This window comes from Streptomyces sp. WAC 04229 (assembly GCF_003947455.1).
GTDB lineage: Bacteria > Actinomycetota > Actinomycetes > Streptomycetales > Streptomycetaceae > Streptomyces.
Window position 1 is genome coordinate 1 of sequence record NZ_QHJH01000042.1, and the last position, 45,981, is coordinate 45,981.

General features: G+C 71.5%; 37 protein-coding genes and 1 pseudogene. 15 read left to right on the forward strand and 23 right to left on the reverse strand.

Annotated elements, in window-relative coordinates:
• The 8 genes and pseudogenes from DMH12_RS14455 to DMH12_RS14490 form a co-directional block, all read left to right on the forward strand.
• Positions 1-1,025 (forward strand): annotated as a pseudogene (locus DMH12_RS14455) (hypothetical protein); the annotation flags it as partial.
• Positions 1,026-1,034: 9 nt separating this feature from the next.
• The gene (locus tag DMH12_RS14460; RefSeq protein ID WP_005479910.1) at positions 1,035-1,448 is read left to right on the forward strand and encodes a roadblock/LC7 domain-containing protein; all 414 of its coding nucleotides are present in this window, start codon (positions 1,035-1,037) and stop codon (positions 1,446-1,448) included.
• A gap of 111 nt (positions 1,449-1,559) precedes the next feature.
• Complete coding sequence (locus DMH12_RS14465) at positions 1,560-1,958, forward strand: DUF742 domain-containing protein (RefSeq protein ID WP_003973454.1); 399 nt, start codon at positions 1,560-1,562, stop codon at positions 1,956-1,958.
• On the forward strand, positions 1,939-2,514 hold the full coding sequence (locus DMH12_RS14470) for an ATP/GTP-binding protein (RefSeq protein WP_003973455.1): 576 nt from the start codon (positions 1,939-1,941) through the stop codon (positions 2,512-2,514). Before DMH12_RS14465 ends, DMH12_RS14470 begins: the two co-directional genes overlap by 20 nt.
• Before the next feature lie 421 nt (positions 2,515-2,935).
• Entirely contained in the window at positions 2,936-6,223 is a 3,288-nt protein-coding gene (locus tag DMH12_RS14475; protein WP_185832316.1) for a nitrate- and nitrite sensing domain-containing protein, read from the forward strand.
• A gap of 10 nt (positions 6,224-6,233) precedes the next feature.
• Positions 6,234-6,647, forward strand: a complete 414-nt coding sequence (locus DMH12_RS14480) for a roadblock/LC7 domain-containing protein (protein ID WP_004983065.1) — start codon at positions 6,234-6,236, stop codon at positions 6,645-6,647.
• Positions 6,648-6,741: 94 nt separating this feature from the next.
• Positions 6,742-7,314, forward strand: coding sequence for a DUF742 domain-containing protein (locus DMH12_RS14485; RefSeq protein ID WP_125491978.1), 573 nt, complete (start codon positions 6,742-6,744; stop codon positions 7,312-7,314).
• Positions 7,295-7,876, forward strand: a complete 582-nt coding sequence (locus DMH12_RS14490) for an ATP/GTP-binding protein (protein ID WP_009314218.1) — start codon at positions 7,295-7,297, stop codon at positions 7,874-7,876. Before DMH12_RS14485 ends, DMH12_RS14490 begins: the two co-directional genes overlap by 20 nt.
• Before the next feature lie 212 nt (positions 7,877-8,088).
• Here DMH12_RS14490 and DMH12_RS14495 read toward each other — a convergent pair whose 3' ends face one another.
• The 3 genes from DMH12_RS14495 to DMH12_RS14505 form a co-directional block, all read right to left on the reverse strand.
• Positions 8,089-8,286, reverse strand: coding sequence for an acyl-CoA carboxylase epsilon subunit (locus DMH12_RS14495; protein ID WP_064729996.1), 198 nt, complete (start codon positions 8,284-8,286; stop codon positions 8,089-8,091).
• 17 nt (positions 8,287-8,303) lie between these two features.
• Entirely contained in the window at positions 8,304-9,887 is a 1,584-nt protein-coding gene (locus DMH12_RS14500; protein ID WP_125491979.1) for an acyl-CoA carboxylase subunit beta, read from the reverse strand.
• Positions 9,888-10,041: 154 nt separating this feature from the next.
• Positions 10,042-12,450, reverse strand: coding sequence for a polysaccharide lyase 8 family protein (locus DMH12_RS14505; protein WP_185832318.1), 2,409 nt, complete (start codon positions 12,448-12,450; stop codon positions 10,042-10,044).
• A 173-nt stretch (positions 12,451-12,623) separates the two neighbouring features.
• On the opposite strand from DMH12_RS14505, the gene DMH12_RS14510 reads away from it, so the two are divergent.
• On the forward strand, positions 12,624-13,181 hold the full coding sequence (locus DMH12_RS14510) for a YceI family protein (RefSeq protein ID WP_125491980.1): 558 nt from the start codon (positions 12,624-12,626) through the stop codon (positions 13,179-13,181).
• Here DMH12_RS14510 and DMH12_RS14515 read toward each other — a convergent pair.
• Together DMH12_RS14515 and DMH12_RS14520 are read right to left on the reverse strand one after the other, a co-directional pair.
• Entirely contained in the window at positions 13,168-13,716 is a 549-nt protein-coding gene (locus DMH12_RS14515) for a cysteine hydrolase family protein (RefSeq protein WP_125491981.1), read from the reverse strand. The genes DMH12_RS14510 and DMH12_RS14515 overlap by 14 nt on opposite strands.
• Before the next feature lie 25 nt (positions 13,717-13,741).
• On the reverse strand, positions 13,742-14,341 hold the full coding sequence (locus DMH12_RS14520) for a TetR/AcrR family transcriptional regulator (protein WP_125491982.1): 600 nt from the start codon (positions 14,339-14,341) through the stop codon (positions 13,742-13,744).
• Positions 14,342-14,429: 88 nt separating this feature from the next.
• Between DMH12_RS14520 and DMH12_RS14525 the strand changes: the two genes are divergently transcribed.
• A complete protein-coding gene (locus DMH12_RS14525; RefSeq protein ID WP_125491983.1) occupies positions 14,430-15,386 on the forward strand; it encodes a DMT family transporter in 957 nt (318 codons plus the stop codon).
• Between the two features lie 14 nt (positions 15,387-15,400).
• Here DMH12_RS14525 and DMH12_RS14530 read toward each other — a convergent pair whose 3' ends face one another.
• The 6 genes from DMH12_RS14530 to ureA form a co-directional block, all read right to left on the reverse strand.
• Positions 15,401-16,732, reverse strand: coding sequence for a hypothetical protein (locus DMH12_RS14530; protein WP_125491984.1), 1,332 nt, complete (start codon positions 16,730-16,732; stop codon positions 15,401-15,403).
• Between the two features lie 73 nt (positions 16,733-16,805).
• A complete protein-coding gene (gene cimA / locus DMH12_RS14535; protein ID WP_125491985.1) occupies positions 16,806-18,410 on the reverse strand; it encodes a citramalate synthase in 1,605 nt (534 codons plus the stop codon).
• 305 nt (positions 18,411-18,715) lie between these two features.
• Positions 18,716-19,324, reverse strand: coding sequence for a TetR/AcrR family transcriptional regulator (locus tag DMH12_RS14540; RefSeq protein WP_125491986.1), 609 nt, complete (start codon positions 19,322-19,324; stop codon positions 18,716-18,718).
• A gap of 9 nt (positions 19,325-19,333) precedes the next feature.
• Complete coding sequence (locus DMH12_RS14545; RefSeq protein ID WP_122617638.1) at positions 19,334-20,377, reverse strand: agmatine/peptidylarginine deiminase; 1,044 nt, start codon at positions 20,375-20,377, stop codon at positions 19,334-19,336.
• Positions 20,378-20,388: 11 nt separating this feature from the next.
• A complete protein-coding gene (locus DMH12_RS14550; RefSeq protein ID WP_125491987.1) occupies positions 20,389-22,104 on the reverse strand; it encodes an urease subunit alpha in 1,716 nt (571 codons plus the stop codon).
• Positions 22,101-22,817 carry an urease subunit gamma gene (gene ureA / locus DMH12_RS14555; protein ID WP_125491988.1) on the reverse strand — a complete coding sequence of 239 codons (717 nt, stop codon included), beginning with the start codon at positions 22,815-22,817 and terminating at the stop codon, positions 22,101-22,103. The genes DMH12_RS14550 and ureA overlap by 4 nt, the downstream gene beginning before the upstream one ends.
• Positions 22,818-22,962: 145 nt before the next feature.
• On the opposite strand from ureA, the gene DMH12_RS14560 reads away from it, so the two are divergent.
• Positions 22,963-24,417, forward strand: coding sequence for a cytosine permease (locus tag DMH12_RS14560; RefSeq protein ID WP_125491989.1), 1,455 nt, complete (start codon positions 22,963-22,965; stop codon positions 24,415-24,417).
• A gap of 50 nt (positions 24,418-24,467) precedes the next feature.
• Here DMH12_RS14560 and DMH12_RS14565 read toward each other — a convergent pair whose 3' ends face one another.
• The 5 genes from DMH12_RS14565 to DMH12_RS14585 form a co-directional block, all read right to left on the reverse strand.
• Positions 24,468-25,556: a branched-chain amino acid aminotransferase gene (locus DMH12_RS14565; protein ID WP_125491990.1), complete on the reverse strand. Its 1,089-nt coding sequence runs from the start codon at positions 25,554-25,556 to the stop codon at positions 24,468-24,470.
• Between the two features lie 259 nt (positions 25,557-25,815).
• Entirely contained in the window at positions 25,816-26,868 is a 1,053-nt protein-coding gene (locus DMH12_RS14570; RefSeq protein ID WP_125491991.1) for a 3-isopropylmalate dehydrogenase, read from the reverse strand.
• 73 nt (positions 26,869-26,941) lie between these two features.
• A complete protein-coding gene (locus tag DMH12_RS39770; RefSeq protein WP_107420291.1) occupies positions 26,942-27,073 on the reverse strand; it encodes a hypothetical protein in 132 nt (43 codons plus the stop codon).
• A gap of 306 nt (positions 27,074-27,379) precedes the next feature.
• Positions 27,380-29,020: an L-glutamate gamma-semialdehyde dehydrogenase gene (pruA, locus tag DMH12_RS14580; RefSeq protein WP_125491992.1), complete on the reverse strand. Its 1,641-nt coding sequence runs from the start codon at positions 29,018-29,020 to the stop codon at positions 27,380-27,382.
• Between the two features lie 46 nt (positions 29,021-29,066).
• Positions 29,067-29,993, reverse strand: coding sequence for a proline dehydrogenase family protein (locus DMH12_RS14585; RefSeq protein WP_122617631.1), 927 nt, complete (start codon positions 29,991-29,993; stop codon positions 29,067-29,069).
• A 164-nt stretch (positions 29,994-30,157) separates the two neighbouring features.
• Between DMH12_RS14585 and DMH12_RS14590 the strand changes: the two genes are divergently transcribed.
• On the forward strand, positions 30,158-31,348 hold the full coding sequence (locus DMH12_RS14590; RefSeq protein WP_125491993.1) for a CdaR family transcriptional regulator: 1,191 nt from the start codon (positions 30,158-30,160) through the stop codon (positions 31,346-31,348).
• Here DMH12_RS14590 and DMH12_RS14595 read toward each other — a convergent pair.
• Entirely contained in the window at positions 31,329-31,916 is a 588-nt protein-coding gene (locus tag DMH12_RS14595) for a TetR/AcrR family transcriptional regulator (RefSeq protein ID WP_125491994.1), read from the reverse strand. The genes DMH12_RS14590 and DMH12_RS14595 overlap by 20 nt on opposite strands.
• A gap of 84 nt (positions 31,917-32,000) precedes the next feature.
• On the opposite strand from DMH12_RS14595, the gene DMH12_RS14600 reads away from it, so the two are divergent.
• Positions 32,001-33,548: an MFS transporter gene (locus DMH12_RS14600; RefSeq protein ID WP_185832317.1), complete on the forward strand. Its 1,548-nt coding sequence runs from the start codon at positions 32,001-32,003 to the stop codon at positions 33,546-33,548.
• A gap of 12 nt (positions 33,549-33,560) precedes the next feature.
• On the opposite strand, the gene serA is transcribed toward DMH12_RS14600, so the two are convergent.
• The 6 genes from serA to DMH12_RS14630 all read right to left on the reverse strand — a co-directional run bounded on the left by serA (position 33,561) and on the right by DMH12_RS14630 (position 43,516).
• A complete protein-coding gene (serA, locus tag DMH12_RS14605; protein ID WP_125491996.1) occupies positions 33,561-35,150 on the reverse strand; it encodes a phosphoglycerate dehydrogenase in 1,590 nt (529 codons plus the stop codon).
• 262 nt (positions 35,151-35,412) lie between these two features.
• The gene (ilvC, locus tag DMH12_RS14610) at positions 35,413-36,411 is read right to left on the reverse strand and encodes a ketol-acid reductoisomerase (RefSeq protein WP_125491997.1); all 999 of its coding nucleotides are present in this window, start codon (positions 36,409-36,411) and stop codon (positions 35,413-35,415) included.
• A 118-nt stretch (positions 36,412-36,529) separates the two neighbouring features.
• A complete protein-coding gene (gene ilvN / locus DMH12_RS14615) occupies positions 36,530-37,054 on the reverse strand; it encodes an acetolactate synthase small subunit (RefSeq protein WP_122617626.1) in 525 nt (174 codons plus the stop codon).
• 34 nt (positions 37,055-37,088) lie between these two features.
• Positions 37,089-38,936: an acetolactate synthase large subunit gene (locus tag DMH12_RS14620; RefSeq protein ID WP_125491998.1), complete on the reverse strand. Its 1,848-nt coding sequence runs from the start codon at positions 38,934-38,936 to the stop codon at positions 37,089-37,091.
• Between the two features lie 243 nt (positions 38,937-39,179).
• Positions 39,180-42,236 carry an EAL domain-containing protein gene (locus DMH12_RS14625; RefSeq protein WP_185832320.1) on the reverse strand — a complete coding sequence of 1,019 codons (3,057 nt, stop codon included), beginning with the start codon at positions 42,234-42,236 and terminating at the stop codon, positions 39,180-39,182.
• 338 nt (positions 42,237-42,574) lie between these two features.
• Entirely contained in the window at positions 42,575-43,516 is a 942-nt protein-coding gene (locus DMH12_RS14630; protein WP_125492000.1) for a 2-hydroxyacid dehydrogenase, read from the reverse strand.
• A 76-nt stretch (positions 43,517-43,592) separates the two neighbouring features.
• On the opposite strand from DMH12_RS14630, the gene DMH12_RS14635 reads away from it, so the two are divergent.
• Together DMH12_RS14635 and DMH12_RS14640 are read left to right on the forward strand one after the other, a co-directional pair.
• Positions 43,593-44,591, forward strand: a complete 999-nt coding sequence (locus DMH12_RS14635; protein ID WP_125492001.1) for an aldo/keto reductase — start codon at positions 43,593-43,595, stop codon at positions 44,589-44,591.
• 97 nt (positions 44,592-44,688) lie between these two features.
• Complete coding sequence (locus DMH12_RS14640; protein ID WP_125492002.1) at positions 44,689-45,858, forward strand: sorbosone dehydrogenase family protein; 1,170 nt, start codon at positions 44,689-44,691, stop codon at positions 45,856-45,858.
• Positions 45,859-45,981: the final 123 nt, after the last annotated feature.

Here is a 45,981-nt window from a genome sequence, read left to right on the forward strand (position 1 = left end):
AGTTCGCCCGCCCCGACTTCGACGCCCCGGCCCCTCGCCGGGACGCCCCGCAGAACACGGGCCAGTTCACCCGGCCGGACCAGAACCAGAACCAGAACCAGAACCAGAACCAGAACCAGTACGACCAGGGCGCGTATCCGCAGAACCAGTACGGTCAGGGCGGCTCCGCGGACACCCCGCGCAACGACCAGTTCGCACGGCCCGAGCAGACCGGCCCGCAGCAGGGCAACGGCGCCTTCGTCCGCTCGGACGTCTTCGGCGGGCAGCCCCGTCAGACCGGCCCGAACGGACCCGTCCAGGCCGACCGGTTCGCCGGCGCCCAGGGCCCCCAGGGGTACGACAACGGCTCCACCGGGCAGCACGGCCTGCCGAGCCGCGCGAACCCGGCCGCCCCCGGCCCGTTCGAGCGTCCGCAGGTCAACGGCGCGCAGGGCGGCAACGACTTCGGCGCACCGCGCCCGCCGGCCCCGGCCCCGCAGCGCCCCGTCCACCAGGAGCCCGCGGGCGGCAGCACCAACGGGACGCCCGCGCAGCAGCGGCCCCAGGACGGCTGGGCCCTGCCCCCGGCCACCGGCCCCGGTGACGGGCGCACGCCGCTGTACGACACGCTGGAGACCAACTGGTTCCACGGCGACCGCGAGGCGAGGGCGCAGCAGCAGGCCCAGCCCGCCGCGCCGGAGCCGCAGGCCGCCCAGCCCCAGACCCCGGCGGCCCCGCAGCGGCCCGCCCCCTCTGCCTGGCGCAGTTCGCCCAACGACGACCTCGTCCGGCAGGCGGAACGCGTGCGGCAGCCTGCGGCGGGCGGGGTCACCACCTCCGGCCTCCCGCGCCGGGTCCCCCGGGCCAACCTCGTCCCGGGGACGGCTCAGCAGCAGTCGCACCAGAACGGTCCGCAGATCTCGCGCGCGCCGGACGACGTGCGCGGCCGGCTGACCAATCTCCGTCGGGGAATCGCACAGGGCCGTCAGGCCGGTACCAACCAGACCGGCAGCTACCCGCGGCCCACTCACCAGCAGGAGCGTTAGTTGAGCCCGATGAGCCAGGCGGCACAGAACCTCAACTGGTTGATCACGAATTTCGTGGACAACACCCCAGGGGTGTCCCACACCGTCGTCGTGTCCGCCGACGGACTCCTTCTGGCGATGTCGGAAGGATTCCCGCGCGACCGCGCCGACCAGCTCGCGGCCGTCGCGTCGGGGCTGACCTCGCTGACGGCCGGGGCGTCCCGGATCTTCGAGGGCGGCGACGTGGCCCAGACGGTCGTGGAGATGGAACGTGGGTTCCTCTTCCTCATGTCCGTCTCCGACGGCTCGTCGCTGGCCGTCCTCGCCCACCCGGAGTGCGACATCGGCCTCGTCGGCTACGAGATGGCGCTCCTGGTCGACCGCGCGGGCGCGGTCCTCACACCCGACTTGCGCGCTGAACTACAAGGAAGTCTGCTCCACTGATCCGCCCCGGCACCACCCGTGTTACCAAATCACCGTCCGGCCGCCACAATCCCCCCACCGGCCACATCAGACGGCTTGACTGACCGACTTGCTGTCCCGCCCGGAGGATTCATGACCCCGCCCACCGCCTCTCATGATCCGTACGCGGAGCCGTACGAGGACGAGGGCGACCAGCCGCTGGTACGTCCTTACGCGATGACCGGTGGCCGGACCAGGCCGCGCTACCAGCTCGCCATCGAGGCGCTGATCAGCACGACGGCCGACCCGGCAGCGCTCATGGGGCTGCTCCCGGAGCACCAGCGGATCTGCCACCTGTGCCGCGAGGTGAAATCGGTGGCCGAGGTGTCGGCCCTGCTGGCGATGCCGCTCGGCGTGGCCAGGATCCTGGTCGCGGACCTCGCGGAGGCCGGGCTCGTCGCCATCCACCAGCCCGGCGGGGACGAGAACAACGGCGGTGCACCTGACGTGACACTGCTCGAAAGGGTGCTCAGTGGACTTCGAAAGCTCTGACGGAGGCCGGGCGACCACCTCCGCGAAGATCGTGGTCGCCGGCGGCTTCGGCGTCGGCAAGACCACGTTCGTGGGCGCCGTCTCCGAGATCAACCCGCTGCGCACCGAGGCCGTGATGACCTCTGCCAGCGCCGGGATCGACGACCTCACGCACGCCGGTGACAAGACGACCACCACGGTCGCGATGGACTTCGGCCGCATCACGCTCGACCAGGACCTGATCCTGTACCTGTTCGGCACGCCCGGCCAGGACCGGTTCTGGTTCATGTGGGACGACCTGGTGCGCGGCGCCATCGGCGCGGTCGTGCTCTGCGACACCCGGCGGCTGGCCGACTGCTTCCCGGCCGTCGACTACTTCGAGAACAGCGGTCTGCCGTTCGTCGTCGCGCTCAACGGCTTCGACGGGCAGCAGCCGTACTCCCCGGACGAGGTGCGCGAGGCGCTCCAGATCGGCCCGGACACCCCGATCATCACGACGGACGCCCGGCACCGCGCCGACGCCAAGTCGGCCCTGATCACGCTGGTGGAACACGCGCTGATGGCACGCCTGCGGTAGGGCTGCGCGGGTCTGCGGGTGATCGCAGCCAAGTCGGCAGGGTCCTACGGCACTTGTCGTAGACGGGACGGAGCCGGCTGTGTCCTTTGACACGGTCGGCTCGGCTGTTCATAACGTTTCGGCAGAGGAATCGGGTGGTACCGACACGCGACGCGGTCAACTGCTCTCGCTGCGCGCACGAACGCCCCGTCTTTTGACGGGCCTCGCTCTTTATGACCGTTTTACGCGGGGCTTACATCACGTGTAACCCCCGCGTTCCACTGTTTGGAAGAGCGCTGGTCGCCGTGCTGGAATGCCAGAACTGCCCAAGGGTCAATCACGTACGAGACGTACTCAGCAGTAGCACGTACTCGTCGAGGGACTGGGCTCTGAGACACAGCGGCACGACGTAGGTGCCGACCGCCGAGAGGTTGTTGGTCGAGTGAGGCGAAGCAAGAACAGTCCCGAGCCATCGGCCCGGGGCAACTTCACCCCGCCGCCGCGCACAGCGGCGCCCGCCCCCGCGTCTGCTGCGGAACCCCAGGACGAGCCCGCCGCCGGTGGCCGTTTCTCGCCGCGCAACTGGCGGGTGACCACCCGGCTGAACGCGATCCTGCTCATACCCGTGCTGGTCGGCCTGGTCATGGGCGGCTTCCAGGTGAAGAGCTCCATCGACACCTGGGGCGACGCCGAGGACGCGGAGAGCACCGCGCGTCTGGTGCAGGCCTCCCTCGGGTATGCCAACGCCCTCTACAACGAGCGCGACATCACGGCGGCCCCGCTGCTGCAGGGCAAAGGCGACAAGGACGCGACCGTCGCCAAGGCCCGCCAGGCGACCGACGACGCCGCCGACACCTTCGACGAGGCCGCGGCCGGCATGCCCGCCAAGCCGGGTCTGGAGCGCCGGCTGAAGGTCTTCCGCGAGCAGGAGCCCAAGCTCCAGACGCTGCGGGCGGCCGCGTACACCACCAAGCTCAAGGGCGTGGAGACCGAGGAGGGCTACACCGGTGTGGCCCACCCCCTGATGGAGTTCGCCAACGAACTCGGTCTGGGCACCGGCAACATCACCTCCTACGGCCGTACCGTCTACGCGATCTCCCTGACCAAGGCGGCGCTCTCCCTGGAGCGCTCCATCGGCATGCACATGCTGGTCAAGCCCGGTCCGGACCCCAGCCACCTCGCCAGCCAGCGCGTCGCCCTGTCCTCGTACGCCTACCTGGAGCGCATCGCGATCGAGGAGTACATCGGCGGCGGTACCGAGGCGGACGCGCAGAAGCTCGAGGACGCCGAGGCCCAGCTCAAGACGGACGGCGCGGCCATGGCCAAGGAGGCCAGGGCCAAGGATCCGGACTACGTGCCGCCGCCGTCCAACCCGACCACGATGATCTCGGAGCTGGCCCAGCTGGACTCGACCGACACCGGTGCGCGGGCGGAGCTGGCCCAGCAGGGCATCACGCCGGAAAACTGGTGGGCGGTCAACACCCTCAAGTTCGACGCGTACCAGAAGATCGAGTCCGATCTGGCGGACAAGGCGGTCTCCGAGGCGTCCACGATCGCCGACGACGCCGAGCGCGACGCCTACATCACGGGTGCCGCGGTCGTGATCGCGCTGCTCGCCGCGTTCATCCTGGCCGGCATGGTGGCGCGCCAGATGAGCCGCTCCATGCGCCAGCTGCGCAACGCCGCCTTCGGCATCGCCGAGCAGCGGCTGCCGATGCTGGTCGACCAGCTCTCCCGCACCGACCCCGGCCGGGTCGACACCCGGGTCCAGCCGATCCCGATCACCTCGACCGACGAGATCGGCGAAGTCGCCCGAGCCTTCGACCAGGTCCACCGCGAGGCGGTCCGGCTCGCCTCCGAGCAGGCCCTGCTGCGGGGCAACATCAACGCGATCTTCACCAACCTGTCGCGCCGCAACCAGTCGCTGATCGAGGGCCAGCTGAGCCTGATCACCGACCTGGAGAACAACGAGGCCGACCCCGACCAGCTGGAGAACCTCTTCCGGCTGGACCACCTCGCCACCCGTATGCGCCGCAACGGCGAGAACCTCCTGGTCCTCGCCGGCGAGGAGCCCGGCCGCCGCTGGGACCAGCCGGTCCCGCTGGTCGACGTGTTGCGCGCCGCCTCCTCCGAGGTGGAGCAGTACGAGCGCATCGAACTGTCCGGCGTGCCGGAGGCCGAGATCCACGGCCGCGCCGTGACCGACCTCGTGCACCTGCTCGCCGAGCTGCTGGAGAACGCGACCACGTTCTCCTCCCCGCAGACCAAGGTCCGCGTCACCGCGACCCGGCTGCCCGACGGCCGCGTGATGGTGGAGATCCACGACAAGGGCATCGGCCTGACCGCCGAGGACTTCGCGGACATCAACCACAAGCTGGCCAACCCGCCGACCGTGGACGCCGCCATCTCGCAGCGCATGGGCCTGTTCGTGGTCGGGCGGCTGTCCGACCGGCACGGTATCCGGGTCCAGCTGCGCCCCTCCGGCGAGCAGGCGGGCACCACCTCGCTGGTCATGCTCCCGGACGCCATCACCCACGGTGGCGGTGGCGACCAGCAGCGCACCGAGTTCACCGTCTCCCAGATCATCCCGGAGCAGAACTTCCGGGGCGAGAACTTCTCCCAGGCCGGTCAGCCCATGCGCACCGCCGCCGAACTGGGCTTCGACGACAGCCGGTACTCCGAGGTCCCCGACGACATACGGGAGCTGGACCCCGTCGGCCGCTCGCTGATGCGCGAGGAGCGCAGGGCGGCCCTGGAGGCCCAGTCGCACCCCGAGCTGCCGGGCCCGGCGGGCCCCGACGGCGCCGGAAACGGCGGGACGCCCGGATTCCAGGACCAGTTCACCGGTCAGCAGCCCCAGCAGTCCCAGCAGCCGGGCTACGACGCCGGCCGCGAGGCGTACGCGGATCAGCAGAGCGGCGCCTACGACCAGCAGCAGGCCTACACCGACCAGCAGCAGGCGTACCAGGAACCGCAGCAGGCGTCGTACGACGAGCGGTACTACGCGCCGAACGGCGGCCCGCAGCAGGACGAGGGCTACCCGCAGGGCGGCGGCTACGGCGACCCGTCGTCGTACGCCGGGCAGGGCCACGGCGGGCAGCAGCAGGCCGGCGCCACGGACGCGTACGCGCCCTTCGAGCAGCGGCGCGCCCAGGACGACTGGCCGCAGCAGGACGACTACCGGGGCGGCTATCCCGAGCAGTACTCCACGGGTGCTCCCGAGGCGCAATCCGTGCAGGCCGCTGACGTGAACCAGCCGGACCGCGTAGGCTTCGACCGTCCGGGCCCGGCCCCCTCCGCCGCGCACGAGATGACCAACGCCGGTCTCCCCCGCCGCGGATCCACCGCGAGCGGCGCGGGCGATGCGGGGCCTGTGAGTCACGAGACGCCGGCTGCCGCCGCCGAGGGGGCGAACGGCCGGGACAACTGGCGGTCGGCCAACGACGACCGCTGGCAGCAGGCTTCCTCGCTGCGCAAGCCCAAGGCGGGCGGGGTGACCTCGTCGGGCCTGCCGCGGCGGGTACCCAAGGCCAACCTGGTCGAGGGCGCCGCCGAAACCACTCCACAGGGAGGCCCCCAGGTCTCCCGCGCCCCGGAGGACGTCCGGGGCAGGCTGAGCAACCTGCGGCGCGGCGTCGAACGGGGCCGCAGCGCAGGCAGTGAAACGAACGGCCAGGACACAAGGAATGAACACCGTGGTCCTGACAGCACCTACAACCAGGAGCGTTAGTGTGAGCCCGATGAGCCAGGCGGCGCAGAACCTCAACTGGTTGATCACCAACTTCGTGGACAACACCCCGGGGGTGTCCCACACGGTGGTGGTCTCCGCCGACGGACTCCTTCTGGCGATGTCCGAGGGGTTCCCGCGCGACCGTGCCGACCAGCTCGCGGCCGTCGCCTCCGGTCTGACCTCGCTGACCGCCGGTGCCTCGCGCATCTTCGAGGGCGGCAGCGTGAACCAGACGGTTGTGGAGATGGAGCGGGGATTCCTGTTCATCATGTCCATTTCCGACGGCTCGTCCCTCGCCGTTCTTGCACACCCCGAGGCGGACATCGGCCTCATTGGGTACGAGATGGCCCTTCTGGTGGACCGTGCGGGCACGGTTCTGACGCCCGATCTGCGGGCTGAGCTCCAAGGCAGCCTTCTCAACTAAAGGACAGACGGTGCGTTTTGGCGTCCCGTGGCCGTAAAGTTTCGGGACGCGGCTCCACAGCGATGGATGCCAGGCACAGTCGGAGGAGGAAAAAGTGGCAACACCCCCAGGCGGTCCGTCTTCGGGCAACTGGTCGTACGGCCCTGGTCAGGGCCCAAGCGACGGCTCGGCGAACGGGTACGGCTACCCCTCCGTGCCGAGTCACCGGCAGCCGTACGCGCCGCAGGGCCCCGGCCCTTCGCCGTACGACCAGCCGCACGCTCCGCGCATCCAGCCCGTGCAGCCGCAGCGCCGCACCCCTGAGCCGGCGCCCGCGGGGGCGTCGAACAACCCCCTGGTGCGCCCGTACGCCATGACGGGCGGCCGCACCAGGCCGCGCTACCAGCTCGCCATCGAGGCGCTGGTGCACACGACCGCGCAGCCGCACCAGATGCAGGGCCAGCTGCCCGAGCATCAGCGGATCTGCAACCTCTGCCGGGAGATCAAGTCGGTGGCCGAGATCTCGGCCCTCCTGACGATCCCTCTCGGCGTGGCCAGGATCCTCGTCGCCGACTTGGCGGAGGCGGGACTGGTCGCCATCCATCAGCCCGGCGGCGACGAGAACGCCGGCGGCCAGCCAGACGTGACACTGCTCGAAAGGGTGCTCAGTGGACTTCGCAAGCTCTAGCGGCGGTCCTTCCCGCTCCACCACTTCCGCGAAGATCGTGGTGGCGGGCGGCTTCGGCGTGGGCAAGACCACGTTCGTCGGCGCCGTCTCGGAGATCAACCCGCTGCGCACCGAGGCCGTCATGACATCCGCTTCGGCGGGCATCGACGACCTCACCCACACGGGGGACAAGACGACCACGACGGTCGCCATGGACTTCGGCCGTATCACGCTCGACCAGGACCTGATCCTGTACCTCTTCGGTACGCCCGGCCAGGACCGGTTCTGGTTCATGTGGGACGACCTGGTGCGCGGCGCCATCGGTGCGATCGTGCTGGTCGACACGAGGCGGCTCGCCGACTGCTTCCCCGCCGTCGACTACTTCGAGAACTCGGGGCTGCCGTTCGTCATCGCGCTGAACGGATTCGACGGGCAGCAGCCGTACAACCCGGACGAGGTCCGGGAGGCGCTGCAGATCGGCCCGGACACCCCGATCATCACGACGGACGCGCGGCACCGTGCGGACGCGAAGTCCGCGCTCATCACGCTCGTGGAGCACGCGTTGATGGCGCGCCTGCGTTAGCACTCCGCTCAGCCTGCGCCCACCCGTGCCGCCTGCGCCGGGTTGCGACACGCCCCCTGCGGCCACCGTGCTGCCGGGGGCTGTTTCGTTGTCGGGTGCGGGTGCGTTGTGGCTGGTCGCGCAGTTCCCCGCGCCCCTTGGTGGGTTGCCCCTGGCCCGCGTCATGCGTAGAGGCCCCCTCCTGGGCGGAGGGGGCCTCTACGTGTGTCAGGTCAGCGCCAGCTGTGCGGGGCGCGGAAACCCGGCTCGCGCTCCAGGCGGCGCCAGCCCGCGCGGACGCGGCCGCCGCCGTGGGTCGGGGGGATCTCGGCGGGGCGGGCGGCGGCGCGGGCGAGGAGGAGGGCCGTGATGGCGGCGACCTCCTCGGGCTCGGCGTGGCCCTTCTCGACGCGGATGTCGGGAGTGGACATGGCGTTGGCTCCTCGGGTCACTGCGGCGGGTTGCCGTGCTTGCGGGAGGGCAGGTCGGCGTGCTTGGTGTGGAGCATCGCCAGGGACCGGACGAGCACCTCGCGGGTCTCGGCGGGGTCGATGACGTCGTCGACCAGACCGCGCTCGGCCGCGTAGTAAGGGTGCATCAGCTCGGCCTTGTACTCCTTGACCATGCGGGCCCGCATGGCCTCGGGGTCCTCGGCACCGGCGATCTGACGGCGGAAGATGACGCCCGCGGCACCTTCCGCGCCCATGACGGCGATCTCGTTGGTCGGCCAGGCGTAGGTGAGGTCGGCGCCGATGGACTGCGAGTCCATGACGATGTAAGCACCTCCGTACGCCTTGCGCAGGATGAGCGAGATCCGGGGCACGGTCGCGTTGCAGTACGCGTAGAGCAGCTTGGCGCCGTGGCGGATGATGCCGCCGTGCTCCTGGTCGACGCCGGGCAGGAAGCCGGGTACGTCCAGAAGGGTGACGATCGGGATGTTGAAGGCGTCGCACATCTGGACGAAGCGGGCCGCCTTCTCGGAGGCCTCGATGTCCAGGACGCCGGCCAGGGCCTGCGGCTGGTTGGCGACGATGCCGACGACCTGGCCGTCGAGGCGGGCCAGGGCGCAGATGATGTTGCGGGCCCAGCGCTCGTGGACCTCCAGGTACTCGCCGTCGTCGACGATCTCCTCGATGACCTTGGTCATGTCGTACGGACGGTTGCCGTCCGCCGGGACCAGGTCGAGCAGGACGTCCGAGCGGCGGTCCACCGGATCCGAGGAGTCGTGGCGCGGCGGGTTCTCCCGGTTGTTCTGCGGGAGGAGGGAGAGGAGGTAGCGGACCTCGCCCAGGCACGTCTCCTCGTCGTCGTAGGCGAAGTGGGCCACGCCGCTGGTCTCGGCGTGCACGTCGGCGCCGCCCAGGCCGTTCTGGGTGATCTCCTCGCCGGTGACGGCCTTGACGACGTCCGGGCCGGTGATGAACATCTGCGAGGTGTCGCGGACCATGAACACGAAGTCGGTGAGGGCGGGGCTGTAGGCCGCGCCGCCCGCGCACGGGCCGAGCATCACGCTGATCTGCGGGATGACGCCGGAGGCCCGGGTGTTGCGCTGGAAGATGCCGCCGTACCCGGCGAGCGCGGACACGCCCTCCTGGATGCGGGCGCCGGCGCCGTCGTTGAGGGAGACCAGCGGGGCACCGGCCGCGATGGCCATGTCCATGATCTTGTGGATCTTCGTGGCGTGGGCCTCGCCCAGCGCGCCGCCGAAGATGCGGAAGTCGTGGGCGTAGACGAAGACCGTACGGCCCTCCACCGTGCCCCAGCCGGTGACCACACCGTCGGTGTACGGCTTCTTGGCCTCCAGGCCGAACCCGGTCGCCCGGTGCCGCCGCAGCTGCTCGACCTCGCGGAAGGAGCCGGGGTCCAGGAGCAGCTCGATGCGCTCACGGGCCGTCAGCTTGCCCTTGGCGTGCTGCGCCGCCGTAGCCTTCTCGCTCGGTCCGGCCAGCGCCTGCGCACGGATCTCGTGCAGTTCGGCCACTCGCCCACGCGCGTCCGTCGGCTCACCCGGCGCCTCATCCAAAACGGTCATGTAGCGACTCTACGAAGCCGAGCGGCGAATGCGAGCCGTCGACTCCGTACAGTCTCCGACGTGTTTTCCTGGTAGCACCGAACAGAACCCCTGCACCATGCAGCCGTTTCGACTGCTCAGAGGGCCTCTCCCTTGTAGGGGTCACACAAAGCCGTCAGCTGAGAGCCACCTCACATTCATGGGTGGTGCATACCACCCCTGGAGTGACCCGGAGGCGCAGACGGCGGCCGGTGGCCAGGATCTCGACCGTCTCGTCGGACCGCACCGCGGCCCGCACCGGGTGATCCCAGACGATCTCCAGGGGCTCCCCGGAGCGCGGCGGTTCGCTCACGCAGAGGGTAGCGGTTCGGCCCCCGCGGCGGACCAGCACACTCGCCCCGGCCGTCGCGGTGAGCGGGCCCACCGTGCCGGCCCGCCAGAAGTTCGCCGCGGTGAGGCCGAGCGAGGGGACGGCGACCGCCTGCAGCCGGTCGTCGTTGGCGAGGACCCGCACCCGGCGGCGGTCGGCGGCGCGGCGGGCGACCGCGCCCCTGGAGGCGCCGGGCATGAGGACGTAGACGTAGTCGGCGTCAAAGGGGTCGGTGCCGTGGTCCAGCCAGAGGGTCTGCCAGCGGCGGGTGCGGCGCTCGGTGGTGCTGGTGGTGTTGATGTCGGACCACGCGCCGGTGCGGTCCTCGCGCAGGGTCCGCAGGCCGCCCCCGGGCACGATCCAGCCGCCGTGGCCCTCGAGATGAGCCCAGTCCCGGCCCCGCACGAGAGATTGGGTGCCGCCCTCGCCGAGGTTCCGGTTGTCGACGACGGTCTCGACCGGGACCCCGTCCGTACAGGTGATGCCGGCACCGAGGCAGACGACCTCGTCGTCGAGGAAGAACCAGCTCTTGCGGGCCTCCAGAGTCGAGCCGAGGCCCTTGAGGTGCTGGCCCACGGCCGCGTACTCGCCGTCGGTGGTGCCGCCGACGGCGAGTACGCCGGGCTTGGGGGCACCCCACTCGCCACCCTCCCGGTCGGCCAGGCGCTTGGTGGAGACGGTGGTGCCGGGCAGCCGGTACCAGTCGACGGTGGGCCAGAACCAGTCTGTGTATTGATCGGACCGATCGGACCGATCGGACCGATCGGACCGATCGGACCGATCGGACCGGCCGGATTCCGCCCCGTTCGCCCACCAGCTGAGCATGCCCGCGCCGGTGTGCCAGCCGCGCGGGTTCTCGCCGTTGCCGCACTCGTAGTACGAGATGCGGTCGCTCGCCATCGCGAGCCCGGCGGTGAAGGCGGGGCGGCGGTGGACGGCGCGGTCCATGGCGGCGAAGAGGCGGTGCCCGATGGGCTCGGGCGCGGCCTCGACGGGGGCGGCGGCGATCGCGTGCAGCCGGGCCAGGTCGGCGACCGGGAACTGGGGTGCCGTGAGGACGGGCGTGACGGTGTCCCGTTCGATCCAGCCCTTGATCCGCGCGTGCCAGCGGTCGCGCTCGGCCCCGCTCGCGCCGCCCGCCAGGACGGCCATGGCGGCGATGATCTGCTGGCCGTGGAAGTGGTCGCTGCGCATCACGTGGAGGTCGTCGCCGGTCAGGTACCCCCGGCTGATGGCACGGCCGTTGACGGCGTCCATCACCAGTCCGTCGTGGATGAGGGGGGCGTAGGCGTGCTCGACGCTGTCGAGGACGATCTGCTTGCCGGGGTCGGTCACCTCCCACTGCGAGCCGGCGAGCAGGGTGAACAGCCGGCCGAGGCCGTCCAGCATGACCTGGCCGTACGTACCCGAGTAGGCGACCCAGGTGTGCTGCACGAACGAGCCGTCGGCGTAGAGGCCGTCTCCCTCGGTGACGTAGGGAAAGACCGGCGAGAGGGCGTCGCGGGCCAGGGCGATCTTGTCGGGAGCACGGCCCAGGATGCCGCGCAGGGCGACGGAGCGGCAGAGGTCGACGCGGTTGGCGCCGGTGGAGGTGCCGGAGTAGTCGCGGAGCATCGCGTCGGGGATGAAGTGGTCCACGGCGGCGCAGGCGGCGGCGACCCGGTCGGCGCCCAAGTGGTCGTACAGGGCGGCCGTGATGTCCGTCAGGAGGCGCGGGCTGCCGATCTGCCACTCCCACCAGTTGCCGTAGCGGGTGGTGCCGGGGTGGTAGACGGTGGCCGACAGGTGGTCGAGGCCGCGCAGGATGTCGGCGAGGAGCGCGGGGTCGCCGGTGGAGCCGGTGCCCTGCTGCGCGTACGCCTCGGTCATCGTCCACAGGCGGCCGTAGGCGAACGTGATGCCGGCGGGCGGGTCGAAGGGGTGACCGGGCCACAGGGAGGTGGGGGTCGGCGCCATGGTGGCGCGGTGGTCGCGGGCGCGTTCGCCGGTCTCCGCGAGGCGGGACGCGTACGGCTCGGCGGCCGGGTCGTAGCCGGTGCCGAGGGCGATGTCGAGCCAGCGCCGGCGGAGGGTGTCGTAGGGGTCGGCGGCGGCCGCGGCGGGCGTTGCGCCGAGAGCGGAGGGCAGCGCGGCGGCCGCGGCGGCCGTCAGGAGGAGGGAGCGTCGGGTCGGTCCGGCGCCGGGCCGGGGGGCGTGCGGCCACATGGAGGTCATGCTCATGACCCTTCCCAGCCGCCGGCGGCGCTACGTCCCTCGCGGCAGTCCGGGTGAATCCGGCGCGCCACGCCGCGCACATCCGTTGAATGTTCAATGGAATAGGTCTACAGTCGTCACCGTTGAATTGGTTGAACATTCAACATCGAGCGTCGGACCCCCAGGAGGACATCATGACCAGCACCCCCGACCTCGCCACCCTGACCGGCGAGTACACGATCGACCCCGCCCACACCACGATCGGCTTCACCGCGCGCCACGCGATGGTCACCAACGTCAAGGGCAAGTTTCTCGACTTCAGCGGCACGCTACACCTGGACGGCGGCGACCCGAGCCGTTCCACGGCGTCCCTGGACGTCACGATGGACAGCATCGACACGGGGTCCCCGGACCGCGACGGCCACCTGAAGAGCTCGGACTTCTTCAAGACGGACGAGTTCCCGACGATGACCTTCCGCTCCACCGGCGCGGAGTCCCTCGGCGGCGACGACTACCGCATCACCGGCGACCTCACGATCCTCGGCACCACCAAGCCGCTCGCCATCGACCTGGAGTTCAACGGCGCGGCCAAGGACCCCTTCGGCAACGAGCGCGTCGGGTTCGAGGGCAAGGCCGAGATCAAGCGCTCGGAGTGGGGGCTCACCTGGAACGCGGCCCTGGAGACGGGTGGCGTCCTGGTCTCCGACAAGATCAAGCTGAACTTCGACATCTCGGCGATCAAGCAGGGCTGAGGTCCACGTCCGCGGCGGCCCGGAGGCGGACACGCCGGCCGGGCCAGCCGATCGTCCGGTAGATCGCGTTGTACTGGGCGACGGAACGGTCCGCCGGCATCAGATCACCGTCCTCGGGGCCCCGGACCGACGTGGTGTGCCCGTCGGCGACGACGACCAGGTCGTACCCCCGGCTCAGGGCCTGTCGTGCCGTGGTGTCCACGCAGACCTCGGTCGCGAACCCGGTCACGATCACCTCGGTGACGCCGAGTTCTCCCAGGAGCGCGTCGAGGCCGGTGTCCAGGAAGCTGTCCGGCGTGGTCTTGTCGACGACCGGCTCCCCCTCCCGCGGTGCCAGCTCGGGCACGACCTGCCAGCCCTCGGTGCCGAAGACCATGCCCTCGTCCCGCTGCCGGACCGTCACCACCGGCACCCCGGCGGCGCGGGCGCGTTCACTCAGCCCCGCGATCGCGGCGACGGTCTCGGCGCCCCGGTGCGCCATGGCGACCGTGGCGTTCTGCATGTCGATCACGAGGAGTGCGCTGCGGGTCGGCATCGCCCCACCGTAGCGACGCGGGGCCTCAGGCCGCCTCCGTATTTCCCAGCAGCTCCCGCACCCGGTCGAGGGCGTGGCCGAACGGGTCCGGGAAGACCCCCACGCCGTGTGCGACCAGGGCGCCCTCGTGCAGCAGCATCAGCGTGCCCGCCAGGCGGTCCGCCCCGGCCGCGTCGATCTCCCGGGCCAGGCCGGTGAAGAGGTCGAGCATCCACCGCTTCTGCCCGGTGATGACCGGATACGCCGGATGGGACGGATCGCTGATCTCGGCGTGCGCGTTGATCATGCTGCACCCCTTGGCGCCGTACTCCCCCGCCCACGCGCGCGACGCCTCGAAGACCGCCAGGACCCGAGCGTCCGGCCCCCGTCCCGCGACCGCTTCGAGGCGGCCGGCGAGGAGTGCCCGCCAGCGCTCGTCGCGACCGGCCAGGTACTCCACGACGATCTGCTCCTTCGACCCGAACCGGTCGTAGAGCGTCTTCTTGGTGACCCCCGCCTCGGCGGCGACGAGGTCCACGCCCACGGCGTGGATGCCGCGCTCGTAGAACAACCGCTCGGCCGCCTCCAGGACACGCCGCGCACCGGGTGTCATGCGGACGCGGTGCGGCTTCTGAACAGGCTCCATGACGAGAAGTATACAGATCTGTATAGTGGGCACCCAAGACGGGTAAACCGATCTGTCTACCCAACGGGATGGGAAGGTGGGGTTCCTCGTGAACGCCCTGCTCTCGGCCGCGTTCGTCCTGTGCTGGAGTTCCGGTTTCATCGGCGCCAAGCTCGGCGCCGGGACCGCGGACCCGACGACGCTCCTGATGTGGCGCTTCGTGCCGCTCGCCCTGGTCCTGATCGCCGTCGCGGCCGTCTCACGCCGGGCGTGGCGCGGGCTGACGCGCCGGGAGGCCGGCCGGCAGGTCGCGATCGGCGCCCTGTCGCAGAGCGGCTACCTGCTCAGCGTCTACTACGCCATCCAGCTCGGCGTCTCCAGCGGCACCACCGCCCTGATCGACGGCGTGCAGCCGCTGGTCGCCGGCGCGCTCGCCGGTCCCCTGCTGCGGCAGTACGTCTCACGCCGGCAGTGGCTCGGCCTCTGGCTGGGTCTGGCCGGCGTCGCCACGGTCACGACGGCCGATGCCGCCGCGGCCGGTGCGGGCGTGCCGTGGTGGGCGTACTTCGTCCCCTTCCTCGGCATGCTGTCGCTGGTGGCGGCCACCTTCCTGGAGGGCCGTTCGCGGGCCGCGGTCGCACCCCGTGCCGCGCTGACGGTCCACTGCGTGACCAGCGCCGTCCTCTTCTCGGGCCTGGCCTTCGGCGCCGGGGCCGCCGCGCCGCCCGCCGACTCGTCCTTCTGGCTGGCGACGGCCTGGCTCGTGGTGCTGCCGACGTTCGGCGGCTACGGGCTGTACTGGCTGATCATGCGCCGCTCCGGTGTCACCGAGGTGAACACCCTGATGTTCCTCATGGCACCGGTCACCGCCGTGTGGGGCGCCCTGATGTTCGGCGAGCACTTCGGGCCGCAGACGGCCGTGGGTCTCGCGATCGGCCTCGCGGCGGTGGCCGTCGTGCGTCGCGGGGCGAAGCCCTCACGGACGGCCGTGGTGGAACGGGTCGAGGAGACCGACGGGACACACCGGGACGCGGACCCCGCAACCGTGCGGGCGCCCTCCCGATGACCGCGGTCCCCCGCTCAGAAGCCGCCGCCGAAGTCCCCGCCGCCGAATCCGCCGCCTCCGCCGAAGTCGCCGAACCCGCCCCCGAAGTCACCGGAGTCGAAGTCGCCGCCGGAGACGTCGCCGCCGAAGTCGCCGTAGCCCTCGCCGTAACCGGCGCCGTAGGCGGGTCCGGCCATCATGCTGCCGAGCAGGGTGCCGACCAGCAGGCCGGGCAGGATGCCGGCGCCGAAGTAGCCGCCCGCCCAGGGGCCGTACGCCGGACCCGCGTCCCAGTAGGGGCGGCGGCCCTGGTCGGTGTCCACCTCGCGGACCATCGGGTCCCGACCGTCGGACAACCGGGCCTGGTCGGCCGCGCAGACCGGCACCTCGCGGGTGGCGCCGCCCGGCGGGGTCCAGGTGGCGTCGGCGACGGACGGGCCGTGACGCGGGTCGAAGAAGCAGGGCGGGCGGCGGTCGGGCAGCGGCCGTCCCTCACGGCGGGCGGCCAGCCGCGCGAGCGAGAAGCGGCCGTCCTCCAGCGACTGGGTGACCGCCCGCACGTCCTCCGGTCTGCGGGCGTTGCCCATGAACGTCTTGGCCTGCTCGTACGCGTCGAGGCCGTGTTCGTAGTCCGCGCGCATCGCGTCGTCGGCGCCCGGCTCCCCGGGGTGGAAGTCCAGGCGGTCCAGCTCCTCGCCGAACGCCGTGATGTCCTCGTCGACCACCACCCGCAGCCGCTCCAGCGACTGTCGCTGCTCCTCCTCGCGGCGCAGCCGGTTGCGCCGGGCGATCGCGTAGGCGCCCGCGCCGCCGGCCGCGACGACCGCGCCCGCGGTGATCAGGGCGCCGGTCGGCACGGTGGCACCGCCGGAGTCCCAGGAGGAGGGGGCCGAGCCGCGTACGCTGCGCAGCGCGTCGTCGACGAAGTCGTTGAGCTGGGCCTTGGTGTCACCCGCGCCCTGCGCCGCGGTGACCAGGTTGTTCACGCCCTGGCGGCTCAGCACGCTGCTGTCGGCGCGGGCGTCGAACTCGTCGCCGAGGCGGATGCCGTACAGGCCGGTGATGCCGGTCTCGGTGCGCAGGTTCTGGAAGAGGTTGTCCGTCGGGTAACCGGCCGGGAGGACCGCCACGAAGACCGGTTCGCCCGCGTCCTCGATCTTGTCGGCGAGCGCGTCGGCGTCCGCGTCGGAGAGCAGGTCGGAGGCGGCCGGGTCGACGTACACGGGACTCTCGCGCAGGGCCGCCCCGATGTCGGAGACGTCGGTGGCGGCCTGCGCGCCGGGCGCACTGGCCATCAGCACCGCCAGCGCGGCGATGACCGGCGCGATCAGGAGGCGTATGAGGACTTGAGCGCGGACGTCCTTCATACCTTCGAAAATACCCGAACACACCTCAATCAGACATAAGTGCGGGGTTGGAGATTCGCCGCGGGCGACCGGGTCACGCCGCGGGCGTCACTCCCGCCCGCAGCAGCCCGTACGTGTACGCGTCCTCCAGGGCCTGCCAGGAGGCGGCGATGACGTTCTCCGCGACGCCCACCGTGGCCCACTCCCCCGTGCCGTCGCTGGTGGAGATGAGGACCCTGGTCGTGGACTGGGTGCCGTGCACGCCCTCCAGGATGCGGACCTTGTAGTCGACCAGGTCCAGCTTGGCCAGCTCCGGGTAGAGCTTCTCCAGCGCCACGCGCAGGGACCGGTCCAGGGCGTTGACCGGGCCGTTGCCCTCGGCGGTGGCGACGATGCGCTCGCCCTTGGCCCAGAGCTTGACGGTGGCCTCGTTGGCGTGGCTGCCGTCGGGGCGGTCCTCGGTGATCGCCCGCCAGGACTCGACCTCGAAGTACTTGAGCGGCCTGCCCTCGGCCTCGGCGCGCAGCAGCAGCTCGAAGCTGGCGTCGGCGGCCTCGTAGGTGTAGCCGGCCAGCTCGCGCTCCTTGACCCGCTCGACGACCCGGCCGACCAGTTCGCGGTCGCCGCCGAGGTCGACGCCGAGCTCCTTGCCCTTCAGCTCGATGGAGGCGCGGCCGGCCATGTCGGAGACCAGCATCCGCATGGTGTTGCCGACCAGCTCGGGGTCGATGTGCTGGTAGAGGTCGGGATCGACCTTGATCGCGGAGGCGTGCAGGCCGGCCTTGTGCGCGAAGGCGGAGACCCCGACGTAGGGCTGATGGGTGGAGGGGGTGAGGTTCACGACCTCGGCGATGGCGTGCGAGATCCGGGTCGTCTCGCGCAGCCGGCCCTCGGGCAGCACCTGCTTGCCGTACTTCAGCTCCAGCGCGGCCACGACCGGGAACAGGTTGGCGTTGCCGACGCGCTCGCCGTAGCCGTTGGCCGTGCACTGGACGTGGGTCGCGCCCGCGTCGACGGCGGCCAGGGTGTTGGCGACGGCGCAGCCGGTGTCGTCCTGGGCGTGGATGCCGAGCCGGGCGCCGGTGTCGGCCAGCACCGTGGCGACCACGGCCTGGATCTGCGCCGGGAGCATGCCGCCGTTGGTGTCGCAGAGGACGACGACGTCGGCGCCGGCCTCGGCGGCGGTGCGGACGACCGCCTTCGCGTACTCGGGGTTGGCGCGGTAGCCGTCGAAGAAGTGCTCGCAGTCGACGAAGACCCGGCGGCCCTGGGCCTTCAGGTGGGAGACCGTGTCGGCCACCATCGCCAGGTTCTCGTCCAGCGTGGTGCGCAGGGCCAGCTCCACGTGCCGGTCGTGGGACTTGGCGACCAGGGTGATCACCTGGGCGCCGGACTCCAGCAGCGCCCTGACCTGGTGGTCCTCGGCGGCGGTCGCGCCCGGACGGCGGGTGGCACCGAAGGCGACCAACTGGGCGTGCCGGAAGTCGATCTCCTGCTGGGCACGGGCGAAGAACTCGGTGTCGCGCGGGTTGGCGCCGGGCCAGCCGCCCTCGATGAAGCCCACACCGAAGTCGTCCAGGTGCCGTGCGATGGCCAGCTTGTCCGCGACCGTGAGGTTGATGCCCTCGCGCTGCGCGCCGTCGCGCAGAGTGGTGTCGAAGACGTGGAACGAATCGTCGAGTTCGCTGGTTGCGGTCATGATCTGAAGGCTCCTGTATGGGATCTCGGTCTACCGGAATGACCGGTTCCACCGTCCGTCTATGATCCCTCGCGCTCTCTTCCCGGCTTGGGGTGGGCCAGGAAAACGAAAAACCCCTCGCGGGTGCGAGAGGTCTGCGCGCGGGTCGAGGACGACGGTGTCCGCCCGTACCTGGTCGTACGTGGCGGTCACTGCGGACCGGCGCGCCTGCTGCCAATAATCATGGCGAACGAGAGCACGGGGGCAGTCTGGCACATTCCGTCCAGCCGCTCACCGGGCGTCTCAGGATGCGAGCGGTGCCCTGGTCAGGCGTCCGTGAAGAGGCAGTCCGCCAGGAATTCCCGCGCGTGGGCGAGGACCTGCGCCCGGTCTGTCCCGCGCAGGCCGATCGCCACGTGGATGGCGAGGCCGTCGAGGAGGGCCCGCAGCCGGGACGCGAACCGGTCGGGGTCGACGCGGCGGAACTCGCCGCGCGAGACGCCCTCGGCGAGCAGGGCGACCAGGTCGCGGTGCCAGGCGCCCTCGATCGCGGCCTGCCGGTCGCGGGCGTCGGACTCGTCGGCGGCGCCCTGCGAGCGGTTCCACACCTCCAGCCACAGCGTCCAGTGCGGGTCGCGGTGGCCGTCGGGGACGTAGAGGTCGACGTACTCCTGGAGGCGTGCACGGGCGGTGCCGGGCCGGGTGAGCAGGCGGCCGCGTTCGACGCCGAGGCGGCCCTCGCTCCACTCCAGGGTGCGCAGCAGCAGTTCGTCCTTGGAGCGGAAGTAGTAGAGGAGGTGGCCGCTGCTCATGCCGACCTCGCGGCCGAGCGCCGCCATGGTCAGCTTCTCCAGGCCGCGCTCGGCGATCATCTCCATGGCGGCGGCGAGCACGTCCTCGCGCGGCGGCGCCTGTCTGCGCCCACCACCGGCCATGTCCCGCTCCTAGGTCGTCTGGATCCTCGGCTGCTGCTGCGTGATGCAGTGGATGCCCCCGCCCCCCGCGAAGATCGTACGCGCGTCCACCAGGGTCACCGTCCGCCGCGGGTGCAGGCGGCGGAAGATACCGGCCGCGATCTCGTCGCGCGGGTCGTCGAAGGCGCACAGGACGACGCCGCCGTTGCACAGGTAGTGGTTGATGTAGGAGTAGTCGGCCCAGTGGCCGTCGGCCTCCAGGACGGTCGGGGCGGGAACCTCGACGACCTCCAGGCGGCGGCCCCGGGCGTCGGTGGCGGCGCGCAGGACGCCGATGGCCTCCTTGGTCACCTCGTGGTCGGGGTGGGCCGGGTCCGGCTGGTGGTGGGCGACGACGACGCCCGGCGCGGCGAAGGCGGCGACGATGTCGACGTGGCCGAGGGTGCCGAAGCCGTTGGGCGGGTAGTCGCCGGTGAGGCCGCGGGGCAGCCAGATCGCCTTGCTGGTGCCGAGGTGGGCGTGCACCTCCGCCTCGACCCGCTCCCTGGTCCAGCCGGGGTTGCGTTCGGGCCCGAGCTGCACGGTCTCGGTGAGCAGCACGGTGCCCTCGCCGTCTACGTGGATGCCGCCGCCCTCGTTGACGAGCGGCGAGGCGTAGGTCCGGGCGCCCGCGAGGTCGGCGACGTGCGCGCCGATCTTCGCGTCGTGCTCCCAGCGGGCCCACTCCTGCGCGCCCCAGCCGTTGAAGGTCCAGTCGACCGCGGCCAGCCCGTCCGGTCCGGTGAGGAAGGTGGGGCCGATGTCCCGCATCCACGCGTCGTCCAGCTCGCGTTCGACGGTGTCGATGCCGTCGCCGAGCAGCGCCCGCGCCTCGGCGGACCGGCCCGGACCGCACACCACGGTCACCGGTTCGAAGCGGCGCACGGCGCGGGCGACACCGGCCCAGGCGATGTGCGCGGCGGCCAGGTCCCCGGGGTCCTCGAAGGTGGGGTTGGGGCCCGGCCACGCCATCCAGGTGCGTTCGTGCGGGGCCCACTCGGCGGGCATGCGGAAGCCGTCGGCGGCAGGGGTCATGGCGGGCACCTTCACAGGAAGTAGAGGCGGTTGAGGGAGACGGACTCGGCGGGTTCGGAGCGCAGCGGGTCGCCGTCCAGGGTGACCAGGCCGGTGCGCCGGTCGACGTCGACCTGTCCGGTGCGGGAGTTCAGGCGCAGGTCGGCCGGTCCGATGGAGCGGGTGCCGCGCACGGCGACCCGGCGGCGGCGGGTGGGCATCGTGTCGTGCCCCTGGTCCACGGCGGCCTGCGCGACGAAGGCGACGGAGATCTCGGCGGGGGTGGCGCCGTGCGCGCCGAACTGCGGGCCGAGGACGAGGGGTTCGCAGGTGTCGGTCGCCGCGTTCGGGTCGCCGACCACGCCGTACGCCGGGAAGCCCGCCTTGAGGACGAGCTGCGGCTTGGCGCCGAAGTACTCCGGGCGCCACAGCACGATGTCGGCGAGCTTGCCGGCCTCGATGGAGCCGACCTCGTGCGCGAGGCCGTGGGCGATGGCGGGGTTGACGGTCAGCTTCGCCATGTAGCGCAGGACGCGCTCGTTGTCGTTGTCGTCGTCGGGGGCGCCGAACTCGGCCTTCATCTTGCCCGCCATCGCGAAGGTGCGGCGGACCGTCTCGCCGGCCCGGCCCATGCCCTGGGCGTCGGAGGAGGTGATGCCGATGGCTCCCAGGTCGTGCAGCACGTCCTCGGCGCCCATGGTCCCCTCGCGGATGCGGTCGCGGGCCATGGCGGCGTCGCCCGGCAGTTCGGTCTTGAGGTCGTGGACGGAGACGATCATGCCGTAGTGCTCGGCCACCGCGTCCCGGCCGAACGGCAGGGTGGGGTTGGTGGAGGAGCCGATGACGTTGGGGACGCCGGCCATCTTCAGCACGTTGGGGACGTGTCCGCCGCCGCAGCCCTCGATGTGGAAGGCGTGGATGGTGCGGCCCTCCAGGACACGGAGGGTGTCCTCGACCGACAGGCACTCGTTGAGGCCGTCGCTGTGCAGGGCGACCTGGACGTCGTGCTCCTCGGCGACGCGCAGCGCGGTGTCGAGGGCGCGGGTGTGGGCGCCCATGTCCTCGTGCACCTTGAAGCCGGACGCGCCGCCCTCGGCCAGCGCCTCGATCAGCGGTGCCTCGTGGGACGAGGAACCCCGGCCCAGGAACCCGATGTTGACCGGCCAGGCGTCGAAGGCGCCGAACGCGTGCTTCAGCGCCCAGGGCGAGTTGACGCCGACGCCCCAGACCGGCCCGAACTCCTGGCCGATGATCGTCGTCACGCCGGAGGCGAGCGACGCCTCCATGATGCGCGGGGAGAGCAGGTGGACGTGGGTGTCGACGGCTCCGGCGGTGGCGATCAGGCCCTCGCCGGAGACGATGGACGTGCCGGTGCCGACGACCACCTCGACGCCGTCGAGGGTGTCGGGGTTGCCGGCCCGGCCGATGGCGTGGATGCGGCCCTCGCGGATGCCGATGGACACCTTGCGGATGCCCTGGACCGCGTCGATGACGACGACGTTGCTGATGACGACGTCGCAGGTCTCGCGCACCGCGGCGGCCTTGAGGTGCAGCCCGTCGCGGGCGGTCTTGCCGAACCCGGCCAGGAACTCGTCGCCCTGGAGCTGGGCGTCGGACTCGACGCGGATCACCAGCCCCGAGTCGCCGAGGCGCAGCCGGTCGCCCGCACGGGGGCCGTGGGTGGCGGCGTAGGCGTACGGGTCGATGTGGATCGACTCACTGATCTCGCGTCCCTTGGAGCGGCTCATCGCACGCCTCCTTCCGGTGATCCGTCTGCTACGGGGGGCACGCCCAGGTATCCGCAGGCCGCCGCCCGCCGCAGGGCCTCCTCCTTGGCGCCCGGCGCGTCCAGCGGCCCGTCGACCAGTCCGGCGAACCCGATCGCGATCCGCCGCCCGCCGATGGGCACCAGGCCGACCTCGGCGCTCTCGCCGGGCCCGAAGCGGACGGAGGACCCGGCGGGGACCGCGAGACGCATGCCGTAGGCCCGCTCTCGGTCGAAGTCCAGGCGCGGGTTGGCCTCGAAGAAGTGGAAGTGGGAGGTCACGGAGACCGGCACGGTCGCGGTGTTGGTGACCGGCAGCCGGAGCGCGGCCTCGGGTTCGGCGTGGTCGGGCCCCGGCAGCAGGGCCCCCGGGCCCGCCGGGCCCAGTCCCCCGCCCCCGATCGGCGCGGAGACGACCGCGAGCCGGGAGCCGTCGTCGAAGACGGCCTCCACGTGGACCTCGGTGACCACGTCCGCGACTCCGGGCAGCACGTCGTCCGGGCCGAGCACGGACCGGGCCCGCTCGACGGCCTCGGCGAGACGGGCACCGTCGCGGGCGGCCTCGCACACGGTGTCCGCGATCAGCGCGGTCGCCTCCGGCACGTTCAGCCGGAGCCCGCGGCTTTGGCGGGCCCGGGCCAGCTCGGCCGCCCCGAAGAGCAGCAGCCGGTCACGTTCCGTGGGGGTCAGTCTCACGACGCGGCACCTCCTTGCCATCCCGACTTTAGAGCACCACTCTAAACAGAGCATCCCTCGAACGGAACCATTGACGGGCAGCACAAGCAGACGTCACATTGAACGTCGCTCTAAACCATCAGGCGGCCGTCGAAGGAGACCAGCCATGCCGATCGAACAGCGCGGAGTCGACACCATCCCCGAGGAGGAACGCACCAGCGGGCCCAGGGATCTCGTCTCGATCCTGCTGGGCTCCAACCTCTGCCTCGGCGTGATCGTCTTCGGCTGGCTGCCGCCCTCCTTCGGCCTGGGCTGGTGGGCGTCGGTCGGCGCGGTGGTGGCGGGCACGGTCGCCGGCACGCTGTTCACGGCACCGCTCGCGCTGGTCTCGCTGCGCACCGGCACCAACCTGTCCACGTCGTCCGGCGCCCAGTTCGGCGTGCGCGGGCGGCTGGTGGGTTCGGTGGTCGGGCTGCTGCTGGCCCTCGGCTACACGGCGCTGACCGTGTGGATCGGCGGGGACGTGATGATGGGCGTGCTCGGCCGCCTCGTCGGACTCCCGCAGGGCGGGGCCGCGTACGCCGTCGTCTACGGCCTGCTCGCCGCGGCGACCGTCGCGGGCGCGGTCTACGGCTACCGGGTGCTGCTCGCCATGTCGAAGGTGCTGGCCTACGGCATGACGGCCCTGCTGGTCCTGGGCGTGATCGCCTACGCACCCGACTTCACCACCGCCGCGCTCCCCGAGGCCGGCGGCTACCTGCTGGGCGGCTTCTGGCCGACGTGGCTGCTCGCCGCCGTGGCCGCGGGACTGTCGGGGCCGATCGCCTTCATCACGCTGCTCGGCGACTACACCCGCTACATCTCACCGGCCCGCTTCTCCTCGCGCCGGGTGCTGCACGCGACCTGGCTGGGGCTGATGCTGGGGCTGCTCGTGCCGCAGCTCTTCGGCACCTTCACGGCGTACGCCGCCCGTGCCGCCCTCGACTACGCGGGCCCGCTGGTCGACGCCGCCCCCGCCTGGTACCTGGTACCGCTGCTGCTGGCCGCCTCGGCCGGCTCGGTGGGCAACGCCGGGCTGATGCTCTACTCGATGGGCCTCGACCTGGACGCCATCCTGCCGCGCGCCTCCCGCGCCCGCGCCACCTGTGCCGTCGCCGTCGTCGCGACGGCCTGCGTGTTCGCCGGGCACTACGCCTGGGACGCGCAGTCGGCGATGACGTCGTTCGTGCTGCTGCTCACGGCGATCGGCACGCCGTGGGCGGTCATCACGATGATCGGCTCGGTCCGCTGCGGCGGGGTCTACGACGCCGACGCGCTCCAGGTCTTCAACCGCCGCGCGCGGGGCGGGATCTACTGGTACCGCGCCGGCTGGAACGTCCCCGCGACGGCCGCCTGGGCGGTGGGCGCGACGGTGGGCGTCCTGGCCGTGTCCCTGCCGTCCTACGAGGGCCCCCTGCTGTCCCTGACCGGCGGGGTGGACTGCAGCTTCCTGCTGTCGGGCCTGGTGGGCGGGGTGGTCTACGTGATCGCGGTGCCGGGTGCCGTCGCGTCCGCGGCGAGCGCGACGGAGCTCGCGCCGGCTGCCGCTTCCCCGAGCGAGTCGGGTGGTGGGCGGGCATAGGCCGGGATCCGGGGCGGGCCCCCGGCAGGGCCCGCCCCACGCCGGGTACGTCAGGCCAGCCGGTGCATCCAGCCGTGCTTGTCCTCGGCCTTGCCCCGCTGGATGTCCAGCAGCGCCGTACGCAGCCGCTGCGTCACCTCGCCCGGCTCGCCCCCGCTCTGCTTCCACTCCGCACCGGCCCGCTTCACCGTGCCGACCGGCGTGATCACCGCGGCGGTGCCGCAGGCGAAGACCTCGGTGAGGGTGCCGTTCTCCGAGTCGCGCTGCCACTGCTCGACCGAGACGCGGCCCTCCTCCGCCTCGTAGCCGAGGTCACGGGCGACGGTGAGCAGGGAGTCCCGGGTGACGCCCTCCAGGATGGAACCGGTGAGGGAGGGCGTGATGATCTTGTCGCCGTACACGAAGTACAGGTTCATGCCGCCCAGTTCCTCGACCCACTGGTGCTCGACCGCGTCGAGGTAGCAGACCTGGTCGCAGCCCTTGGCCGCCGCCTCCGCCTGCGCGAGCAGCGACGCGGCGTAGTTGCCGCCGGTCTTGGCGTCGCCCATGCCGCCGGGGACGGCGCGGACGCGGTCCTCGGAGACCCAGATGGAGACCGGCTTGACACCGCCCGGGAAGTAGGCGCCGGCCGGGGAGGCGATGACCAGGAAGAGGTACTCGCCGGCCGGCTTGACACCCAGGCCGACCTCGGTGGCGATCATGAAGGGGCGCAGGTAGAGGGATTCCTCACCGCCGTGCGCCGGGACCCAGTCCTGGTCCTGGCGGACCAGCGCGTCGCACGCCTCGATGAACGTCTCCACCGGCAGCTCGGGCATGCCGAGGCGGCGCGAGGAGGCCTGGAAGCGGCGGCCGTTCTTCTCCGGCCGGAAGGTGGCGACGCTCCCGTCGGGCCGGCGGTAGGCCTTCAGGCCCTCGAAGATCTCCTGCGCGTAGTGCAGGACCATGGTGGCCGGGTCGAGGGAGAGCGGGGCGTACGGGACGAGCTGACCGTCGTGCCAGCCGCGGCCCTCGGTCCACTTGATCGTCACCATGTGGTCGGTGAAGTGGCGGCCGAACCCGGGGTTGGCCAGAATCGCCTGCCGCTCCGCGTCGGAGAGCGGGTTGGCGGAGGGCTTGAGCTCGATCGTGCGCGTCGTCATGGGTTGATGTCCTTCACCGGTTTGATTGTGACGGGCCGCTGTCACGCCCGTACGGCCGGTGGCCGGTGGCAGGACGTCCGAGCATTCCCTCATGTCACGGCTTCGCGTTCGATTATCGCGCGCGACCGGTGACGGATGAAACGGGGTGAATGCGGCCCAGGGTCTGATGGTCGCACCTGGCGGACGCAGGAGAAAGCCGCCGGGTGCCTTGTTTCTCGGACCCGGCGGCTACGAAAGGTTTTGTTTCGAGTGCGCCGGATCAGCCGGCTACTCGGGCGGCGAGCGCGTCGCCGATCTCGGAGGTGGTGCGCGCGGGCAGGTCGCCGCGCTCGCCGAGGTCGGCGGAGACGGCCTCCTCGATCCGGGCCGCCTCGCCCTCGTACCCGAGGTGGCGCAGGAGCAGGGCGACGGACAGGACCGTGGCGGTCGGGTCGGCCTTGCCCTGGCCGGCGATGTCGGGGGCGGAGCCGTGCACCGGCTCGAACATCGAGGGGAAGTCGCCGGACGGGTTGATGTTCCCGCTGGCGGCGACGCCGATGCCGCCGGAGACGGCCGCGGCGAGGTCGGTGATGATGTCGCCGAAGAGGTTGTCGGTGACGATCACGTCGAAGCGCGACGGGTCGGTGACCAGGTAGATGGTCGCGGCGTCGACGTGGATGTAGTCGGTGGTGACCTCGGGGTACTCCGCGGCCACCTTGTTGAAGATGTCGGTCCACAGGTGGCCCGCGAAGGTCAGCACGTTGTTCTTGTGGACCAGCGTGAGCTTCTTGCGGGGGCGGGCCTGGGCGCGGGCGAAGGCGTCGCGGACGACGCGCTCGACACCGAAGGCCGTGTTGACGGAGACCTCGGTGGCGACCTCGTGCTCGGTGCCCTTGCGGATGGTGCCGCCGTTGCCGGTGTACGGGCCCTCGGTGCCCTCGCGGACGACGACGAAGTCGATCTCCGGCTGGCCGGCGAGCGGGGTGGCGACACCCGGCAGCAGCTTGGACGGGCGCAGGTTGACGTGGTGGTCGAAGGCGAAGCGGAGCTTGAGCAGGAAGCCGCGCTCCAGGACGCCGGACGGCACCGTCGGGTCGCCGATGGCGCCGAGCAGGATGGCGTCGTGGCCCTTGAGGGCGTCGAGGTCGGCGTCGGTGAGGGTCTCACCGGTGGCGTGGTAGCGCCGGGCGCCGAAGTCGAACTCCTTGGTCTCCAGCTTCACATCCTGCGGAAGGACGGCGGAGAGCACCTTCAGGCCTTCGGCCACGACCTCCTGGCCGATGCCGTCACCGGGGATCACTGCGAGATTGAGGCTGCGAGAACTTGCCGACATGTGCGGCACCCTACTCCTCGTCCCACGGGATGACACGAGGCGTCCGGCATGCGGACGCCCCGCTGCCCGCGGCTCAGTGCCCGGTGGACCCGCCGTTGTCCCGGCGGTCGAGGGCGCGCTGGAGGGCGGCCGCGGCGTTCTTGCGGTCGGAGTCGGCGCTGCGGGAGAGGTGGCGGACTCGGCGGCGGACGGTCGTCTCGGCCATGGGAATCGACTCCTTCGGCACTAAGGGAGCGCGGAGAGCGAGCGGTACGGAGAGACGCCGGAAGGGGCGGGGAGCGCGGTGCCGCAGGGGTTGCCTGCGCGGGGCCCGGCTCACGACCGCCATCCGCTCGATCGAGCGGTACGTTCGGCTCCTACAAAGCTAAGGGAGTGCGGAGCGTCTGTCTCCACAATTACTCGGACTTCCTACTATCTGAGACGGTGCCCTCGGTCACACGCCCCCGAACTGCGAAAACGCCCGGGGGGCCAGGTCGGTCGACCTGGCCCCCCGGGCGTCGCTCACAGGGCGTCAGCCCATGTGCGGGTACGTGTAGTCGGTCGGCGCGACCAGCGTCTCCTTGATGGCGCGGGTCAGCGTCCAGCGCATCAGGTTCTGCGGGGCACCGGCCTTGTCGTTGGTGCCGGAGGCGCGGCCGCCGCCGAAGGGCTGCTGGCCGACCACGGCGCCGGTCGACTTGTCGTTGATGTAGAAGTTGCCGGCCGCGTAGCGCAGCTTCTCCATCGTGTACGCCGCCGCCGCACGGTCGTTGGAGATGACCGAGCCGGTGAGGGCGTAGTCGGAGACGGACTCCATCTGGGTGAGCATCGCGTCGTACGCGCCGTCCACGCCGTCGTCGTAGACGTGCACGGCGAGGAACGGGCCGAAGTACTCGGTGCGGAAGACCTCGTTCTCCGGGTCGGTGCACTCGACGACCGTCGGGCGCACGAAGTAGCCGACCGAGTCGTCGTAGGAGCCGCCCGCGACGATCGTGCAGGTCTCGTCCGCCTTGGCGCGGTCGATGGCCGCCTTGTTCTTGGCGAAGGACCGCGCGTCGATGACGGCGCCCACGAAGTTCGACAGGTCGGTGACGTCACCCATGGTGAGGTAGTCGACCTCGGCGGCGAACTCCTCCTTGAAGCCGTCGTTCCAGATGGACGCCGGGATGTACGCGCGGGAGGTGGCGCTGCACTTCTGGCCCTGGTACTCGAAGGCACCGCGGGTCAGCGCGGTCTTGAGCACGGCGCGGTCGGCGCTCGGGTGGGCGACGAGGAAGTCCTTGCCGCCGGTCTCGCCGACCAGGCGCGGGTAGGTGCGGTACTTCTCGATGTTGTTGCCGACCGTCTTCCACAGGTGCTGGAAGGTCTTGGTCGAGCCGGTGAAGTGGATGCCCGCGAGGTCCCGGTGCTCCAGGGCGACCTCGGAGACCGCGATGCCGTCGCCGGTGACCAGGTTGATGACGCCCTTGGGCAGCCCGGCCTCCTCGAGCAGCTGCATCAGCAGCACGGCGGCGTGGGTCTGCGTCGGGGACGGCTTCCAGACCACCACGTTGCCCATGAGGGCCGGGGCGGTGGGCAGGTTGGCCGCGATCGCGCTGAAGTTGAACGGCGTGATCGCGTAGACGAAGCCCTCCAGCGGGCGGTGGTCCATGCGGTTCCACACGCCCTGGGAGTTGGCCGGGGGCTGCTCGGCCAGGATGTTGCGGGCGTAGTGGACGTTGAAGCGCCAGAAGTCGATCAGCTCGCAGGGGCTGTCGATCTCGGCCTGCTGGGCCGTCTTGGACTGGCCGAGCATCGTGGAGGCGGCGATGGTCTCGCGCCACGGGCCGGACAGCAGCTCGGCGGCGCGCAGGATGATCGCCGCGCGGTCGTCGAAGGACATCGCGCGCCACGCGGGGGCCGCGGCCAGGGCGGCGTCGATCGCGTCCTGGGCGTCCTGCTGGGTGGCGTTGGCGTAGGTACCCAGGCGGGACTTGTGGTTGTGCGGCTGCACGACGTCGAAGCGCTCACCGCCGCCCATCCGCTTGACGCCGCCGATGGTGCAGGGCAGGTCGACCGGATTGTCGGCCAGCTCCTTGAGCTTGACCTCGAGACGGGCACGCTCGGGCGAGCCGGGGGCGTAGCCGTGCACCGGCTCGTTGACGGGGGTGGGGACCTGGGTCACAGCGTCCATGGTTTCCGTTACTCCTTACTGAGCGGTCTTGCGAGCGGGTGCGGGCTCAGCCCTTGCTGACCATCGAGCGGGCGAAGAACCGGAGGTTCGCCGGCTTCTCCGCCAGACGGCGCATGAAGTAGCCGTACCAGTCGGTGCCGTAGGCGGTGTAGACGCGCATGCGGTGGCCCTCGGCGGCCAGCCGCAGGTGCTCGTCGCCGCGGATGCCGTACAGCATCTGGAACTCGTACTCGTCGAGCTTGCGCCCGGCGGTGCGGGCCAGCTCCTGGGCGATGGAGATCAGGCGCGGGTCGTGCGACCCGATCATCGGGTAGCCCTCGCCCTCCATCAGGGTGCGCAGGATGCGGACGTACGCCTTGTCGATCTCGTGGCGCTGCTGGTACGCGACCTCTGCGGGCTCCTTGTAGGCGCCCTTCACCAACCGTACGCGAGAGCCGCTGTCGGCGAGGCGGCGCGCGTCGGCCTCGGTGCGGAAGAGGTAGGCCTGGATGACGCAGCCGGTCTGCGGGACGTCCTTCCGCAGCTCGTCGTGGATGGCGAACATCGAGTCGAGGGTGGTGTGGTCCTCGGCGTCGAGGGTGACGGTGGTGCCGATCTCGGCGGCGGCCTCGACGACCGGGCGGACGTTCTTCAGGGCCAGCTCGTGGCCGCCGTCCAGCGCCTGGCCGAACATCGACAGCTTCACCGACATCTCGGCGCGGGTGCCGAGCTCCAGCGGCTTCAGCCGGTCGATCAGCTCCAGGTAGGCGTCGCGGGCGGCCTCGGCCTGCTCGGGGGTCGTGATGTCCTCGCCGACGACGTCCATCGTCAGTTCCAGGCCCTGGTCGGTCAGGTCCCGGATGATCGGCACGATCTCGTCGACCGTCTCGCCGGGGATGAACCGGTCGACGACCGGCTTGGTCACGGGCGCGGCCGACACCAGCCGGCGCATCCGGTCGCTGCGCGACGCGGCGAGAATCACGGGACCCAGCACGGGGCACCTCCACTTACCAACCAACACGAGGCCGTAGCCCGACGGACGGGGGACGGCACGGAGAACCACCGTGAAATCTAAGGATCCCCCCGATCGTCGGCCATCGACAGGTGTCACGCATCCGTGCCACAGATCTCAGACATGTGTATGAAAGCGGCGCGCAAATGCGGCAGAATGCCCGGGTGACGACGGATTCCAAGGGTGACTACCAGGAGCTGATCGACGAGATCTCCGAGCTGCTGGGCGCCCCGGCGACCCTGGAGAACCGCGACTTCGAGCTGATCGCCTTCGGTGCCTACGACAGCGAGGGCGACCTCGACCCCTCCGCCCTGGACCCGGTGCGCACCCGCTCGATCCTGACCCGGCGCTCCACCGCCGCCGTCCGGGCCTGGTTCGAGGGCTTCGGCATCACCCGTGCCACCGGCCCGGTCCGCATCCCGCCGACGCCGGAGGCGGGGGTGTACCGGGGCCGCACCTGTCTGCCGGTCCGCCATCGGGGCGTGGTCCTCGGCTATGTGTGGCTCCTGGACACCGACCCCGGTCCGACGGAGCGGCAGCTGACCGCGGCCATGGCGGTGACCACCCGGATCGGCGCGCTGCTCGCGGACGAGGCGCAGCACGGCGCGGACCTGAGCCGGGAGCTGCGGGCGGTACTGACCGCGGAGCGGGACTGGCAGCGGGACATGGCCGTGGCGGAGCTGCGCACCGCGCTGGGCGCCCGCGCGGACGCCCTGCACGCGGTGGTCTGCGTGGCGCCCTGGCCGTCGGCCGATCCCGAGGACGCGCCCTCGGTCCGCACGGTGCCGGCGGCGACGGCGCTGTGCACGGTGCCGTGGGGCACCGCGGGCGAGTCGCTGGCCCTGCTGGTGCGGCTGCGCTCGGCGGACGTGCCGACCCCGGCGACCTCGGCGGCGGCCCGGCTCCTCGAACGGGCCCGCGGCGGCGGGATCGCGGCCGGGGTCTCCGCGCCGCGCTCGGGGCTGGCGGAGCTGGGGGCGGCCTGGTGGGAGGCATCGGCGGCGGCGCGGGCGGCACGCGCGGAGTCCCGCTTCGGTCCGGTCGCGGAGTGGACGTCCATCGGGGCGTTCCGCCTGCTGACCGCGCTGCCCCCGCGGTCCGCGGACGACCCCGCCCTGCGGGTCCTGCTCTCCCCGGCCCACCGGGAGCTGGTCCGCACCGCCGAGACCTACCTCGACCGCGCGGGGCAGGCCGGCCGCGCCGCCGCCGAGCTGGGCATCCACCGCCAGACCCTGTACTACCGCCTCTCCCGCGTCGAACAGCTCACCGGCCTGGACCTGGACGACGGGGAGGACCGGCTGCTGCTGCACATGGCCCTCAAGGCGCACCGCCTGTAGCGGCGTCCATCACCTGACGCAGGCCGGCGGCCAGCCGCGCGCCGTCGGGCGCGGACTTCGGGTCGAACGTCCACTGGGCGATGAGGCCCGTCATCAGGGTCACGTAGAACGCGCCGAGCGTGTCCGCCGTGTCGTCGGAGACGTCCTCCTCCCGGCCGCCCATGAGCAGCGGGATCAGACCGCGCCCCGCCTCGCGCTGCGCCGCCGCCAGGTGGTCGCGGACCTCCGGGAGCCGGTCGCCGAGGGCGACGATCTCCATGCTGAGCCGCCACAGCGAGCCGGGCTCTTTCATGGTGCCGACGATGTTCGACCACACCCGCTCGAACCGCTCCAGGGAGCCGGGCCGGGTCTCGTCCAGGCCCCCGTCCCCCTCGAAGGCGTCGCCCATCCCCTCCACCAGCGCCACGTACGCCTGCGCGAGCAGCGCGTCCTTCGACCCGTAGTGGTAGCCGATGGAGGCCAGGTTGGTCCCCGACTCCTTGACGATGTCGCGTGCCGTCGTGCGCATGAACCCCTTGGCGAGCAGGCAGCGCTTGGCGCCCTCCAGCAGATCCTCACGGTGTCCCATGGCCACACCCTACCCGGCCTGCTATACGTCCGTCTTAAACAATCGTTCTATACAAGCGTATAAGACGTGCGTACAGTCCTCGGCATGACACCGAACCCGCCTCTGGCCGGCCGCCGCGAGTGGACCGCCCTGACCGTGCTGATGCTTCCGCTGCTCCTGGTCTCGATGGACGTCTCGGTCCTCTACTTCGCGGTCCCGGAGATCAGCGCGGACCTGGACCCCACCGGCACCCAGCAGCTGTGGATCTTCGACATCTACGGCTTCGTGCTGGCCGGTCTGCTGATGACGATGGGAGCGGTGGGCGACCGCATCGGCCGGCGCAGGCTGCTCCTGCTGGGCGCGGCGGCCTTCGGCGGAGCCTCGCTGCTCGCCGCCTACGCGCACACCGCCGAGACGCTGATCGCGGCCCGCGCGGTCCTCGGCATCGGCGGCGCCACCCTGATGCCGTCGACGATGGCGCTGGTCCGCACGATGTTCACCGATCCCTCCCAGCGGGCGAAGGCGATCGGGCTGTGGTCCGGGGTGATGACGGCCGGGATCGCGCTCGGCTCGGTCATGAGCGGCGTCCTCGTCGAGCACTTCTGGTGGGGCTCGGTCTTCCTGGTCAACCTGCCGGCGATGGCCCTGCTGCTGATCCTCGGACCGCTGCTGCTCCCGGAGTCCCGCAACCCCTCCCCCGGCCGCTTCGACCTGCTGAGCGTCCCGCTGTCGATGGCGGCCGTGCTGCCCGTCGTCTACGGCCTGAAGGAGCTTCCCTCCGAGGGCTGGAACGTCCGCTACGTCGTCTCGATCACCGTCGGTCTGCTGTTCGCGGCGCTGTTCGTGCAGCGTCAGCGCACCTCGGCCTCGCCGATGATCTCGCCGGCCCTCTTCCGCGGCCACGGCTTCACCCCGGCGCTGGTCCTCAACACCGTGTCGGCCTTCGGGATGATGGGCTCCGCGTACTTCTCCACGCAGTACCTCCAGTCGGTCCTCGGCAAGAGCGCGCTGGAGGCCGCGCTGTGGAGCCTGCTGCCGTCGGTGCTCATCGGCGTCGCCGCCCCGGTCGCCGCCCAGCTGGTCCAGCGCGGTGTCGAGCGCGCGTACGTCGTGACGGCCGGCTTCGGCACGGGGGCGGCCGGTTATGTGCTGATGGCCCTGTCCGGTACCGACTCGCTGTGGCTGGTGCTGGCCTCGTGCGGCGTCCTCGCCGCCGGCATCGTCGTCGTGATGTCCCAGCTCACCGACCTCGCGCTCGGCTCGGCGCCCGTCGAGAAGGCGGGCGCGGCCTCGTCACTGCTGGAGACCGGCACCGAGTTCGGCGGCGCGATGGGCATGGCCGCCCTCGGTTCCATCGGTACGGCCCTCTACCGCCACGGCATGCCGTCGGACGCACCCGCTCCGGCCCAGGAGACCCTCGGCGGCGCGCTGGCCGTCGCCGCCGAACTGCCCGGGCGCGCGGGAGACGCCCTGGCGACGGCGGCCCGCGAGGCGTTCACCGACGGCATGCGGGGCGCCGCGCTCGCGGGGGCGCTGGTGCTCCTGGCGGCCGCGGGGCTGGCGACGATGGGACTGCGGCACATCAGGGTGCGCCCGCAAGCGCCCACGCAAAACGCCGAACAGGCTGACCGACTCAGCCCGTCCGGCGCTTGAGAACGCGGTTGCTCAGACCAGGTTCACCGACCGGGCGGACGTCGCGCCGATCTCCGACGCGACCTCCGCCAGCACCCCGGAGGGCACCGTGTCGTCGACGGTCAGCACGGCCAGCGCCTCGCCGCCGACCGTCGCACGGGCGACCTGCATGCCGGCGATGTTGACGCCGGCCTCGCCGATGACGCGGCCGACGGTGCCGACGACGCCGGGACGGTCCTCGTAGCGCAGGACGACCATGTGGTCGGCGAGGGCGAGGTCGACGTCGTACTCACCGACGGCGACGATCTTCTGGAGGTGCTTCGGGCCGGCCAGCGTGCCGGAGACCGACACCTCCTCGCCGTCCGCGAGGGTGCCGCGCACCGTGACGACGTTGCGGTGCTCCGGGGACTCCGAGCTGGTGGTCAGCCGGACCTCGACGCCGCGCTCCTGCGCGAAGAGCGGGGCGTTGACGTACGACACCGTCTCGTCGACGACGTCCTCGAAGACACCCTTGAGGGCGGAGAGCTCCAGCACCTTCACGTCGTGCTGGGTGATCTCGCCGTAGACCTCGACGTCGAGGCGGACGGCGACCTCGCCGGCGAGCGCGGTGAAGATCCGGCCGAGGCGCTCGGCGAGCGGCAGACCCGGCTTGACGTCCTCGGCGATGACACCGCCCTGGACGTTGACCGCGTCCGGGACCAGCTCACCGGCGAGGGCGAGCCGCACCGACTTGGCGACCGCGATGCCGGCCTTCTCCTGGGCCTCGTCGGTGGAGGCGCCGAGGTGCGGGGTGGCGACCACCTGGTCGAACTCGAACAGCGGCGAGTCCGTGCACGGCTCCTTGGCGTACACGTCCAGGCCGGCGCCGGCGACGCGGCCCTCCTTGAGCGCCGAGTACAGCGCCGCCTCGTCGACGATGCCGCCACGCGCGGCGTTGACGATGCGGACGCTCGGCTTGACCCTGCGCAGCGCCTCGTCGCCGATCAGGCCGAGGGTCTCGGGGGTCTTGGGCAGGTGGACGGTGATGAAGTCGGAGACCTCGAGCAGCTCGTCCAGCGACAGCACCTTGACGCCCATCTGCGCGGCCCGCGCGGGCTGCACGTAGGGGTCGTAGGCGACGACCTTCATGCCGAAGGCCGACATGCGCTGCGCGACGAGGGCGCCGATGCGGCCGAGGCCGACGACACCGAGGGTCTTCTCGGCCAGCTCGACGCCGGTGTACTTGCTGCGCTTCCACTCGCCGTTCTTCAGCGCGGCGTTGGCCTGCGGGATGTTGCGGGCGGTGGCGACGATCAGGCCGCAGGCCAGCTCGGCGGCGGTCACGATGTTGGACGTCGGCGCGTTGACGACCATCACGCCGGCCTTGGTGGCGGCGGAGACGTCGACGTTGTCCAGGCCGACCCCGGCCCGGGCGACGACCTTCAGCTTCTTGGCGGCGGCGATGGCCTCGGCGTCGACCTTGGTGGCGGAGCGGACCAGGATCGCGTCCACGTCGGCGATGGCGGGGAGCAGTTCGGCCCGGTCCGCGCCGTTGCACTGGCGGATCTCGAAGTCGGGGCCGAGCGCGTCCACGGTCGCGGGCGACAGCTCTTCGGCGATGAGTACGACAGGTTTCGAGCTCACGTGAGTCCTCACAAGTCCAATGCGGACGGCCGTCCCGACGGCCGCATTCGGTGTCGCTAAGCCGCGTGGAAGACGCACGACGCTGTGGGCCTGACGCGTATGTGTTCAGCAGTCTAGTGGCGTGGCGGACGTCGTCCCGCGCCTCTGCGGAAGGATCACCCGTCCGTGGGTGGACGGGGTGGACAACGCCGTGCACCCGACGTTACCCCGGGTTCGCCGAAGGGGCCGGAGCGGCGTCGCTCCGGCCCCCGGCGGGTGAGGGCTACGCCTCTTCGTCGACCCAGCTCATGAGCTTGCGCAGCTCCTTGCCGGTGGTCTCCAGCAGGTGCTCGGAGTCCTGCTTCTTGTACTCGTTGTACTTCTTCAGACCGCCGTGGTACTCGTCCATCCACTGCTGGGCGAAGGTGCCGTCCTGGATCTCGGCGAGGACCTTCTTCATCTCGGCCTTGGTGGCGTCGGTGATGATCCGCGGGCCGGTGACGTAGTCGCCCCACTCGGCGGTCTCGGAGATCGACCAGCGCATCTTCTCCAGGCCGCCCTCGTACATGAGGTCCACGATCAGCTTCAGCTCGTGCAGGCACTCGAAGTAGGCGATCTCCGGCTGGTAGCCGGCCTCGGTCAGGGTCTCGAAGCCCGCCTTCACCAGCGCGGCCGTGCCACCGCAGAGGACGGCCTGCTCGCCGAAGAGGTCGGTCTCGGTCTCCTCGGTGAAGGTCGTCTTGATGACGCCGGCGCGGGTGCCGCCGATGCCCTTCGCGTACGACAGGGCCAGCGCGAAGGCGTTGCCGGAGGCGTCCTGCTCGACGGCCGCGATGCAGGGAACGCCGCGGCCCTCCTCGTACTGACGGCGCACCAGGTGGCCCGGGCCCTTGGGGGCGACCATGCAGACGTCCACGCCGGCCGGGGGCTTGATGAAGCCGTAGCGGATGTTGAGGCCGTGACCGAAGAACAGCGCGTCGCCGTCCTTCAGGTTGTCCTTGATGTGCTTCTCGTAGACCTCGGCCTGGATCGGGTCCGGGACGAGGATCATGATGACGTCGCCCTCGGCGGCGGCCTCGGACGGGCTCACCACGCGCAGGCCCTGCTCCTCGGCCTTGGCCTTGGACTTCGAGCCCTCGTGCAGACCGACGCGCACGTCGACGCCGGAGTCGCGCAGCGACAGGGCGTGGGCGTGGCCCTGGCTGCCGTACCCGATGACCGCGACCTTGCGGCCCTGGATGATGGACAGGTCGGCGTCGGCGTCGTAGAACAGCTCGGCCACTGGGTTCTCTCCTTGTGTGCAGGTGTTGCGTCCCACCGTATGCCGGTGGGGGGAAGGGAAGTTTCGGGGTCTCGGCATACGGGCGGCCGGTCGTCGCGCCGGCCGCCCGTCGCCGTCGTTATGCGGACCGGTCGAGTGCGCGCAGCGAGCGGTCCGTGATCGAACGGGCGCCGCGGCCGATGGCGATCGTGCCGGACTGGACGAGTTCCTTGATGCCGTACGGTTCCAGCATCCTGAGCATGGCGGACAGCTTGTCGCTGCTGCCGGTGGCCTCGATGGTGACGGCCTCCGGGGAGACGTCGACGGTCTTGGCGCGGAACAGCTGGACGATCTCGACGATCTGGGAGCGCGTCTCGTTGTCGGAGCGCACCTTCACCAGAACGAGTTCACGCTGGACGGCCTGGGCGGGCTCCAGCTCGACGATCTTGAGCACGTTGACGAGCTTGTTGAGCTGCTTCGTCACCTGCTCCAGCGGGAAGTCCTCGACGCTCACCACGATGGTGATGCGGGAGATGTCGGCGTGCTCGGTGACGCCGACGGCGAGCGAGTCGATGTTGAAGCCGCGGCGGGAGAAGAGGGCGGTGATCCGGGCGAGGACGCCGGGGGTGTTCTCCACCAGGACGGAGAGCGTGTGCTTGGACATGGTCTGCTTCCTCTGCTTGAAGTCCTGACGGCTCTCAGTCGTCTTCGTTGTCGCCGAAGTCCGGGCGGACGTCCCGGGCGGCCATGATCTCGTCGTTGGAGGTGCCGGCGGCGACCATCGGCCAGACCATCGCGTCCTCGTGGACGATGAAGTCCACGACGACGGGCCGGTCGTTGATGGAGTTCGCCTCTTCGATGACCTTGTCGAGGTCGGCGGGGTCCTCGCAGCGGATGGCGTAGCAGCCCATGGCCTCCGACAGCTTCACGAAGTCGGGGACGCGGGTGCCGCGGGCGTCCGGGTTGACGTCCTCGGGGCCGGAGTGGAGCACGGTGTTGGAGTACCGCTGGTTGTAGAACAGGGTCTGCCACTGGCGGACCATTCCGAGGGCGCCGTTGTTGATGACGGCGACCTTGATCGGGATGTTGTTCAGGGCGCAGGTGGTCAGTTCCTGGTTGGTCATCTGGAAGCAGCCGTCGCCGTCGATCGCCCAGACCGCGTTGCCGGGCATGCCGGCCTTGGCGCCCATGGCGGCCGGGACCGCGTACCCCATGGTTCCGGCACCGCCGGAGTTCAGCCAGGTGGCGGGCTTGTCGTACTGGACGAAGTGCGCGGCCCACATCTGGTGCTGGCCGACGCCGGCCGCGAAGATCGTGCCCTCGGGCGCCAGCTGCCCGATGCGCTCGATGACCTGCTGCGGGGAGAGCGAGCCGTCCTCGGGCTGGTCGTAGCCGAGGGGGTAGGTGTCGCGCCAGCGGGACAGGTCCTTCCACCAGGCGGTGTAGTCGCCCTTGTTGCCCTCGTCGTGCTCCTTCTGGACGGCCTGCACGAGGTCGGCGATGACCTCGCGGGCGTCGCCGACGATCGGGACGTCGGCGGCGCGGTTCTTGCCGATCTCGGCCGGGTCGATGTCGGCGTGGACGATCTTGGCGTACGGGGCGAAGCTGTCCAGCTTGCCGGTGACGCGGTCGTCGAAGCGGGCTCCGAGGGCGACGATCAGGTCGGCCTTCTGCAGCGCGGTGACGGCGGTGACCGCACCGTGCATGCCCGGCATTCCCACGTGCAGCGGGTGGCTGTCGGGGAACGCGCCGAGCGCCATCAGGGTGGTGGTGACGGGCGCTCCGGTGAGTTCGGCGAGGACCTTCAGCTCGGCGGTGGCCCGCGCCTTGAGGACGCCGCCGCCGACGTAGAGCACGGGGCGCTTGGCGGCGGAGATGAGCTTGGCGGCCTCGCGGATCTGCTTGGCGTGCGGCTTGGTGACCGGGCGGTAGCCGGGCAGGTCGGTGACCGGCGGCCAGGAGAAGGTCGTCCGCGTCTGCAGCACGTCCTTCGGGATGTCGACGAGGACCGGTCCCGGACGGCCGGTCGAGGCGATGTGGAACGCCTCGGCGATCGTCTTCGGGATGTCCTCGGCCTTGGTGACCAGGAAGCTGTGCTTGGTGATCGGCATCGTGATGCCGACGATGTCCGCCTCCTGGAAGGCGTCCGTGCCGATCGCCTTGGAGACGACCTGGCCGGTGATCGCGACCAGCGGCACCGAGTCCATGTTGGCGTCCGCGATCGGCGTCACCAGGTTGGTGGCACCGGGACCGGAGGTCGCCATGCAGACGCCGACCTTGCCGGTGGCCTGCGCGTAGCCGGTGGCCGCGTGGCCCGCGCCCTGCTCGTGACGGACGAGCACGTGGCGCACCCGGCTGGAGTCCATCATCGGGTCGTAGGCGGGAAGGATCGTGCCACCGGGAATGCCGAATACGGTGTCGACCCCGACCTCCTCAAGCGAGCGGATGAGGGACTTCGCACCCGTGACGGACTCGGGGGCGGACTGCTGTCCTCCGGAACGGGGCCGCGGCTGCGGGTGATGGGCCCCGGTGGCCTGCTCGGTCATCGGCATTCTCTTCTCGATGCTGAGGGTTTTTGCGAGGTTTCGTGCGGTCTGCGGCTGCTGCTCGGCGGGTGCCTGTGCAACAAAAAACCCCTCGTGCCATAAGGCAAGCGAGGGGAGCGCGTCGGGTGTGGGTCGCCGGGAGTCCGGGTGGTCCGGACATCACCAGCTTCAGCCGACGCGCTTTCCAAGTACGAGAATTCGGGTGCGCATGGCACTGACCCTCCCCCCGGCGCGCACCCACTGTCAAGTGGGTGGGACGGGAGTCTCATTATGTGAGCGCAGTGCCGTACCACCACCGAGGACGGCCGGCAGTCCCGACGGGTGACCGCCGGGAACCTGGCCGGTGGCGGTGGTGCCCACGCTCTTGCCGTACACCCCCTTGGCGCCGCCCGCGAAGGCCGGTTCGGCCGGTCCGTGCGGCACGGGATAGCGGCCGGTGCCCAGCGCCCTGCGCAGCCGGTACTCGTCCAGCGGCCCGGAGAACGCCATGCCCTGTCCGTGCGTGCAGCCCATCGCCCGCAGGGCGACGATCTGCTCGGGCAGGTCCACCCCGTCGGCCACGGACTTCAGGCCGAGGTCGGTGGCGATGCGCAGCAGGCCACTGGTGATCTTGTGCAGCCGCGCCGACTCCACGACGCCCTCGATCAGCCCGCGGTCGAGCTTGAGCACGTCCACGGGCAGGCGTCGCAGCGCGGTGATCGCCGCGTAGCCGCTGCCGAAGCCGTCCAGCGCGATCCGGACACCCACCCTGCGCAGCGCGTTCAGCCGGCGCTCCAGCTCGTCCAGGCCGACCCGTGGGTCGATGTCCGACAGCTCGATCAGGAGGGAGCCCGGCGGGAGTCCGTGCCGGGTCAGCTGCGCCTCCACGGAACCCAGCGGCATCGAGCGGTCCAGCAGGCGGCGGGCCCCGATGCGTACGGCCACGGTGACCGGCAGTCCGGTCGCCGCGCGTTCGGCGGCCTGCTCGACGGCCTCCTGGAGCACCCAGCGGTCCAGCTCGGCGGTCTTGTCGGCGTCCTCGGCGACCCGCAGGAACTCGGCGGGGGTGAACAGCACGCCCTGCGAGGAGCGCCAGCGCGCCTGGGCACAGACCGACGTGATCCGGCCGTCCGTCAGGGAGACCACGGGCTGGTGCAGCAGCGCGAACTCACCGTCGTGCAGCGCGACCCGCAGGCGGGTGGCCAGCTCGGCCTTGCGCACGACGTCCTGCTGCATCTGCGGCCGGTACAGCTCGACGCGGCCCTTGCCGCTCGCCTTGGCCCGGTACATGGCGAGGTCGGCGTTGCGCAGCAACTCACCCGCGCCGAGGCCCGGTTCGGCGAAGGCTACGCCGATGGAGGCGTTGACACGGACATCGTTGCCGTCGATGAGGTAGGGCTGGGAGAGGGTCATCCGCAGACGGTCGGCGAGTTCCCGGATGTGGCCCTCGCGGGCGGCCCGGTCCCGGGCCCCGTCCCCGACGATCAGGGCCGCGAACTCGTCGCCGCCCAGTCTGGCGGCGGTGTCCCCCTTGCGGACGGCCTCGTGGAGCCTGCGGGCGGCCTGTACGAGCAGTTCGTCCCCGGCCTGGTGGCCGATGGTGTCGTTGACGCCCTTGAAGCCGTCGAGGTCGATGAAGAGCACCGCGGTGCCCCGCAGTGCGGCGCCCCGGTCCATGGCACGCCGGCCCGAGAGCGCCTGCTGGACGCGCCGGGTGAACAGGGCGCGGTTGGGCAGGTCGGTGAGCGGGTCGTGTTCGGCGTTGTGCTGGAGCTGGGCCTGGAGGCGCACGCGCTCGGTGACGTCCCGGCTGTTGAAGATGAGGCCGCCGTGGTGGCGGTTGACGGTGGACTCGACGTTGAGCCACCCGCCGTCCCCGGAGCGGAAGCGGCACTCGATGCGTGCGGTCGGTTCCTCGACGGGGCTGGCGGCGAGGAAGCGGCGCACCTCGTGCATCACGCAGCCGAGGTCCTCGGGGTGGATGAGCCCGGCCAGTTCGCTGCCGACCAGCTCCTCCGCGGGGCGGCCGTAGACACCGGCGGCGGCCGGGGAGACGTAGCGGAGGATGCCGGAGGGCGCGGCGATCATGATGACGTCGCTGGAGCCCTGCACCAGGGAGCGGAAGTGGTTCTCCTTCTGGGCCAGTTCCTGGGTGAGGACGATGTTGTCGAGCAGCATGATGCCCTGCCGGACGACGAGTGCGAGCACCACGGTGCCGCCGGTCAGCAGCACCACGCGGTCGACGCTGCGGCCGTTGAGCACGTTGTAGAGGATGCCCAGGGTGCAGACCGCGGCGGCGAGGTAGGGAGTGAGCGCGGCCAGGGACCCGGCGATGGGCCGGGCGGTCGGATAGCGCCCCCGCTCACCGCCCGGTACGGGCGCGGGCGGTGGCGCCTGCGGGCCGGAGCCGCGCTGTCCGGGCACGTGCTCGCGGACCACGCGGGTGTGCCCGGTGCCCTCCGTGTCGGGGGCCCGTCCGCGCCGGGTCGCGGCCCAGGGGGCGTAGGCGAGCAGCAGGGAGCCGGCGAACCAGCCCGCGTCCAGCAACTGGCCGGAGCGGTAGCTGTTGTGGAACAGCGGCGAGGTGAAGAGGGCGTCGCACATCACCGTCAGGGCGAGCGCGCCGATGGCGGTGTTGACGGCCGAACGGCAGACGGGCGAGCGCCTGAAGTGCAGCGCCAGCACCATGCTGACCAGCGCGATGTCGAGCAGCGGGTACGCCACCGAGAGCGCGGAGTGCGCCACGCTGGACCCGCCCTCGGCCTTGGCCGCCTGGGCGAGCGCGAGGCTCCAGGCCAGCGTCAGCAGCGAGCCGCCGATCAACCAGGCGTCCAGGCCCAGGCAGATCCAGCCGGCCTTGGTGACCGGCCGCTTGGCCAGGACCAGCAGCCCCACGATCGCGGGCGGCGCGAAGCACAGGAAGAACAGATCGGCGTAGCTGGGACTGGGCACGGGCACCCGCAGGACGACCTCGTACCACCCCCAGACCAGGTTGCCCAGGGACGCCATGGCCGAGGAGAGCGCGAAGAGCAGCCACGCCGGCCGGAAGCGGACGCGCCGTCCGCGGGCGTAGAGGAAGCAGGAGACGGCGGCGGCGCCCGCGGCGGCGCTCAGCCCGAAGTCGCCCATGATCTTGGCGGCGTACTCCGAACCCCAGCCGAGCGCGGACCCGACGGCGTAGACCGCGCAGACCAGGGCCAGCACGAGCTGGCGGACGAAGGTGGGGCCGCGGGAGGCGGCCGAGGGCCGGGGCAGCAGCGGTCCCGGGGCCGGCTGTGCGCGCAGCGCTCCGTCCAGCGTGGGCGCGGGCGGCGGGCTCACCGGGGCCGCCCGCGGCCGCCCGGCCGGCGGCGGTGAGGGCCGCACTGGGCGGGATGGCTGTGCCGGCTCCGTCTGCGCGCGGTCGTGGTCGTGCGCCAGGGTCGCCGGCGGCGGCTCCGCCGCGTCGGGTCGTTCGTCCATAGGCCGTGCATCGCCCGTCGCCCCCCTCACAGTCTGAGATGTCCATCCCCGGCGCCGAACGGTGCGCGGCGCATCCCCTGTCGGACGATACACCAGGATCGTCACTCAGGGACATAGGTTCTCTACGCTCCGTGACGACCAGCGGATATGCGCGCACCCACCGCATCCGGGGGATTGCGGAGGGTGCCCGAACCGGATTACGCGCCCGTCGTCAGGATCACGTTGCGCAGTGGTTCCCGGTTCACGAAACGGTTCAACTGGTCCACCAGCAGCCGCTTGGCGCGCGGCAGGAAGGCGGAGGTCGGCCCGCCGGCGTGCGGGCTGATGACTATGCCGGGAGCATGCCACAGCGGGTGGCCCGGCGGCAGCGGTTCGGGGTCGGTCACGTCGAGGGCGGCGGTGAGGCGTCCGCTCTCCAGTTCGGCGAGCAACGCCTTCGTGTCGACGACCGGCCCGCGCGCGACGTTGACGAGCAGGGCGCCGTCCTTCATCCGGGCCAGGAACTCCGCGTCGACGAGCCCGCGGGTGGTCTCGGTGAGCGGCGTGGAGAGGATGACGACGTCGGCCTCCGGGAGCAGGGCGGGCAGTTCGGTGAGTGGATGCACCGGACCGCGCGCCGTGGTGCGTGCGGAGCGCGCGACGCGCACGACCGGCGCGACCTCGAAGGGCACGAGCCGGTCCTCGATCGCGGCGCCGATCGACCCGTACCCGACGACGATCACCTTCCGGTCGGCGAGCGCCGGCCGGAACCCGCCGAGCCACTCGCCCCGGTCCTGGGCCCGCACGAAGTCCGGGATGCCGCGCAGCGACGCCAGGATCAGGGCGAGGGTCAGCTCCGCGGTGCTGGCCTCGTGCACCCCGCGGGCGTTGCACAGCCGGACGCCCGGGGGCAGGTGCCGGAGGCCGGGCTCCACGTGGTCGATGCCCGCGGAGAGGGTCTGGACGACCTGGACGGAGCGCATGCCGGGCAGCGGGCGGGTCCCGATCCCGCTGGGCTTCATGTAGGGGACGACGTAGTACGCGCAGTCGGCCGGGTCGGCGGGGAAGGTCTCCTCGCCGTTCCAGTGGCGGTACACGGGGCCCTCGGGGAGGCCCTCGATCTCGTCCGGCGGGATGGGCAGCCACACGTCAGCAGTCATGGTCAGGAGGCTATGTCAGGGAGGCGGAGGGGCAGAGGTTAGGTTGGGTGGCCTGACGAGGGAGGGTCACGACCAGGTGGAGCGCAGGACGATCGGCGCGACGGCGCTCGCGGTGGGGGCCGTCGGACTGGGATGCATGCCGATGAGCTGGGCGTACAGCACGTCGCGGCAGCGGGGCGACGAGTCGGTCAGGGCGGTGCACCGGGCCCTCGACCTGGGCGCCACGCTGCTGGACACGGCGGACATGTACGGCCCGTTCACCAACGAGCTGCTGCTGGGGCGGGTGTTGCGGGAGCGGCGCTCCGACGCCTTCGTGTCGACCAAGGTCGGGCTCCTCGTGGGTGAGCAGCACATCGTGGCCAACGGCCGCCCCGGCTATGTGCGACGGGCCTGCGACGCCTCGCTGCGCCGGCTCCAGACGGACGTCATCGACCTCTACCAACTGCACCGGGCCGACCCCGAGATACCGGTCGAGGAGACCTGGGGCGCGATGGCCGACCTGGTGCGGGCGGGGAAGGTGCGGGCGCTCGGGCTCTGCGCGGTCGGCGCGCGATCGGCCCGACGGCCGGGGGCACGGCTGCACGACGCGACGATCAGGCAGCTGGAGCGGGTGCAGCAGGTCTTCCCGGTGAGCGCGGTGCAGGCCGAGCTGTCGGTGTGGTCGCCGGAGGCGCTGCGCACGCTGCTGCCGTGGTGCGTCTCGCGCGGCGTGGGCTTCCTCGCCGCGATGCCGCTGGGCAACGGCTATCTGACCGGCACGCTGACACCCGGGCAGGGCTTCGAGCCGGAGGACCTGCGCGCCCGGCATCCCCGCTTCACCGCCGAGATGATGGCCGCCAACCAGCCGATCGTGGCCGGCCTGCGGCGGATCGCGGCCCGGCACGGCGACGACGTCACCCCGGCGCAGGTGGCGCTGGCGTGGGTGCTGGCTCAGGGACCGCACGTGGTGCCGGTGCCGGGCACCAAGCGGGAGCGGTGGGTGGGCGAGAACACGGGGGCGGCCGAGCTGCGGCTGACCGAGCGGGACCTGGCGGAGGTGCGGGGGCTGCCGGCGGCGCTGGGCTCCTGGGACTGACCGGCGGGGGCCCGCCCGGGTTCGGGTTGCGGCGATCGGGAACTTGGAGGGCCCGTGCGGTGTATGACAGGGAAGAACCCGCCGCGTCGAAGGGACCATGATCGTGCAACGTCGAGCCGTGTCGGCCGTGTTGGCCGCCACCGCCCTCCTGCTGACGGCCGGCTGCTCCTCGTCCGACGGGGACCCGTCGGACACGGACGGCAGCGCCTCCTCCGCGACCACGACCGCGCAGGCCTCGCCGTCCGGACCGGCCGCCGAGGAGACGCCGCCGGCGAAGGGCTCCGTGAAGGTGCTCCGTACGCTCACCACGGGACTGGACAGCCCCTGGGGACTGGCCCCGCTGCCGGGCGGCGACCTGCTGGTCTCCTCCCGCGACGACGCCACGGTCACCCGCGTCTCCGAGAAGAACGGCGACAAGACGGAGCTGGGCGAGGTGCCCGGGGTCTCCGCGTCGGGCGAGGGCGGCCTCCTGGGCATCGCGCTCTCCCCCGACTACGCCTCGGACCACATGATCTACGCGTACTACACCTCCGCCTCGGACAACCGCATCGTGCGCATGCTGTACGACGAGAAGAAGCCGGCCGGTGAGCAGCTGGGGGCGCCCGACACGGTCTTCCGGGGCATTCCCAAGGGCGTGATCCACAACGGCGGCCGGATCGCGTTCGGCCCCGACAGGATGCTCTACGCGGGCACCGGCGAGAGCGGTGACACCGGGCTGTCGCAGGACAAGGACTCCCTCGGCGGCAAGATCCTCCGGATGACGCCGGACGGCGAACCGGCGCCCGGCAACCCCTTCCCCGACTCCCCGCTGTACTCCTACGGCCACCGGAACGTGCAGGGGCTGGCCTGGGACGGCAAGCAGCGCCTGTTCGCCTCGGAGTTCGGCCAGGACACCTGGGACGAGCTGAACGCGATCAAGCCGGGCGACAACTACGGCTGGCCGGAGGCGGAGGGCGAGGGCGGCGGCTCCGGGTTCCACGACCCGGTGACCCAGTGGAGCACCGACGAGGCCTCCCCCAGCGGCATCGCGTACGCGGCGGGCTCGGTGTGGATGGCGGGGCTGCGCGGCGAGCGGCTGTGGCGGATCCCGCTGAAGGGCACGGAGACCTCGGCCGACCCGCAGGCGTTCCTGGAGGACGAGTACGGCCGGCTGCGCACGGTGGCACCGGCGGGCGGCGACAAGCTGTGGCTGGTCACCAGCAACACCGACGGCCGGGGCGACGCGAAGGGCGGCGACGACCGGATCCTGGAGCTGGAGGTGGGCTAGTGTCCCGGTCCGGAGATCCTGTCGCAGTAGCGGCAGATGCGGTCGATGATCTGGTCTGCGGTCTTGGTCCACTTGAAGGGCCGGGCTTGCTCGTTCCAGTTCTTGATCCAGTCCTCGAGCGCG

Coding starts and splice junctions, on each gene's coding strand:
- ilvN (WP_122617626.1), bottom strand. CDS start 37,054: ATGTCCAAGCACACGCTCTCCGTCCTGGTGGAGAACACCCCCGGCGTC.
- DMH12_RS14590 (WP_125491993.1), top strand. CDS start 30,158: ATGCGGCAGAATGCCCGGGTGACGACGGATTCCAAGGGTGACTACCAG.
- DMH12_RS14505 (WP_185832318.1), bottom strand. CDS start 12,450: ATGACCTCCATGTGGCCGCACGCCCCCCGGCCCGGCGCCGGACCGACC.
- DMH12_RS14480 (WP_004983065.1), top strand. CDS start 6,234: ATGAGCCAGGCGGCGCAGAACCTCAACTGGTTGATCACCAACTTCGTG.
- DMH12_RS14500 (WP_125491979.1), bottom strand. CDS start 9,887: ATGACCGTTTTGGATGAGGCGCCGGGTGAGCCGACGGACGCGCGTGGG.
- DMH12_RS14465 (WP_003973454.1), top strand. CDS start 1,560: ATGACCCCGCCCACCGCCTCTCATGATCCGTACGCGGAGCCGTACGAG.
- DMH12_RS14545 (WP_122617638.1), bottom strand. CDS start 20,377: ATGACCCCTGCCGCCGACGGCTTCCGCATGCCCGCCGAGTGGGCCCCG.
- DMH12_RS14530 (WP_125491984.1), bottom strand. CDS start 16,732: ATGAAGGACGTCCGCGCTCAAGTCCTCATACGCCTCCTGATCGCGCCG.
- DMH12_RS14460 (WP_005479910.1), top strand. CDS start 1,035: ATGAGCCAGGCGGCACAGAACCTCAACTGGTTGATCACGAATTTCGTG.
- DMH12_RS14620 (WP_125491998.1), bottom strand. CDS start 38,936: ATGACCGAGCAGGCCACCGGGGCCCATCACCCGCAGCCGCGGCCCCGT.
- DMH12_RS14515 (WP_125491981.1), bottom strand. CDS start 13,716: ATGCCGACCCGCAGCGCACTCCTCGTGATCGACATGCAGAACGCCACG.
- DMH12_RS14520 (WP_125491982.1), bottom strand. CDS start 14,341: ATGGAGCCTGTTCAGAAGCCGCACCGCGTCCGCATGACACCCGGTGCG.
- DMH12_RS39770 (WP_107420291.1), bottom strand. CDS start 27,073: ATGGCCGAGACGACCGTCCGCCGCCGAGTCCGCCACCTCTCCCGCAGC.
- cimA (WP_125491985.1), bottom strand. CDS start 18,410: ATGACCGCAACCAGCGAACTCGACGATTCGTTCCACGTCTTCGACACC.
- DMH12_RS14510 (WP_125491980.1), top strand. CDS start 12,624: ATGACCAGCACCCCCGACCTCGCCACCCTGACCGGCGAGTACACGATC.
- DMH12_RS14630 (WP_125492000.1), bottom strand. CDS start 43,516: ATGACTGCTGACGTGTGGCTGCCCATCCCGCCGGACGAGATCGAGGGC.
- DMH12_RS14600 (WP_185832317.1), top strand. CDS start 32,001: ATGACACCGAACCCGCCTCTGGCCGGCCGCCGCGAGTGGACCGCCCTG.
- DMH12_RS14595 (WP_125491994.1), bottom strand. CDS start 31,916: ATGGGACACCGTGAGGATCTGCTGGAGGGCGCCAAGCGCTGCCTGCTC.
- pruA (WP_125491992.1), bottom strand. CDS start 29,020: ATGGACGCTGTGACCCAGGTCCCCACCCCCGTCAACGAGCCGGTGCAC.
- DMH12_RS14570 (WP_125491991.1), bottom strand. CDS start 26,868: ATGTCGGCAAGTTCTCGCAGCCTCAATCTCGCAGTGATCCCCGGTGAC.
- DMH12_RS14540 (WP_125491986.1), bottom strand. CDS start 19,324: ATGGCCGGTGGTGGGCGCAGACAGGCGCCGCCGCGCGAGGACGTGCTC.
- DMH12_RS14565 (WP_125491990.1), bottom strand. CDS start 25,556: ATGACGACGCGCACGATCGAGCTCAAGCCCTCCGCCAACCCGCTCTCC.
- DMH12_RS14550 (WP_125491987.1), bottom strand. CDS start 22,104: ATGAGCCGCTCCAAGGGACGCGAGATCAGTGAGTCGATCCACATCGAC.
- DMH12_RS14560 (WP_125491989.1), top strand. CDS start 22,963: ATGCCGATCGAACAGCGCGGAGTCGACACCATCCCCGAGGAGGAACGC.
- DMH12_RS14495 (WP_064729996.1), bottom strand. CDS start 8,286: ATGTCCACTCCCGACATCCGCGTCGAGAAGGGCCACGCCGAGCCCGAG.
- DMH12_RS14640 (WP_125492002.1), top strand. CDS start 44,689: ATGATCGTGCAACGTCGAGCCGTGTCGGCCGTGTTGGCCGCCACCGCC.